This window comes from Nonomuraea sp. NPDC049649, assembly GCF_040675175.1.
Lineage (GTDB): Bacteria > Actinomycetota > Actinomycetes > Streptosporangiales > Streptosporangiaceae > Nonomuraea.
The window spans coordinates 1-54,576 of the sequence record NZ_JBFAOH010000042.1 but is presented as its reverse complement, the minus strand read 5'-3'; the positions used below and the strand labels follow the sequence as shown (position 1 = coordinate 54,576).

At 72.9% G+C, this 54,576-nt stretch carries 55 protein-coding genes, 2 pseudogenes and 1 riboswitch (1 of these 58 only partly in view); of the genes and pseudogenes, 33 read left to right on the top strand and 24 right to left on the bottom strand.

Going from position 1 to position 54,576, the window contains the following annotated elements; genetic code table 11:
• Positions 1-457 carry part of the coding region annotated (gene rpoB / locus AB0J42_RS32335) for a DNA-directed RNA polymerase subunit beta (RefSeq protein ID WP_364301214.1) on the bottom strand (this coding region is incomplete at its 3' end). The annotated region extends 1,870 nt beyond the left edge of the window, so 457 of the 2,327 annotated nt are shown.
• 236 nt (positions 458-693) lie between these two features.
• Here rpoB and AB0J42_RS32330 point away from each other — a divergent pair.
• A complete protein-coding gene (locus tag AB0J42_RS32330; RefSeq protein WP_364301212.1) occupies positions 694-1,113 on the top strand; it encodes a helix-turn-helix transcriptional regulator in 420 nt (139 codons plus the stop codon).
• Positions 1,114-1,123: 10 nt separating this feature from the next.
• The gene (locus AB0J42_RS32325; protein WP_364301210.1) at positions 1,124-1,534 is read left to right on the top strand and encodes a VOC family protein; all 411 of its coding nucleotides are present in this window, start codon (positions 1,124-1,126) and stop codon (positions 1,532-1,534) included.
• On the opposite strand, the gene AB0J42_RS32320 is transcribed toward AB0J42_RS32325, so the two are convergent.
• Both AB0J42_RS32320 and AB0J42_RS32315 read right to left on the bottom strand, forming a co-directional pair.
• Positions 1,516-2,595 (bottom strand): NlpC/P60 family protein, encoded by a 1,080-nt coding sequence (locus AB0J42_RS32320; protein WP_364301208.1) that lies wholly within the window; start codon positions 2,593-2,595, stop codon positions 1,516-1,518. The two genes, AB0J42_RS32325 and AB0J42_RS32320, sit on opposite strands and share 19 nt — an antisense overlap.
• Positions 2,595-2,918, bottom strand: a complete 324-nt coding sequence (locus tag AB0J42_RS32315) for a hypothetical protein (protein WP_364301206.1) — start codon at positions 2,916-2,918, stop codon at positions 2,595-2,597. The genes AB0J42_RS32320 and AB0J42_RS32315 overlap by 1 nt, the downstream gene beginning before the upstream one ends.
• Positions 2,919-3,001: 83 nt before the next feature.
• Between AB0J42_RS32315 and AB0J42_RS32310 the strand changes: the two genes are divergently transcribed.
• Positions 3,002-3,964 carry a phosphotransferase gene (locus AB0J42_RS32310; protein ID WP_364301204.1) on the top strand — a complete coding sequence of 321 codons (963 nt, stop codon included), beginning with the start codon at positions 3,002-3,004 and terminating at the stop codon, positions 3,962-3,964.
• Between the two features lie 11 nt (positions 3,965-3,975).
• On the opposite strand, the gene AB0J42_RS32305 is transcribed toward AB0J42_RS32310, so the two are convergent.
• From AB0J42_RS32305 to AB0J42_RS32295, 3 genes are all read right to left on the bottom strand, one after another.
• Positions 3,976-4,230 (bottom strand): hypothetical protein, encoded by a 255-nt coding sequence (locus AB0J42_RS32305; RefSeq protein ID WP_364301202.1) that lies wholly within the window; start codon positions 4,228-4,230, stop codon positions 3,976-3,978.
• A 370-nt stretch (positions 4,231-4,600) separates the two neighbouring features.
• The gene (locus AB0J42_RS32300; RefSeq protein ID WP_364301200.1) at positions 4,601-5,326 is read right to left on the bottom strand and encodes a phytanoyl-CoA dioxygenase family protein; all 726 of its coding nucleotides are present in this window, start codon (positions 5,324-5,326) and stop codon (positions 4,601-4,603) included.
• Positions 5,327-5,369: 43 nt separating this feature from the next.
• A complete protein-coding gene (locus tag AB0J42_RS32295) occupies positions 5,370-5,660 on the bottom strand; it encodes a metalloregulator ArsR/SmtB family transcription factor (RefSeq protein WP_364301198.1) in 291 nt (96 codons plus the stop codon).
• A gap of 81 nt (positions 5,661-5,741) precedes the next feature.
• Here AB0J42_RS32295 and AB0J42_RS32290 point away from each other — a divergent pair, with 81 nt between their 5' ends.
• Positions 5,742-6,875 carry an NAD(P)/FAD-dependent oxidoreductase gene (locus tag AB0J42_RS32290; protein WP_364301196.1) on the top strand — a complete coding sequence of 378 codons (1,134 nt, stop codon included), beginning with the start codon at positions 5,742-5,744 and terminating at the stop codon, positions 6,873-6,875.
• An 11-nt stretch (positions 6,876-6,886) separates the two neighbouring features.
• On the opposite strand, the gene AB0J42_RS32285 is transcribed toward AB0J42_RS32290, so the two are convergent.
• Both AB0J42_RS32285 and AB0J42_RS32280 read right to left on the bottom strand, forming a co-directional pair.
• The gene (locus AB0J42_RS32285; RefSeq protein WP_364301194.1) at positions 6,887-7,699 is read right to left on the bottom strand and encodes a hypothetical protein; all 813 of its coding nucleotides are present in this window, start codon (positions 7,697-7,699) and stop codon (positions 6,887-6,889) included.
• Between the two features lie 76 nt (positions 7,700-7,775).
• The gene (locus AB0J42_RS32280) at positions 7,776-9,260 is read right to left on the bottom strand and encodes an MFS transporter (RefSeq protein WP_364301192.1); all 1,485 of its coding nucleotides are present in this window, start codon (positions 9,258-9,260) and stop codon (positions 7,776-7,778) included.
• 59 nt (positions 9,261-9,319) lie between these two features.
• Between AB0J42_RS32280 and AB0J42_RS32275 the strand changes: the two genes are divergently transcribed.
• The 7 genes and pseudogenes from AB0J42_RS32275 (at position 9,320) to AB0J42_RS32245 (ending at position 18,050) form a co-directional block, all read left to right on the top strand.
• On the top strand, positions 9,320-11,440 hold the full coding sequence (locus tag AB0J42_RS32275; RefSeq protein WP_364301190.1) for a BTAD domain-containing putative transcriptional regulator: 2,121 nt from the start codon (positions 9,320-9,322) through the stop codon (positions 11,438-11,440).
• A 15-nt stretch (positions 11,441-11,455) separates the two neighbouring features.
• A pseudogene (locus AB0J42_RS32270) lies at positions 11,456-11,530 on the top strand (hypothetical protein); the annotation flags it as partial.
• 9 nt (positions 11,531-11,539) lie between these two features.
• Positions 11,540-11,941: a hypothetical protein gene (locus AB0J42_RS32265; protein WP_364301187.1), complete on the top strand. Its 402-nt coding sequence runs from the start codon at positions 11,540-11,542 to the stop codon at positions 11,939-11,941.
• Positions 11,938-12,699, top strand: a complete 762-nt coding sequence (locus tag AB0J42_RS32260) for an SDR family oxidoreductase (RefSeq protein ID WP_364301185.1) — start codon at positions 11,938-11,940, stop codon at positions 12,697-12,699. Before AB0J42_RS32265 ends, AB0J42_RS32260 begins: the two co-directional genes overlap by 4 nt.
• 251 nt (positions 12,700-12,950) lie before the next feature.
• On the top strand, positions 12,951-13,682 hold the full coding sequence (locus AB0J42_RS32255; RefSeq protein WP_364301182.1) for a DUF2249 domain-containing protein: 732 nt from the start codon (positions 12,951-12,953) through the stop codon (positions 13,680-13,682).
• 57 nt (positions 13,683-13,739) lie between these two features.
• Positions 13,740-16,742: a BTAD domain-containing putative transcriptional regulator gene (locus tag AB0J42_RS32250; protein ID WP_364301180.1), complete on the top strand. Its 3,003-nt coding sequence runs from the start codon at positions 13,740-13,742 to the stop codon at positions 16,740-16,742.
• Between the two features lie 81 nt (positions 16,743-16,823).
• A complete protein-coding gene (locus AB0J42_RS32245) occupies positions 16,824-18,050 on the top strand; it encodes a hypothetical protein (RefSeq protein WP_364301178.1) in 1,227 nt (408 codons plus the stop codon).
• 68 nt (positions 18,051-18,118) lie between these two features.
• On the opposite strand, the gene AB0J42_RS32240 is transcribed toward AB0J42_RS32245, so the two are convergent.
• Positions 18,119-21,925 carry a multicopper oxidase domain-containing protein gene (locus tag AB0J42_RS32240; RefSeq protein ID WP_364301175.1) on the bottom strand — a complete coding sequence of 1,269 codons (3,807 nt, stop codon included), beginning with the start codon at positions 21,923-21,925 and terminating at the stop codon, positions 18,119-18,121.
• A 208-nt stretch (positions 21,926-22,133) separates the two neighbouring features.
• Between AB0J42_RS32240 and AB0J42_RS32235 the strand changes: the two genes are divergently transcribed.
• On the top strand, positions 22,134-22,931 hold the full coding sequence (locus AB0J42_RS32235) for a universal stress protein (protein ID WP_364301173.1): 798 nt from the start codon (positions 22,134-22,136) through the stop codon (positions 22,929-22,931).
• On the opposite strand, the gene AB0J42_RS32230 is transcribed toward AB0J42_RS32235, so the two are convergent.
• Entirely contained in the window at positions 22,915-23,805 is an 891-nt protein-coding gene (locus AB0J42_RS32230) for a LysR family transcriptional regulator (RefSeq protein ID WP_364301170.1), read from the bottom strand. The two genes, AB0J42_RS32235 and AB0J42_RS32230, sit on opposite strands and share 17 nt — an antisense overlap.
• A 61-nt stretch (positions 23,806-23,866) precedes the next feature.
• Between AB0J42_RS32230 and AB0J42_RS32225 the strand changes: the two genes are divergently transcribed.
• From AB0J42_RS32225 to AB0J42_RS32195, 7 genes are all read left to right on the top strand, one after another.
• Complete coding sequence (locus tag AB0J42_RS32225; RefSeq protein ID WP_364301168.1) at positions 23,867-24,232, top strand: DoxX family protein; 366 nt, start codon at positions 23,867-23,869, stop codon at positions 24,230-24,232.
• Positions 24,229-24,969, top strand: coding sequence for a hypothetical protein (locus AB0J42_RS32220; RefSeq protein ID WP_364301166.1), 741 nt, complete (start codon positions 24,229-24,231; stop codon positions 24,967-24,969). The genes AB0J42_RS32225 and AB0J42_RS32220 overlap by 4 nt, the downstream gene beginning before the upstream one ends.
• 70 nt (positions 24,970-25,039) lie before the next feature.
• Positions 25,040-25,426: a RidA family protein gene (locus tag AB0J42_RS32215; protein WP_364301164.1), complete on the top strand. Its 387-nt coding sequence runs from the start codon at positions 25,040-25,042 to the stop codon at positions 25,424-25,426.
• Positions 25,427-25,498: 72 nt separating this feature from the next.
• Positions 25,499-26,275: a hypothetical protein gene (locus tag AB0J42_RS32210; RefSeq protein WP_364301161.1), complete on the top strand. Its 777-nt coding sequence runs from the start codon at positions 25,499-25,501 to the stop codon at positions 26,273-26,275.
• Positions 26,276-26,318: 43 nt separating this feature from the next.
• Complete coding sequence (locus tag AB0J42_RS32205; protein WP_364301159.1) at positions 26,319-26,780, top strand: hypothetical protein; 462 nt, start codon at positions 26,319-26,321, stop codon at positions 26,778-26,780.
• Positions 26,781-26,810: 30 nt separating this feature from the next.
• Positions 26,811-27,197 (top strand): VOC family protein, encoded by a 387-nt coding sequence (locus AB0J42_RS32200; protein WP_364301157.1) that lies wholly within the window; start codon positions 26,811-26,813, stop codon positions 27,195-27,197.
• Between the two features lie 78 nt (positions 27,198-27,275).
• Positions 27,276-28,277, top strand: a complete 1,002-nt coding sequence (locus tag AB0J42_RS32195; protein WP_364301154.1) for a LacI family DNA-binding transcriptional regulator — start codon at positions 27,276-27,278, stop codon at positions 28,275-28,277.
• Between the two features lie 11 nt (positions 28,278-28,288).
• Here the strand turns inward: AB0J42_RS32195 and AB0J42_RS32190 are convergent, their stop codons facing one another.
• The 3 genes from AB0J42_RS32190 to AB0J42_RS32180 form a co-directional block, all read right to left on the bottom strand.
• Positions 28,289-28,663, bottom strand: a complete 375-nt coding sequence (locus AB0J42_RS32190; RefSeq protein ID WP_364301152.1) for a DoxX family protein — start codon at positions 28,661-28,663, stop codon at positions 28,289-28,291.
• A gap of 57 nt (positions 28,664-28,720) precedes the next feature.
• Positions 28,721-29,614: a D-alanyl-D-alanine carboxypeptidase family protein gene (locus AB0J42_RS32185; RefSeq protein ID WP_364301150.1), complete on the bottom strand. Its 894-nt coding sequence runs from the start codon at positions 29,612-29,614 to the stop codon at positions 28,721-28,723.
• A gap of 11 nt (positions 29,615-29,625) precedes the next feature.
• A riboswitch (cyclic di-AMP (ydaO/yuaA leader) is annotated at positions 29,626-29,753 on the bottom strand.
• A gap of 360 nt (positions 29,754-30,113) precedes the next feature.
• Positions 30,114-30,686 carry a helix-turn-helix domain-containing protein gene (locus tag AB0J42_RS32180; protein ID WP_364301148.1) on the bottom strand — a complete coding sequence of 191 codons (573 nt, stop codon included), beginning with the start codon at positions 30,684-30,686 and terminating at the stop codon, positions 30,114-30,116.
• Between the two features lie 119 nt (positions 30,687-30,805).
• On the opposite strand from AB0J42_RS32180, the gene AB0J42_RS32175 reads away from it, so the two are divergent.
• Positions 30,806-31,690, top strand: coding sequence for a chlorophyllase (locus AB0J42_RS32175; protein ID WP_364301146.1), 885 nt, complete (start codon positions 30,806-30,808; stop codon positions 31,688-31,690).
• Here the strand turns inward: AB0J42_RS32175 and AB0J42_RS32170 are convergent.
• The 6 genes and pseudogenes from AB0J42_RS32170 to AB0J42_RS32145 all read right to left on the bottom strand — a co-directional run bounded on the left by AB0J42_RS32170 (position 31,615) and on the right by AB0J42_RS32145 (position 36,169).
• On the bottom strand, positions 31,615-32,298 hold the full coding sequence (locus AB0J42_RS32170; RefSeq protein WP_364301216.1) for a serine hydrolase: 684 nt from the start codon (positions 32,296-32,298) through the stop codon (positions 31,615-31,617). The two genes, AB0J42_RS32175 and AB0J42_RS32170, sit on opposite strands and share 76 nt — an antisense overlap.
• Positions 32,203-32,449 (bottom strand): annotated as a pseudogene (locus AB0J42_RS32165) (serine hydrolase domain-containing protein); the annotation flags it as partial. The gene AB0J42_RS32170 and the pseudogene AB0J42_RS32165, both read right to left, overlap by 96 nt.
• 42 nt (positions 32,450-32,491) lie before the next feature.
• Positions 32,492-32,869, bottom strand: a complete 378-nt coding sequence (locus tag AB0J42_RS32160; protein ID WP_364301144.1) for a hypothetical protein — start codon at positions 32,867-32,869, stop codon at positions 32,492-32,494.
• A gap of 116 nt (positions 32,870-32,985) precedes the next feature.
• The gene (locus AB0J42_RS32155; RefSeq protein ID WP_364301142.1) at positions 32,986-33,741 is read right to left on the bottom strand and encodes an ABC transporter permease; all 756 of its coding nucleotides are present in this window, start codon (positions 33,739-33,741) and stop codon (positions 32,986-32,988) included.
• Entirely contained in the window at positions 33,738-35,258 is a 1,521-nt protein-coding gene (locus AB0J42_RS32150; RefSeq protein WP_364301140.1) for an ABC transporter permease subunit, read from the bottom strand. The genes AB0J42_RS32155 and AB0J42_RS32150 overlap by 4 nt, the downstream gene beginning before the upstream one ends.
• Positions 35,255-36,169: an ATP-binding cassette domain-containing protein gene (locus AB0J42_RS32145; RefSeq protein ID WP_364301138.1), complete on the bottom strand. Its 915-nt coding sequence runs from the start codon at positions 36,167-36,169 to the stop codon at positions 35,255-35,257. Before AB0J42_RS32145 ends, AB0J42_RS32150 begins: the two co-directional genes overlap by 4 nt.
• A 296-nt stretch (positions 36,170-36,465) precedes the next feature.
• Between AB0J42_RS32145 and AB0J42_RS32140 the strand changes: the two genes are divergently transcribed.
• The 7 genes from AB0J42_RS32140 to AB0J42_RS32110 all read left to right on the top strand — a co-directional run bounded on the left by AB0J42_RS32140 (position 36,466) and on the right by AB0J42_RS32110 (position 44,526).
• Positions 36,466-37,770 (top strand): sensor histidine kinase, encoded by a 1,305-nt coding sequence (locus AB0J42_RS32140; protein ID WP_364301136.1) that lies wholly within the window; start codon positions 36,466-36,468, stop codon positions 37,768-37,770.
• Positions 37,767-38,417, top strand: a complete 651-nt coding sequence (locus tag AB0J42_RS32135) for a response regulator transcription factor (protein WP_364301133.1) — start codon at positions 37,767-37,769, stop codon at positions 38,415-38,417. The genes AB0J42_RS32140 and AB0J42_RS32135 overlap by 4 nt, the downstream gene beginning before the upstream one ends.
• Positions 38,418-38,501: 84 nt before the next feature.
• Entirely contained in the window at positions 38,502-39,398 is an 897-nt protein-coding gene (locus AB0J42_RS32130; RefSeq protein WP_364301130.1) for an alpha/beta hydrolase, read from the top strand.
• Positions 39,399-39,406: 8 nt separating this feature from the next.
• Positions 39,407-41,164 carry an ABC transporter ATP-binding protein gene (locus tag AB0J42_RS32125; protein WP_364301128.1) on the top strand — a complete coding sequence of 586 codons (1,758 nt, stop codon included), beginning with the start codon at positions 39,407-39,409 and terminating at the stop codon, positions 41,162-41,164.
• A complete protein-coding gene (locus AB0J42_RS32120) occupies positions 41,164-42,876 on the top strand; it encodes an ABC transporter ATP-binding protein (protein ID WP_364301126.1) in 1,713 nt (570 codons plus the stop codon). The genes AB0J42_RS32125 and AB0J42_RS32120 overlap by 1 nt, the downstream gene beginning before the upstream one ends.
• A gap of 80 nt (positions 42,877-42,956) precedes the next feature.
• Complete coding sequence (locus tag AB0J42_RS32115) at positions 42,957-43,433, top strand: GNAT family N-acetyltransferase (RefSeq protein WP_364301124.1); 477 nt, start codon at positions 42,957-42,959, stop codon at positions 43,431-43,433.
• 196 nt (positions 43,434-43,629) lie between these two features.
• Positions 43,630-44,526 (top strand): SMP-30/gluconolactonase/LRE family protein, encoded by an 897-nt coding sequence (locus AB0J42_RS32110; RefSeq protein WP_364301122.1) that lies wholly within the window; start codon positions 43,630-43,632, stop codon positions 44,524-44,526.
• Between the two features lie 3 nt (positions 44,527-44,529).
• On the opposite strand, the gene AB0J42_RS32105 is transcribed toward AB0J42_RS32110, so the two are convergent.
• Both AB0J42_RS32105 and AB0J42_RS32100 read right to left on the bottom strand, forming a co-directional pair.
• The gene (locus AB0J42_RS32105) at positions 44,530-45,093 is read right to left on the bottom strand and encodes a GPP34 family phosphoprotein (RefSeq protein ID WP_364301120.1); all 564 of its coding nucleotides are present in this window, start codon (positions 45,091-45,093) and stop codon (positions 44,530-44,532) included.
• A 58-nt stretch (positions 45,094-45,151) separates the two neighbouring features.
• Entirely contained in the window at positions 45,152-46,072 is a 921-nt protein-coding gene (locus AB0J42_RS32100) for an NAD(P)-binding domain-containing protein (protein ID WP_364301118.1), read from the bottom strand.
• A 76-nt stretch (positions 46,073-46,148) separates the two neighbouring features.
• Between AB0J42_RS32100 and AB0J42_RS32095 the strand changes: the two genes are divergently transcribed.
• Complete coding sequence (locus AB0J42_RS32095; RefSeq protein WP_364301116.1) at positions 46,149-46,484, top strand: helix-turn-helix domain-containing protein; 336 nt, start codon at positions 46,149-46,151, stop codon at positions 46,482-46,484.
• A 26-nt stretch (positions 46,485-46,510) separates the two neighbouring features.
• Positions 46,511-47,554: a nitronate monooxygenase gene (locus AB0J42_RS32090; protein WP_364301114.1), complete on the top strand. Its 1,044-nt coding sequence runs from the start codon at positions 46,511-46,513 to the stop codon at positions 47,552-47,554.
• 648 nt (positions 47,555-48,202) lie between these two features.
• On the opposite strand, the gene AB0J42_RS32085 is transcribed toward AB0J42_RS32090, so the two are convergent.
• Together AB0J42_RS32085 and AB0J42_RS32080 are read right to left on the bottom strand one after the other, a co-directional pair.
• Positions 48,203-48,892, bottom strand: coding sequence for a response regulator transcription factor (locus AB0J42_RS32085; protein WP_364301111.1), 690 nt, complete (start codon positions 48,890-48,892; stop codon positions 48,203-48,205).
• Positions 48,889-50,148, bottom strand: a complete 1,260-nt coding sequence (locus AB0J42_RS32080; protein WP_364301109.1) for a histidine kinase — start codon at positions 50,146-50,148, stop codon at positions 48,889-48,891. The genes AB0J42_RS32085 and AB0J42_RS32080 overlap by 4 nt, the downstream gene beginning before the upstream one ends.
• Before the next feature lie 111 nt (positions 50,149-50,259).
• Here AB0J42_RS32080 and AB0J42_RS32075 point away from each other — a divergent pair, with 111 nt between their 5' ends.
• The 3 genes from AB0J42_RS32075 (at position 50,260) to AB0J42_RS32065 (ending at position 52,300) form a co-directional block, all read left to right on the top strand.
• Positions 50,260-50,943: an ATP-binding cassette domain-containing protein gene (locus AB0J42_RS32075; RefSeq protein WP_364301107.1), complete on the top strand. Its 684-nt coding sequence runs from the start codon at positions 50,260-50,262 to the stop codon at positions 50,941-50,943.
• Positions 50,940-51,656: an ABC transporter permease gene (locus AB0J42_RS32070; RefSeq protein ID WP_364301105.1), complete on the top strand. Its 717-nt coding sequence runs from the start codon at positions 50,940-50,942 to the stop codon at positions 51,654-51,656. The genes AB0J42_RS32075 and AB0J42_RS32070 overlap by 4 nt, the downstream gene beginning before the upstream one ends.
• Positions 51,657-51,832: 176 nt before the next feature.
• Positions 51,833-52,300: a hypothetical protein gene (locus AB0J42_RS32065; RefSeq protein WP_364301103.1), complete on the top strand. Its 468-nt coding sequence runs from the start codon at positions 51,833-51,835 to the stop codon at positions 52,298-52,300.
• A 197-nt stretch (positions 52,301-52,497) separates the two neighbouring features.
• Here the strand turns inward: AB0J42_RS32065 and AB0J42_RS32060 are convergent, their stop codons facing one another.
• Complete coding sequence (locus tag AB0J42_RS32060; protein ID WP_364301101.1) at positions 52,498-52,947, bottom strand: hypothetical protein; 450 nt, start codon at positions 52,945-52,947, stop codon at positions 52,498-52,500.
• 238 nt (positions 52,948-53,185) lie between these two features.
• On the opposite strand from AB0J42_RS32060, the gene AB0J42_RS32055 reads away from it, so the two are divergent.
• Complete coding sequence (locus AB0J42_RS32055; RefSeq protein WP_364301099.1) at positions 53,186-54,349, top strand: helix-turn-helix domain-containing protein; 1,164 nt, start codon at positions 53,186-53,188, stop codon at positions 54,347-54,349.
• Positions 54,350-54,576 lie beyond the last annotated feature (227 nt).

Genomic DNA, 54,576 nt, shown 5'->3' with positions numbered 1-54,576 from the left:
CGTTGATGATGAAAGTGCCCTTGGGCGTCATGAGCGGGAAGTCACCCATGAACACCGTCTGGCTCTTGATCTCACCGGTGGTGTTATTGATGAACTCCGCCGTCACGAACATCGGGGCGGAGTAGGTCATGTCCTTGTCTTTGCACTCTTCGATCGAGTACTTGGGCGGCTCGAACCGGTGGTCGCGGAACGACAAGGACATCGTCCCCGAGAAGTCCTCGATGGGACTGATCTCCTCGAATATCTCTTCGAGGCCCGACTGGGTCGGGACGTCCTTACGACCGGCCTGTCGAGCCGCCTCAACCCGGGCCTGCCACTTCTCGTTGCCCAGCAGCCAGTCGAACGACTCGGTCTGCAGAGCGAGAAGATCAGGAACTTCGAGCGGCTCGTGAATACGCGAGAAAGAAACGCGACGGGGACCGGCGAGTCCGGTCGAGGCGTTGCGCGAGGCTGCCAACAGAGAGGTCCTTCCGGAGAACACGGATGGCATCGGACCGCGTGCATGCCAAACGCCCCGGACGAATCCGGGGAGTCGCGCGGCACGCGAGGGAGCATCATATCGCGAACAAGAAACGCCTGTCCACCAGTACTATAAGCGTCAACCTCGATGCCGCTTTCAGAGTGCCATAGCGCGCGCGGCCACGTCAACCCGCTCTGGGACCCACTGTCTGGGACCCACTGTAGGCTAGGCGCATGGCCGACCTCGCCACCCTCACCCACCTGCGGCGGGCGCGCGATCTCATCGACCGGGAGTACGCGCGGCCGCTCGACGTGCCGACGTTGGCCCGCCACGCCCACATGTCTCCCGCCCACTTCTCCCGGCAGTTCCGGGCGGCCTACGGCGAGACCCCGTACAGCTACCTTATGACCCGCCGCGTCGAACGGGCGATGGCGCTGCTGCGCGCCGGCGTCAGCGTGACCGACGCGTGCATGGCGGTCGGCTGCACCTCGCTCGGCTCGTTCAGCTCGCGCTTCACCGAGCTGGTCGGCGAGACCCCGAGCGCCTACCGCGCCCGCGAGCACCAAGCCGTCACAGCGATGGCCCCCTGCGTGGTGAAGATCCGCACCCGGCCGGTCAGGATCCGAGAAGCCCGGAGCTCGCCGGCCGCCTAGCGTGGCCCGCATGACCGTCTCCCTGCACCACTGCCATGTCGCCGTCCACGACGTGGACGAGGCGCTCGCCTTCTACCGTGACGCGCTCGGCCTGGAGGTACGCGACGACGTCACGGCGGACGGCTGCCGCTGGGTCACCCTCGGCGGCCCGCCGGGCATCGTGCTCTCCGAGCCGCACGCAGCCCGCTCCCAGGAGGACGGCGACACCCTCCAGGAACTGCTCGCCCGGGGCGCCCTGCCCATGGTCGTCTTCCGTACCGGCGACCTCGGCGCGACCTTCGAGAGAGTCCGGGCCTCCGGCGCCGAGGTCCTCCAGGAACCCATCGACCGGCCGCGGGGCCTGCGCGACTGCGCCTTCCGCGACCCCTCCGGCACCACGGTCCGCATCGTGCAGGAGCCGGGTCAGGTGAAGCGGCGGTAGCTGACGGGCCGGCCGTCGGCCGCGACGCTCCCCACCTGGACCGAGGATCCGGGCCGGGGCGCGTGGATCATCTGGCCGTCGCCGATGTAGATGCCGACGTGGCCGGCGGGATGGCCGAAGAAGACCATGTCGCCCGGTTGCGGGTCGCTGACCGGCGTGCCGCTCGCCTGGTATCCGGCGGCGGTCGTGTCGCCGATCTTCACCCCCGCCTGGTTCAGCGTGTAGTAGACGAGCCCGCTGCAGTCGAAGGCGTTCGGCCCGTTGGCTCCCCACACGTACGGCTTGCCCAGGTGGAGACGGGCGGCCTCGATGATGCGATCGCCGGTGGCGGTGCCCGGGGCGAACGGGATCGGCTGCGGCGGCCCGCCGGAGCCTCCGGCGTAGGAGGCGTACGAGGTGGATCCGGTGTGCGGGCTTGGGCCGGAGCCGTCGTCGGCGCTGGAGTAGGTGGTCGGGAAGTCGCGTGGCAGCGGCGCGGGCTCCCAGTGGACGATGTTGTCCGGTCCGGGCACGAACGTCTCGTCGCCGGGAGCGTTGATCGCGGCGAAGGTCGACTCGTGGCCGTCCAGGTAGCCGTCGATCTTGTTCATGGCGGAGGTGACGGCCGTGCCGGCCGACGTCTTGTGCGGCTCGGCCGCTTCGATCGCCTTGCTGACCTCGGCGATGACGGCGTCGCGGTCGTCGGCGTTGTCCTCGGCGTACTCGATCAGCAGGTTGCAGATCGTGGTGACCTGCGACTTGGCCGTCTCCAGCGCGCCCGCCACGTCGTCGAGGGAGGACGCGCTGTCCTGCAGCACGTCGTGGAGTGAGGCGCCGGCCTTGTCGTAGCCCTCCATGTAGTCCTCGAAGGTCTCGGCCGAGGCGCCGTTCCAGGCGGTGTTGACGTCGGTGACCGCCGTGCTGACGCGTTCGGACTGCTCGCTCACCGTGCCCGCGGCGGACCGCCACCGGGTGGCGATGGCGCGGATGTCCTCGGGGTCGCCGGAGACGCTGCGCAGGATCGAGGCGAGCTCACCGCTGCGCGGGCCAGGCAGCTGGGACACCTGCGTGGCCAGGTCCATCAGGCGGCCGCCCCGCTGGCGTTGTTGGCGGTCCGGACGTTCTCCTCGACCTTGTCGAGCGCGCGCTCGACGCCTTTGAGCTTGCGGTGCGCGTGGCCGAGCTCGCTGTCGACCAGCTTCTCGACGTCGTCCACGAAGCCGGCCAAGGAGGACGAGTCGCTCAGCTTCCCGAAGATCGAGGAGCTGACGCTCTCGGCCGGATAGTCGCCGGCCAGATCGTAGAGCTTGCTGGCCGCTATACGCGCGGCCGAGGCGCATTCCTCAAGTGCCTGGAAGTGGAGGTCGAGGTCCGCCACCGACAGATCCTCCCGCACTTTCGCCATCCTGTTTTCCTGCCGCGGACCATACTGCACCAACATCCACTACAAGCGCATCTGTCCCGATTGATCGGCGCTACCGTGGCCCTGTGGAAGACCTCCCCGACGGTTTCGGCGCGGCCGACCTGGTGACGGCGCTGCGCGCGTTCGGCGTGGAGGCCGAGCAGGTCACGTACGCGCCGGTGGGGTTCGGCGACTACCACTGGTCGGTGCTGGACGCCGACGGGCGGCGCTGGTTCGCCACGGCGTCGGATCCGGCGGGCAAGGAGCGCGGGCTCGCGGGGCTGCGGCAGGCGATGGAGACCGCGGCGGTGCTGCGCGAGCGCGAGGGGCTGGAGTTCGTGGTGGCTCCGGTACGGTCACGCGCCGGCGATCCCGTGGTGGAGACGGCACGGTACGCGGTGACCCTCTTCCCCTGGCAGCCGGGCGAGCCCGGGCGATTCGGGGACGAGCAGACCCCAGGCGAACGCGACCAGGTGCTGACCCTGCTCGCGGACCTGCACGCCCGGACCCCGCCGGAGACCACGCCCGCCGTCGCCCTGGACATCCCCCAGCGCGACCGGCTGGAGGACCTGCTCGCCCACCCCGCCGGCGAGGGACCGTTCTCGGCCGAGGCGGCGGCGCTGCTCAAGGAGTACGGCGGGGCGGTGCGGGAGCGGCTGGCCGAGTTCGACCGGCTGGCCGGGCAGGTGCGCGGGAACCCGCCGGTGGTCACCCACGGAGAGCCGCACCCCGGCAACCTGATCCGGCGTGACGGCCGCCTGCTGCTGGTGGACTGGGACACGGTCGGGCTGGCGGTCCCCGAACGGGACCTCGCCGTGGTCTCCGCCGACCCGGCCGACCTGGACGCCTACACCCGGGCCACCGGCAGGCGGGTCGATCCGGCGGCCGTCGCCCTGTACCGGCTGCGGTGGGCGCTGGCCGACGTGGCGGAGTTCGCCGTACTGCTCTGCGGCCCGCACCGACGCACCCCGGACACCGAGACCGCCCGCCGCGGCCTCGCCTGGACGGTCCAGAGCCTCGCCACCGGCCCCTGGTCACCACGGACGTGACGGCCGCGGATTCAGGCGGTCCAGCCCAGGAAGGCCTCTCCCGCGGACATGGCGGCCCACCAGAAGGCCAGCGACACCACCGGCACCAGCAAACCCCACGGGGAGCTCGCCCGTACGGCCTGAACCGCCGCCGCCAGGAGGGCCGCCCAGACCGCGAGCAGCACGACGATCGCCCAGAGCGGCGCCATCAGGCCGCTGGCGGCGTAGAAGGGCACCAGCGTGCCCAGGTGACCGGCCAGCCCCAGCCAGCTCGCGACCGTACGCATGACGGAAAGATCCCACGCCCACGTCACAGGCTGATGCCGGTCCTCTGGGCTTCCCCATGGTGAGGTGAGGCGACCGGAAGCGATCTTCCGCTCCCGTCGGCGTCCAGGCCGTCGCCGACCACCCGGGGGCAGCCGGTGAACCCGCCCTCGGCCAGGTGGCGCAGGAGCGCGTGGAGCGTGCACCGATTCTCCTCTGGTCAACGGTGAGCTACCGGCTGCCGGCGGCGACCGCGGCGAGGAGCAGACCTCTGAGGAGGTCAGATCGCGGCGGCAGCCACCCGGTGGAGAACCTTGAACGTCACGTCATCTCCCTTGATCGAGCGGACTTGCTGGGAACCTAAGCCGCCTCGGTCCCCCGCACCACTGAGTTTCAGGGCAGCAGAGCGCGGGCCAGGGCGTTGCCCTCGCCCGGCGCGACCGGCTCCTTCAGGAACACCGGCCCCTGGGACATGAACCGCGGGCGCGTCCCCCGGTGCTCGTCGGCCGCGTGGACCGTCAGCGGGTGCAGCAGGTACATGTCACCCGGCAGCCCGGTCGCGTACGCCACCGGCCGGTCCGCGGAGGCGGCGTCCAGGATCGGCCCGGCCTCGAACGGGTCGAGCACCCGCTCCCCCAGCGCCCGCTCGGCGTCGCGGTGGGAGCCCACCCGGACGCGGGTCGGCGCGTCGTCGTAGCCCACCTCCGACAGCAGGACGAGCAGCAGCATCGTCTCCGGCCGCCCCGACACCGCCCACGAGCCGTCGGGCCTGGCCACGGAGGCGTCGATGTGCCAGCCGCGATCGTCGACCGCCGCCTTGCCGGGGAAGCGGATCGGCATGTTGCCCAGGGCGTCGCGCGGCACCCACCCGCCGGGCCCGGCGATCTCGTCCAGCGCCTGGCGCAGCCGCGGGCTGCTCATCATCTCCCCGAACGCACCCCGGCCCGTCATGTCGGCGGTCCACACCACCGGCTCCCGCCACCCGTCCGGGCCGTCGGGCGACAGCCCGATCTGCTGCCACACCAGCGCCCTGGCCGCGTCCCCCACCTCCCGGGGGACGGCCGCCTCAAGCTTGACGAATCCTTCGGTGATGAACCGGTCCACGTCCACGATGGCCATGCCGGCCACCTTAACGACGCTGTCCACCGATTTTCCGGGTCGGTCAGCAGCAGATCTTCAGGTAGTCCTGCAGCTCGCCGAGGATGCGGGCGACGCTGTCCCGATCGCCTCGGTACAACACCTCTTTGCCGTCGCGGCGGGAGGTGACGACGCCGCCGCGGCGGAGCAGGGCGAGTTGCTGGGAGGCGGCGGACTGGCTGATGCCGGCGCGTTCGGCGACCTGGTTGACCGAGAGCTCGGCGCCCTGGGCGAACAGGAGCATGATCTGCTGGCGGCCGGGGTTCGCCAGGGCCTTGAGGAAGTCCTGGGCGGCCTGGGACAGCTGTGATGGCATGGGTTCTCCCTCCCGCCCTCGGGACTTTAGCGTATATATCGACTTATTGACATATTAGAAAATGACGATATGTTCTCCGTCATGCCGCATCACGTACTGATCGTCGGGGCCGGGCAGTCCGGCCTCGCCGCCGCGTACGCCGCCCTTGAGCAGGGGTTACGGCCCGTGCTGCTGGAGGCTTCCGACCGCGCGGCCGGGTCCTGGCCGCGCTACTACGACAGCCTCACCCTGTTCTCGCCCGCCCGCTACAGCGCCCTGCCCGGCCTGCCTTTCGACGGCGATCCCGAGCGCTACCCACACCGCGACGAAGTCGTCGCCTACCTGACGCGCTATGCCGCCGTTCTGACCGAGCGCGGCGCCGAGCTGCGCACCGGCGCCCGCGTCCTCTCCGTCCGGCGCGGGCCTGATGAAAAGGGCTTCCTCGTACGGCTGACCGACGGGCAGGAGTTGACCGCCCCCGCCCTCATCGCGGCCAGCGGCTCCTTCGACCGCCCGCACCGGCCCGCCCTGCCGGGACTGGACGCCTTCACCGGCCCGGTGCTGCACGCCGCCGACTACCGCTCGCCCGCGTCACTGCCCGGCGAGCACGTCATCGTGGTCGGGGCGGGCAACTCGGCGGTCCAGATCGCGCACGAGCTGGCGGCCGAGCGCCGGGTGACCCTGGTCAGCCGGGCGCCGATCCGCTTCGTCGAGCAGCGGCCGCTCGGCCGTGACCTGCACTTCTGGTTCCGCGTGACCGGCTTCGACCGGCTCCCGCTCGCCCGCGCGGACGCCCCGCCCGCCGCGCCGGTGCTCGACGACGGCCGCTACCGCCGGGCGCTGCGCGAGGGCCACTACACGCGGCGGCCGATGTTCGCCCGGCTGGACGGCGATCAGGCGGTCTGGCCCGACGGCGTCAGCGAGCGCGTCGACGCGGTGCTGCTGGCCACCGGTTACCGGCCGAACCTGCCCTACCTCGCCGACCTGGGCGCCCCGACCGCCGACGGGCACCCGCGCCGGCGTCGCGGTCTGTCGCTCACCCACCCCGGCCTCGGCGCGCTGACCGCCGACGGGCAGCCGCGCCAGCGTCACGGCCTGTCGCTCACCCATCCCGGGCTGGGCTACCTGGGCTTGGAGTGGCAGCGCACGCCGTCCTCCAACACCCTGCGCGGAGTCGGCGCCGACGCCCGCCGTGTCGTCGCCGCGCTCGCCCGCCACCTGCGCGCCCGGGCGTGAGCGCATGCTTCTCACTCCCGTACGACGCCGACCGGTGCCGCGGAGAGCGCGATCTCGACGGTGATGCGCGGATTGTCCAGACGTGGGAGCCCGAGGCTGCGCTTGAACGCCTCCTCATCGCCCGGCATCACCTCCGGCTGAAGCGTGACCTTGACTCGGCCGGTCTCGTCGTCCGAGTGCGCCGTCATCGTGGCCACCTCGGGACGGGCCGCGAGCCAGGAGGTCACCGTGTCCTGGGCCTGCTGGAGCTCGGCGTCCGAGAAGCCCTTGCCGCCGATCAAGGTGACCTCCAGAGGAAGGGCCCGGGCCAGTTCGACCGCGCGGGGCGGGATGGGGCCCTTGAAGCCGACGCGCAGACCCCGCTGATCATCGACGTATCGGACGCCGGAGATCTCGTCGGCAAACTCCGCTCGAAGCCGGTCGATCACCTTGCCGTTGGACGATTGCGCACCGAAGCGGTCGATGGCCTCCTCATAGGAGATGCCCTCCGATCTGGCGATGGTGCCGAGGTCGACCAGTTCGGCGTAGGGGATGCCGTCGATGGTCACGCCCGGCTCGGTCGCCGCGGGGTCGTATCCGTCGAAGTCCGTCGGCCTGGGTGACGCGGTGGCCGCCAGCCGGGCCGCGTACCGCTCGACCACCTCCTCCAGCGGGCGGCCCGACGATTCCGCCTCTCGCTTGAGCTTCTCCAGGGTGGGCCGGTGCACGGTGGGCTGGTCGGCTCGCTCCAGCACGATCGTCTCGGTCCCGGCCGCCGCGGTCACCTGACCGCAGGCGCATAACGACACGAGCAGCGCGAGGACGACTACACCCGATCTCTTCATGCTTCATGGACGTGCCACAGACCTATGGGGTTCATACGTAACGGGAGCGGACGGCCACGGCACGGGCCCCGCCCGGTTACTCCGTCCCGATCGGGCGCAGGTGCCGCAGGAGCGTCATGGCCGCCGCCGCCAGGGCGAGCACCAGCACCCCGCTCACCCCCGCCACGACGAGCAGCGACTGAGTGAAGGCGGCCTTCGCCTGCGCCACCAGCTCGGCGGCCGGGCCGGGCGGCAGCGTCGCGGCGGCGGCCAGGGCCTCGCTGAGCGCGCTGCCCGCGTGCGGCGAGGTGACCAGGCCGCCGTAGACGGCGGTGCCGACGCTGCCGAGCAGTGCGATGCCGAGCGCGATGCCCAGCTCGCCGCCGCACTCGGCCATCGCGGACGCGGACCCGGACCGCTCCGGCGGCGCCGCTCCGACGATGAGGCCGAGCCCCAGCGCGCCCACCGGCGCCATGCCGAGGAAGGCCACCGTGACACCCGCGATGAGCGTGCCGAGGCCGCCGCCTGCCACGACGACGGCGAATCCCGCCGCCGACACCGCCAGCCCGGCCGCCACCACGAGGGCCGGCCGGAACCTGCCCGCGATCACGGGGGCGACGAGCGAGCCGACGACCAGCGCCAGCGCGGGGACGGCCATCCAGAGCCCGGCGGCCAGCGGCGAAAGGCCCTCGACGAGCTGCAGGTGCTGGCTCACGAACAGGTAGACCCCGCCCTGCACCACCATCGCCAGCGCCAGGATCAGCAGGGCGGCGCTGAACGAACGGTTGCCGAACAGCCGCAGGTCCACCAGCGGCTCCGCCAGCCCGCGCTGCCGCCGGATGAAAGCCCAGCCGAACCCCAGGCCCGCGGCGACCGCCGCGTACGCGACCGGCTGTGCCGGATCGTCGGCCAGTTCCTTCAGCCCGTGGACGAGCGGCAGGATCGCGGCCAGCGACAGCGCCACGCTGGCCGGGTCGAGCCGGCCGGAGCCCTCGCCCGCGGTCTCCGGCAGCAGAAGCAGGCCGCCCACCAGGACCACGACCATGATCGGCACCCCCATCAGGAACACCGAACCCCACCAGAAATGCTGCAGGAGCAGCCCGCCGATCACCGGCCCGAGCGCCGCCCCGCCCATGAAACAGGCGGTGAACACCCCGATGGCCAGCGCACGCTGCCTGGCGTCGGAGAACAGCCCCGCCACCAGCGCCAGCGTGGACGGGCTGATCGTGGCGCCCGCGATCCCCAGCAGCACGCGGGCGGCGATCAGCATCGCGGTGGTGGTGGAGTAGGCGGCCACGAGGGAGGCGGCGGCGAACGCGGCCGCGCCGATCAGCAGCAGCCTGCGCCGGCCGATCCGGTCGCCGACCGAGCCCATGGTGATGATGAACCCGGCCATCATGAACCCGTACACATCAGTGACCCACAGCAGCTCGGTGGCGCTGGGATCCAGGTCGGCGGCCAGGTGCGGCAGCGCGAGCATCAAGACCGTGTTGTCCACCGCGAGCAGGAGCGTGGCCAGGGCGAGCACGCCCAGCCCCAGCCACGCCCGCGCCCCGGCCCGGGAGGAAGTCGTCATCGTCATGCGATCAGCCTGGAAGGCGGACGTTCGGGTCTGATTCGGATCTGCTTAGGGTGAGACGCATGCGTTTCGCCGTACTCGGGCCGCTTGAGGCCGTCACCGACGACGGCCGTGCCGTGCACGTGCCCGAACTCAAAGTGCGGACGTTGCTGGCCTGCCTGCTCGCCGGTGACGGTCAGGTCGTGCCCGCCGAGCGCCTGATCGGCAACCTCTGGGTAGCCGAGCCGCCGGGCAACCCGCTGGGCGCGCTGCGAGCCAAGGTCTCGCAACTGCGCCGGGCGCTCGACGACGCGGAGCCGGGAGCCAGGAAACTGATCATCACCCGCGCGCCCGGCTACCTGATCGACGGCGACACCGACGCCCGCCGCTTCCGCGAGGCCACCCGCCGGGCCCAGGCCGCCCGCGACCCGGGAGAGCGGGCCGCCCTGCTGAGCGAGGCCCTGTCCTGGTGGCGCGGCCCCGCCTTCGCCGGCTTCCCCGGCGAGCCGCTGGCGCGCTGGGCCGCCGCCCGGCTCGAGGAGCAGCGGCTGACGACTCTGGAGGAGTACGCGGACGTACGGCTCACGCTCGGCCAGGACGCTTCCCAGGTCGCGGAGCTGGCCGAGCTGGCCGCGCAGCACCCGACGCGGGAACGCTTCCACGGCCTGCTCATGCGCGCCCTCTACCGTTCGGGTCGGCAGGCCGAGGCGCTCGACGTCTACCGGGCCCTGCGCGACCGGATGCGCGACGAGCTGGGCCTCGACCCCGGCCCCGAACTCGCGGCCCTGCACCAGGCGATCCTGGAACAGAGCCCCGACCTGCGCCGCCCGCCGAACCCCCCGGCCCCCGCCCCCGCCCGGCTCCCCGAACCCCTCACCGCCCTCGTCGGCCGGGACGACCTCCTCGCCGACCTGGTCGACCTGGCCGGAAAGACCCGCCTCCTGACGCTCACCGGCCCGGCCGGGGTGGGCAAGAGCAGCCTCGCCCTGGCCGCCGCCCGCCGCCTGTCCGGCGACTCCGCCTACCTGGTGGAACTGTCCTCCGCCAGCACCGCCCCGGACGTGACGGAAACCCTCGCGACCACCCTCGGCATCCGCGCCGACCCCCAAGTGGGGACCGCCATGACGGGTGACGGCGGGTGGATGGTAGCGGTGATGAGCACGCGTCGCGCCCTGCTGGTTCTTGACAACTGCGAGCACGTGGTCGAGCCGGTGGCCGAGCTTGTCGAGCGGCTGCTACGTCACTGCCCCGGAGTGCGGGTCCTCACCACCAGCCGGGAGCCGCTGGGGGTGAGCGGTGAGGTGGTGCGTGAGGTGCCGCCGCTGGACATGGGGTTCGCGATGCGGCTGTTCGCCGCGCGTGCCGCCGACGCCCAGCCGGGCTTCGCCCTGAGAGGCGGGGACGCGGAGGCCGCCGAGATGATCTGCCGCCGTCTCGACGGCATCCCGCTGGCGCTGGAACTGGCCGCGGCCCGGGTCCGTTCCCTGGGCGTCCAGGCTCTGGCGGCGCGGCTGGACGACCGCTTCCGCCTGCTGTCGGCGGGCCGCCGGACCGGTCCCGCGCACCAGCGGACCCTCAGGGCGGCCCTCGATTGGAGCTGGGACCTGCTCACCGAACCGGAACGGGTGGTGCTGCGCCGCCTGTCCGTCCAGGCCGGCGGCTGCACCCTGGACGCCGCCGAACAGGTCTGCGCCCCACCGGAAAGCTGGCCGCCCGGCTTCCCCACGGAAGGGCCGTCGCCTGACTCGAAGAAGCCGCAGGCAGCGGGCCCAGGAGGATGTTCGGATCTCCCCGCTGAGCACGCGGATGTCACGACGGAGGACGTCGCCGACCTGCTGGCGCGGCTGGTGGACCGGTCGCTGGTGGTGCGGACGGGTGACCGGTATCGGTTGCTGGAGTCCGTGGCCGCGTACGGGCTGGAGCGGTTGCGTGAGGCGGGCGAGCACGATCGGGTGCTGCGCTGGTACGCCGTCTATTACACCCGGCTCGCCGAATGCGCCGAGACGTACCGCAGCGGCCCCGCACGGCACCGCTGGATCCGCAGGCTGGACGCCGAGGTCGCGAACCTGCGCGCGGCCCTGGACGCGGCGACGAGCCTGGGCGACACGGCGCTGGTCACGCGGTTCACCTCCTCGCTCGGCTGGTACTGGGTGCAGGCCGGAAGACTGCCCGGAGCGCCCGAGCCACGGGAACTCGTCCGTTGACAGGCCACCACCTTCGAGGCCATCTGCAAGGAGGCCGGGCTCAGCAGCAAGCGGCTGATCACCTACCACTTCTCCAGCAAGGACGAGCTGTTCGCGGCCGTGGCAGGCCAGGTCGTCGCGGACAGCGAGCAGTACATGCAGGCCGCTCTCAGCGGCGTGACCGGCGCCCGCGAGCTGCTCGCCACCGCCATCCGGGCGAACGTGATGTTCATCGCCGACCACCCGCAGGAGGTGGAGGCGCTCCGGCAGATCCTGCTCAACGGCGGCCTGGGCGACTGGGAGCGACACCACCTCGACTCCCAGCGCAGGCTGGCCGACCTGTTCGCCGAGGGGCAGCGCACCGGCGTCTTCCGCGCGTTCGACCCGCAGGTGATGGCGGCGGCACTGCGCGCCTCGATCGACAGTGCGGCCCCGCTCATCGCCACCGGCCTCGACCCCGTGCGCTGCGCGGACGAACTGGCCGGGCTCTTCGACCGCGCCACAGGAAAGGAACACCCATGACAGGACGGACCTATGTCGTGACCGGCTCGGCGTCGGGCATCGGCGCCGCGACCGCGGCCCTGCTCTGTGAGCGCGGCGCGAAGGTCATCGGATGCGATCTCAGTGACGCCGACATCCAGGCCGACTTATCGACCCCTGAGGGACGGCAGGCCCTGGTCGGCCAGGTGACCGAGCGGGGCCCCGTCGACGCCGTGCTCGCCGTCGCCGGCGGCGGCAAGACCGGGCTCCTCGAGACGAACTACTTCGGCGCGGTCGCGACCCTCGAAGGGCTGCGCCCGCTGCTGGCGCGGAGCGAGGCGCCCCGAGCCGTGGCCGTGTCGTCGACCTCCTCGCTCGCGCCCGCGGACGAGCGCGTGGTCCAGGCGTGTCTCGACGGCGACGAAGCCGCCGCCGTCGCTCTCGTACGGGAGGATCCGGGCATCGGCGCCTACGGCATCGCCAAGCGCGCACTGAACCGCTGGGTGCGCAGGGCCGCCCCGACCCCCGAGTGGGCGGGGTCCGGCATCGCGCTCAACGCCGTCGCCCCGGGCGTCGTGGACACGCCCGCCGCCGCGTACATCTTCGCCAGCGACGACGTGCGCAGCGCGGTGGAGGCCGCGTCTCCTCAGCCGTTCGGCGGCTTTCCCGGCCGGCCGGAGTGGGTCGCCGAGCTGATCTGCTGGCTCGCCGGCGCGGAGAACCGGTTCGTCACGGGCCAGGTCGTCTTCGCCGACGGGGGTGCGGAGAGCGCGCTGATCGGGGATCTGCACTGGCGCTGACGTGATCGAGCCGTACGGACGACTACGGGAAGGGCGTCGCGCAAGAGGAGAACGGCCCTGAAATCCGGGTCCAACGGCCCGTCCGCCCGGTGACCTGTAGCCGGTGACGCGGGAGGAGAGGGGATCTAGCGTTTTCAGGGCGCCGGGCTGGAGTACCTCCGCCGAACGGCTGTCGCGCTTCAGGCGCCGGCTTCGACGACACCGGCGGGCCGCAGCACCGCAGGTGTTCACCCGATAGAAAGGCGGAACCCATGACCGCGGACAAGGACACCCAGGACGGCGTGCTGACGGCGATCCGCGCCCATCACGACCAGCTCAGCCGGACCGTGTCCGATCATGCGCTCACGATCAGCCGCTCGATCGACCGGCTGACGTCGCCGGCGGTCCGGCGCGACGTCCTGGTCGACTTCTGCCGGCAGGAGGTGCTGCCACACGCGATGGCGGAGGAGGAGACGGTCTACCGCGTCGCCGCCGACCTGCCCAGGACCAGGCTGCTGGCGCAGGCGATGCACGACGAGCACGTAACGCTGCGCGAACTGGCCGCCGACCTCGCCGCGGCGGGCACCCCGGCGGAGATCGCCGCCGCCGCGACGGCGCTGAACGCGATCTTCCAGAGCCACCTGGAGAAGGAGAACGAGGTCCTGCTGCCCGCGCTGGCCAGTGCGGGAGTCGACCTCGCCGCCCTGCTGAAGGGGATGCACGAGGTCCTGGGCCGCGAGCCCGGCGAGGAGGAGCGCAAGCAGGAGCCGGAGCCGGGCGAGTCGCCGGAGCTCGACGTGCGCCGCCTGATCCCGGCCCAGCGCCACGAGCAGATCTTCAAAGCGTTCGCCGAGCTGACCGCGGCCGCGGCGTTCGTGCTGGTCAACGACCACGACCCGAAGCCGCTGTACTACCAGTTCGCGGCCGAGCACCCGGGCGAGTTCACCTGGGACTACCTGGAGTCGGGCCCGGAGGTGTGGAGAGTCCGGATCGGCCGCCCCTGACAACAGGCTGTCAGGGAAGCATTGGATCCCGGGCCCGGGGCCACCATACTGCCAGGCGTGGCTTTACAGATCACGATCTTAGGACCGTTGGCGGCCTGGAGGTCGGGGGTTCCCCTGGATCTCGGCTCCACCCAGCAGCGATGCGTGCTCGCGAGCCTCGTCCTCGCCGAGGGCAGACCCGTGCGGATCGAGGAGCTGGCGGACACCCTGTGGGGCGAGGAGGTCCCGGCCACCGCCGTCAACGTCATCCAGACGTACGTGAAGCGATTACGCCACACGCTGGAGCCGGATCGTGCCAGCCGGGCGTCCAGCCCGCTCCTGCCGCGGGTCGGCGACGGATACGCGCTCGACCCCGGCCTGGTCGAGATGGACGTGGAGCGTTTCAGGGAGCTCGCCGCGAACGTGAGCGGCTACGACCAGGTCGAGCAGGCCCTGACGCTCTGGCGCGGCGAACCCCTGGCCGAGCTGGCGCCCCTCGCCGGGCATCCGCGGCTGACCAGCCTGGCCGGGGAGCTGGTCGACGCGTTCTGCCGCTTCGCCGACGCGGCCCTCCGCGAGGACCGGGCGGCGGACATCCTTCCGTACGGCGAGGACATCGCCCGGATGCTTCCCCTGGACGAACGCGTGCACAGCGTCCTCATCCGCCTCTGCCTCGCCGCCGGCCGGCGCACGGACGCCCTGCTGCGCTACCGGGAGATCAGCCGCCGTCTCGAAGAGGAGCTGGGCGTCGGTCCCGGTCCCGAGCTGGAGGCGGCCTACACCGCGGCGCTGGACGACGAGACGGTCCGGATCACGCCCTCCCGGCTTCCCCCACCGGCCCAGCTGCCGCCCGACATCGTGGACTTCAGCGGACGGCTGGAGCAGGTGTCGGCGCTGACCCGCATGCTCGGCTCGGAGGAGCGCACCGCGATGCCGCTGGTGGTCATCACCGGGATGGGCGGGGTCGGCAAGACCACGCTGGCCGTGCACGCGGGCCACCGGCTGCGTGACCGCTACCCGGACGGCCAGCTCTACGTGGACCTGCACGGAACCGACGCCCGCGCGGTGGACCCCTCGGCCGTGCTGAACCGGATGCTGCTCGCGCTGGGCGTGGACGGTTCGGTGATCCCCGCGGAACTGGAGGACCGGGCGACCCTCTACCGGAGCCGGCTGGCGGGACGCCGGATGCTCGTCGTGCTGGACAACGCCCTGGACGAGGCGCAGGTGCGCCCGCTCCTGCCCGGCGCGGCCACCTGCGCGACGGTGGTCACCAGCAGGTCCAGGCTGCGCGGGCTGAGCGGGGGCCACCACGTCGATCTCGACGTCTTCCACCCTCAGGAGGCGCTCGACCTGCTCATCCGCCTGATCGGCGAGTCCAGGGTGCGGGCCGACCAGGCGACGGCGCGGGCGATCGTGGAGGCCTGCGGCCACATTCCGCTCGCGGTCCGGGTGACCGGCGCCCGGGTCGCCGCCCAGCCGCGGCTGAGCCTGGGCCGGTTCCACCGGCAGCTCGGCGACGAGCGGCGGCGGCTCGACCAGCTCGCGGTCGGCGACCTGGCCGTGCGGGCGTCCTTCGAGCTCAGCTACGCCTCACTGCCGCCCGACGGGCGGCGCGGCTTCCGGCTGCTCGGCCTGCTGGACGTCCCCGACTTCGCCGACTGGGTGCTCGCGACCCTGCTCGACGCGCCGCAGGAGGAGGCCGCGCGGATCCTGGACCTGCTGGTGGACGCGCACCTGGTGTCGGTGGCCGGTGAGGACGAGACCGGCGAGACGCGCTACCGCCTGCATGACCTGATCCGGCTGTACGCGGGGGAACGCACCGAGGCCGAGGACGGCGCCGAGGTCCGCCGGAGCGCGCGGCGGCGCGCCTTCGCCACCTGGCTCGCGCTGGCCGAGGACGCCGACCGGGCGCTCGCGTACCGGACGCTGCTCCCGCTGCCGGGCGACGCGCCACGCCGCCGCCTGCCACCGGACAGGGCGCAGGTCATGCTGGCCGACCCGGTGCGCTGGTTCCAGAGCGAACGCGCCAACCTGGGCGCCATGATCACGCAGAGCGCCCGCGAGGGCGAGGCCGATCTCTGCTGGAACCTGGCGGAGGCCTGCGTCGGCTTCTACGAGATGCGCGACCTCCTCGACGAGTGGCGGGCCCACCACACGGTGGCGCTGGCCGCGTGCGAGGCGGAGCCGCGGGGGCGGGCGGTCCTGGCGCGGAGCCTCGCCTACCTGGCGTGCCTGCCCGTGGTGCAGCCGCAGGTCATGCGTGACCACGCCGAGCTGGCTCTGGGCCTGTTCAGGGCGGCCGGCGACACGCACGGCGAGGTCGACGCGCAGGTGCTGCTCGGCACCGCGCTCGTGGCCGGCGGGCTGGCCGGGGAAGGGCTGGAGCAGCTCCAGCTGGCGGAGGCGCTGGCCGTGACCCTGGGCCACGACGCCGAGCTGGACTTCCTCCACTCCGCGCTCGGCTTCATCTACCGGGAGCAGGGGAAGCTGGAGGTCGCCTCGTACCACCTGGAACGGGTGCTGGAACGGACCGAGGGCCGCCGGCTCAGCCGGTTGCGCCTGATGGGGCTGCGCTCGCTCGGCATGGTCAGGTTCTACCAGGGCCGGTTCGAGGAGTCGCGGCACCTGCTGCTGGAGATGCTGCGGCTCGCGCGGCAGCTGGGCGTGCGGGTGAAGGAGCTGCTGGCGCTGCTCGTACTCGGAGAGACCAGGCTGCTGCAAGGCAGGCCCGACGCGGCCGGCTACCTCGATCAGGCGGAGGTGCTCGCCGAGGACATGGGCGGCGAGTTCGCGCACGCCCTGGTCTGGCGCAGCCAGGCCACCCGGCACCTGGTGGAGGGCCGCGCCGAGCCGGCCCGGGACGGGCTGCTGCGGGCGCTGGCGGTCTTCCGCGGCCACGGGGTGCTGCACTTGCAGGCGATGGTGCTGAAGGCGCTCGGGCACGCGCACACGCTGCTCGGGGAGCCCGGCGCCGCCCTGGCGGCCTGGCGCGAAGCCGAGAGCGTCTTCCGGTGTCTGGGCAACCTCGACGAAGCGGCTGAGCTGGAAGCCCTGGGGGACAGCGTGACGGGGAACTCCTGATCCATTAGCTGTCCAGTCGCCGTCCAATGCGGATTTCTATCGTGCCCCGTAAGGATTTGTCAGGACACGTATGGAGTCCCCATGACCTCGGTTCCTCTTGTCATCGACGATCCCAGGCTTGCCGGCGGTGGCAGCTTCCCCTCACTGTCCAGGTTCGTCACCGACGCCCGGGGCACGGCCGGGGACGGTGAGCCGGTGACCGAGCTCGACGTCGTCTGCTACTTCTACGACCCGGTCAAGGCGCCGCTGATCAGAACGGCGGTGATTCCCGGGCTGCGCGCAGTCCTGGCCGCGTGCCCAGGGGTGCGCGGCCACCTGGAGCGCCACCGGCTGCACGGGCCCCACGTGCGGGTACGGCTGCGCGGCCCCGAGGAACTGGTCGCGGTCGCGGCGGAGATGCTCTCCGGACGACTGCGCGAGCACCTGAGACGTCATCCTTCCACCGGCTCGCCCGGGACCGGCGAGCTGCTCGCGGACGCGTTCCGGGCCGGACGCATGGAGCCGGCGCCTCCGCCGTACGAGCCCATCCACGCCGACAACACCGTCACCGTCGGCCCGGCCGAAACCGGCCGCCTGACCGCGTTGCTCGGATCTCCCGAGCTGGTACGGTTGCGCGCCGAGACGCTGGAAGCCGGCCTCCCGGCGCTGGAGCACTCCCTCGGCCAGCTGGCCGGGGCCGATGACAGCACGGCGGGAAGAGTCAGGCTCGCGATGACCGCGATGGCCGTCCACGCCGGCCGCTACCCCCACGACCAGGCGCTCGGCTACCACTCCTTCCTCTCGCACGTCGAGGAGTTCCTCCTCCGGCACGACCCGGACGGGCGGCTGCTGAGTACGCTCGAGGCCGGTTGGGCGAGCAACCGGGCCCAGGTGCTCCAGCTCGTCGGCCGGGTGGCGGACGGCCACCCGGCCGACCAGGTGGAGGCCGCCTGGCAAGCCTGGAGCATTTCCGCCCGCCTGCTGGCCGAGCCCGCGTTCGACGACGGGAGCCTGACCGCGGAGTTCGGCGGCGGCCACGCCGAGCAGGCGGCCGAGCCGGGTGATCCCGAGGCCGCCCGACACCGGAACCCCGCCGAGCGCACCGCCTCCGGCGACTGCCACCGCGCCCTGCGGGCCGTCGACTTCGCCCGTCCGGAGATCGCCCGGTCGTTCACTGTCTACCGGTTCGGCACCGACATGCTGTACCAGCTCCTGGCCGTCTGCGACGTCACGCCCGTCGAGCGGTACCTGGCGGCGAGCATGCTCACCACCGCTGTGCACGAGCGCAACGGCACCACGTGGCGCGCACAGCTGGGCGATGCGGGATGAAGTGCCGCACGCGCCGGCCGTCCGGGCACCGCTTCTCCGTTGTTCCTGGGGAGTGTTCGGCGGCCTGGTCAGCGGGCGGTCACCTTGAACAGGCCGTGCGCCCCGGCCTCGGCCTGCCGCATCGTGTGGTCCACCACCGGGTAGGTGCCCGGCTCGGGGAAGACCAGTTCGGCGAAGCCGCCCTGGGCGGGGGCCAGGTCCAGCGCCTGCGCGCCGCCCGGGTCGTCCTTCCTGAGCCGGTACGCGCCCTCCTTGTAGATGGTGTCGAACGGCGCCCCGACGACGTGCAGGGACGTGCCCGAGCTGGGTCCGGCCGCCACGGCCCAGATCCGCACCCGCTCCCCCGCCTTCGCCTCCAGCGGCGCGTGGTCGTACCCGGCGGCCGTGCCGTTGAACATCCAGCCGTCCGGGCGCCCCTCGCGGATCTTGGCCACCTGGGCGTCGCTGCCGGGCTCACCCAGATGGAGTTCGCCCTGCACCAGCAGGTACTCCCGGTCCACCTCGGGCAGGTCCGGCGGGTCGATGACCACGGCGCCGTACATGCCGTTGGCGATGTGCTGCGTCATCGGCATGGTCGAGCAGTGGTACAGCCAGGCGCCGGCGTGGTCGGCGCGGAAGCGGTAGGTGAGCCGTTCGCCCGGGTCGATGGTCCGCATGACCTGGTCGGGCGCGTTCGCCCCGGCGTGGAAGTCGATGCCGTGGCCCATCGTGCCGTTGTTGACGAACGTGACGGTGAAGACGTCGCCGACCTTGCCGCGCAGCGCCGGGCCGGGGACGGTGCCGTTGAACGTCCACACGCGCTGCCGCACGCCGGGTGCGACCTCCTGGACGACGTCGTCCTCCACGCGGATCTCGACCTGGTGCTCGGTGCCTCCGGGCGCGGGCTTGAGCGTCGCGTCGTACGGTTTCCAGCCGGGCGACATGGGCGCGTGCAGATCGAGGCGTGCGGTGTCGCCGCCTGTGGTGTGGTGGCCGGGGTGCGCGTCGGCCGGGGCGGCGCCGGTCGGGACGATGCGCATGGTCATGCCCGCGGCGCGGTGCCCGGCGACGGTGCACCAGCCGTCGATGGCCTCCGCCAGGGGCTGCAGGGTGAGGGTGGCGCTCTCGCCGCGGCCCAGCAGCGGGGTGCGCTCGCCGGTGGCCAGCCGCAGGTCGTGCCGCTGGGCGTCGACGTTGGTGACGCGCAGCGTCAGTACGGTCCCGGGCGCGGCTTCGATGACCGAGGGCCGGATGCTCATGCCGACCAGGGTCACCTCGACCGTCCGCGCGCCGGTGGCGGTGACCTGCTCGGCCGGGCTCGCTCCGCCGGTGGTCGACACCACGACCGCGGCGGCCGTCAGCAGGATCCCGGCCACCAGACCGGCCAGCGCGGGCCGCCCTTGCCGTCCCCCGCCCCTGGTGGGACCTCCGGCCTCAGGCGGGCCGCCCGGAGTGCCGCCTCCGGCCGGTGGGGGGCCGCCGAGAGTCGTCGTGCCTGGTCTTCTGCCGATCGTCAGACCACCTGCGGATGCTCCAACCGTGGCCGGGACCGCGGGTTTGGGGGCGGTGCGGGAGCGGGTCAGGGCGATGGCGGCCAGGGCCACGAACGCGGCCGCGGCGGCGAGCACCAGGGCCCAGCCGAGCAGCCGCAGCGGCACGGGCACCGGCAAAGCCAGCAGCGGCACCCCGAGGTTGAATGCCCCCAGCCGCACCGCCCAGCCGCGCTCCAGCAGCGCCGCGTTCGCCTTGAACCGGGCCGGGCCGCCGCCGAGCACCGCGGGCAGCAGGTGCAGCAGCGAGCCGAGCAGCACCTGGGCGACGAACCCGGCGAGCACCAGCGGCAGCAGCGGATCGAGGGCGTCGGCGATCTCCCCGGGCGGGCGGGTGGCGACGATCGCCAGGTTCACCACCAGCGCGATCTGGAACCAGACGACCCCGGCCCCCATCGTCCAGGCCGCCCCGGTGTGCGGGCGGCGCGCGCGTACCGCCTCGGCCAGCGGCGCGAGCGCGGCCACGGTCCCGGCGGCGTAGGCGGCCAGCCCGGCGAGCGCGGCCCACCGCCATCCGGCCAGGAGCCCGCCCGCGGTCATGGCCAGGCCGGGGGCGGCCAGCCACAGCCCGATCCGGGAGGCCTGCCGGGTGCGGTCCGGGATGCGGGTGCGCAGCACGGTCGGCCAGAGCGTGAACAGGGTGCCCAGGACGGTCAGGCCCACCCAGCCGAGCAGGTTCACCTGGGCGTGCGCGGCGTGCAGGTGTTCGTGGGTCTCGCCATGGGTGACGTGCGCGGCCAGCAGCCCGCCGAGTACGCCTCCGGCCGCCAGTGCGCCGGCCGCGCTCACGTACCAGCCGATGACGTGCCCGAACCTGCCGGGCAGCGCCCGGCGCAGCAGCCGGATCAGGGCGTACGCGTGCCACAGCACGACGCCGACCACCACGCCCGCACCGGCGGCGGCGAGCTGCCAGGGGCCGATGGCGACGCCGGCCAGGACCGAGACCGTGGCGGCGTTGAGCAGCGCGAGCCGGGTCAGGCTTGCCCGCTGCGCGGGCGTCCTGGCGCGGAGCAGCGCGACGGTGAAGTGCTCGCTCCAGATGAGGATCGCGGTGGAGACCGCGCCGAGCAGGAACACGTGGATCAGCAGCCAGCGCGGCGCGGGCAACGCGTCCCCGGCCAGCGCCACGGCGACGGTCAGGCCCAGCCAGGCGATCACGATCGCGTTCGCCCGCAGGTGCCACGAGGCGCGCGGGCGCGGCGGGGCGCTGGGTGGTGTGCGTACCTCGACGGGGTCCACCGCCGGTACCTCCCTATCGTGACCGGTCCGCGAGCGCGACGCCACGACCGCGGATCCGGCGAACAAGAGCAGTGCGAACACGGCCAGCACGCCGCCCAGCGTGCGCACCGGGTTCGCGGCGGCCAGGTCACCGGCGACGCGGGCGGCCACGGCCAGGTGCAGGAGCGCGAGCGGCGCGTACAGGATGGGCCGGTACGGGAGCCGCACCCGCAGCACGGCGGGCAGGATCACCGGGGCGTGGCCGAAGACCATCGAGATCACGAAGCCGAGGAAGAGCGCGTGCAGGGCCGCGTCGTACAGGTACCGGCCGGACGACAGGCCGGTGGCCGCCCAGAGCGCTCCGGCCACGCCGAGCCAGGCGTATCCGGCCAGCAGGCACGCCGCCGCGTAGCGGGGCAGCCCGGCGCCGCGGATGGTGCGGCGGGCCACGTCGTGCCAGGCCAGCCAGACGGCGACCAGGACCATCCCGGCCCCGGCCGTGCGCGCGCCCGCCTCGGGGGCGGCGAGCGAGACCAGGGTCCCGGCGCCGATCACCGAGACCGCGGCGACCAGGCCGCCGCTCGCCCCGGAGCGCAGGAAGGAGACGTGGGCCAGCTCCAGCCGTTCGGCGGCGATGGTCAGCACGAGGAACGCGGCGAACCAGACCACCAGTTCCCCGATCGGCCGCCCGGCCAGCCAGAGCAGCCCGCCGCCGAACCAGGCCAGCGCCCCGGCCAGTTGCATGAGGGTCTCGCGGCCGACCCGCCGGCCCAGCAGCGCCACGTAGACGGCGACCAGCCAGCCGCCCGCGGCGGTCAGCGCCACCTGACCGGCCCGCTCGGCCCCGGCCGCCAGGGCGACCGCGCCGAGCGCGGACAGCGCGGGAGCCGCGTAACCCCAGAGCCGCCGGAGCGCCACCGCGCGTTCCAGCGAGATCAGCGTGCCCAGGAAGCCCAGCACCATCAGAGGGCCGTGCTGCTCCATGAACGCGGCGGGCGACGGCACCTGGACGATCAGCAGCGCGACACCGCCGAGCATGCCCGCGAGGAGCGCCACCGCGGCCCCGGCGAGCATGGGGAGCCGTCCGGCGGCCACCTGGTGACCGGGGTGCGCGCGGGTCTTCGGCACGGGTGAACGCTCCACTTCCGGGACGGACGCGACCAACCTACGACCGGGTTCCGCCGCCGGTCGGGGGCCGAAGGTCATCTCCGGAAGGACTAAGGTCCTTTCGTCCCGGGCCCATGGCCCGCTTTGGACCTCCGCCCACGGGGGCATGTATTCCGGACGAACCTCGCAAAACGATCAGCCGTACCCCCGCCTGGAGGAGGACCCGTCCATGGAACGCATCGTCGTCGGATTCGACGGCTCGCCCGGCTCGGCCAGGGCGCTCGCCTGGGCATCCGACGAGGCCCGCCTGCACTCCGCCGAGCTGCGGCCCTGGACGATCCTGCCCGAGCGGCTCCCGGCGAAGGCCCGCGACGAGAAGACCGCCGACGCGCTGCGCCGGGCCGTCGACGACCTGACCGGCGGCCGGGCCGAGCTGCGCATCGGCCAGGGCGGGCCGGCGGCCGAGCTCACCGCCGCCTGCACCCCCGGCGACCTGCTGGTCGTCGGGACGCGGGGCCACACCCGGCTCGCCGCCCTGCTGCTCGGCTCGGTCAGCCGGGCCTGCCTCTACCAGGCGCCGTGTCCGGTGACGGTCGTCCCGGACGTGCCGCGCCTGTCCGAGTTCTACGGCCGGGTGGTGGTCGCGGTGGACGGGTCGGAGCACGCCCGCCACGCCCTGCGCGTCGCCGCCGAGGAGGCCGCGCTGCGCGAGGCCGAGCTGCACGCCGTGTACGCCGTCCACTGGGATCCCGTCGGGGTGGAGCTGATCAAGCCCGACATGGACGACCTGACGGCGTGGGGCGAGCGCACGCTCGCCAGCGAACTGGCCGAGACCGGCGTCCAGGCCACGCCCCTCGTCGTCCAGGGCCACCCCAGCGAGGTGCTGACGAGGCTCGGCGCCGAGGCGGACCTGCTCGTCCTGGGCTCCCGGGGCCGCAACCGGCTCGCGGGCCTGCTGATGGGGTCCACCGCCGAGTACTGCGCCCAGCACGCCCCCTGCCCGGTCATGGTCACCCGCCCCCGCTGATCTCCAGGCAGCACCGGACGAAAGCCTGGACGACCGGGTCGGCGTCCCTGCCGGGAGCCCAGGCGACGCCGACCCGGCTGGGGCTGACACCGGTCAAGGGCCGGTAGACGACGCCGGGCCGCGCGTAGAACCGGGCGCTGGACTCGGGGGCCAGGGCGACGCCGTAGCCGTTGGCGATCGCGCTGAGCCAGTCGTCGGGCTGGTCGGTCACGGCGCCGACCCGTACCGGATGGCCCTCGCGCTCGTCGGCGGCCAGCCAGAAGTCCCGCCACCGGCCCGTCTCGGCGGGGGCGGCCACGAACGGCTCGTCCCACAGCTCGCGGAAGGCGATCACGTCGCGCCCGGCCAGCGGGTGCGCGCTCGGCAGCGCGACCCAGCGGGGCTCGCTGAACAGTTCGCGCACCCGCAGGCCGTCCTGGCCGGGGAAGGGCAGCCGTACGAGGGCGACGTCGACGTCCCCGGAGGTGAGCCCGGCGGCCGGGTCCGACCAGGGCGCCTGTCTCAGGTCCGCCCGCCAGCCCGTCCTGGCGAACGCGGCGACGATGTCCGGGGTGGCCTCGTTGGCGGCGCTGGCCAGGTAGCCGACCCGCAGCACGCGGGCCGCCGCCGCGGCAGCGCTCCGGGCCTCCCGCGAGGCCAGGTCCCACGCCTCCAGCAGGGCGGGCACCCGGGCGGCCAGGGCGCGACCGGCCTCCGTGAGAGCCATGCCGGTCCGTGAGCGGGTGAACAGCCGCGCCCCCAGCAGGGTTTCGAGCTGCCTGATCTGCTTGGTCAGCGCCGGTTGCGAGACGAACAGCCGACCCGCGGCCCGGGTGAGGTTCCCCTCCTCCGCCACCGCCGCGAAAGAGCGCAGCAGCCGCGTGTCGACATCCATGCCGCCAGGTTATCGATGCAGGTATTGGACGCCTCGGCGGAGCCCGGACGAGGCTGGTGGCATGTTCACCGCATATGTGGCCGTCACGCTCCTGACGGCCGGGGTCAACGCCGCCGCGGCCTGGGCCGACTTCGCCCGGGCGGGGTTCGTCCTGGCCAACGCGGACGAACTCGGCATCCCGCGGTCGTTCCTGCCGCTGCTCGGCTGGCTCAAGGCGGCCGGGGCGGCCGGGCTGGCGCTCGGCCTGGCCGGCGTCCCGTACGTGGGCGTCGCCGCCGCGGCCGGTCTGACGCTGTTCTTCCTCGGGGCGATCGCCGTGCACGTGCGCGCCCGCGTCCTGCGCAAGATGGTCATCCCCGGCGCCTTCCTCGCCCTCGCGGTCGCCTCGCTCATCCTGACATATACGGCGTACGATGCCGCGTCATGATCCTTCGTTTAGCGGCGGCAACGGCCGCCGGCGTGGTCGCCCTCTCCGGCGCGGCGTGGGCCGCGCCCGTCAAGGGCGCCCCGGAACTGACCCACAACGACCTCTACAAGGCGGCCAAGCTGCCCAAGGTCTCCTGCGGCGCGGCCAAGGGCCGCACCGCGGCGTCGACCAAGAAATACATCACCCGCCTCGTCGGCTGTCTCAACAAGGCGTGGCAGCCCGCCATCGAGGACTTCCGGCCCGTCGAGGTGACGTTCAAGGAGAAGAGCGACCGCCGGGCCTGCGGCAGCGGCATGGACGTACGCGAATCCTTCGCCGAGATCTGCGGCACCGTCATCAGCGTGCGCCTGGCCGACGACTGGATCAAGGCCAAGAACGACGAGAAGATCCTCGCCTCGATCACCCGGACGTGGAGCGGCGTCGTCACCGGCCAGGCCGGCATCGGCCGGGCCTGGTGGGCGCTGCAGAGCGGCGGCTCCGAGAAGGTGATGAAGGAGCAGAACCGCCGCTACGCGCTGCAGGCGCAGTGCTTCCAGGCGGTGTCCGTGAAGAGCCTGGGCCGCACGGTCAAGAACTGGCCGGCCTTCTACGACGCGGGCCAGCCCAAGGTCTACGCCCAGTACTCCAAGAACGACGGCAAGACCGCCAACCGGGTCTACTGGGCCAAGCAGGGCCACAAGTCGGGCAAGCCGGGAGCCTGCAACACGTGGAGGGCTCCGTCCGCCAAGGTCGCGTGAGCTCCACCCGGGCGGTGCTGTCGGCGAACACCGCCCGGGTCCTCTTATACGGGGATATATCGTGCCGCGCATGACAGAGCGACGCGCGATCCTCAGCGGCTCGGCCTTCGAGGAGCAGATCGGGTACGCCCGGGCCGTGGTGGACGGCGACCGGGTGTATGTGTCCGGGACGACCGGCTTCGACTACACCACCATGACGATCTCCGATGACGTGGTCGAGCAGGCCGAGCAGTGCCTGCGCAACATCGGGGCGGCGCTGGCCGAGGCGGGGTGCGGGTTCGGCGACGTGGTGCGGGTGCGCTACCTGCTGCCCGACCGCGCCGACTTCGAGCCGTGCTGGCCGGTGCTGCGCCGCCGGTTCGGGGAGGTCCGCCCGGCGGCGACCATGATGGTGTGCGGGCTCGCCGACCCGCGCATGAAGATCGAGATCGAGGTGGACGCACGCCGTCCCGCGTGAGTCGCTATAAGGCCTTTGCCGGTCCGCGTCGCAGTACGGTGATCCGCGGCGGACGGGCGAGCGTGAGGGTCTGTGGGGCGTCGGTCGGACGCGATGGCGGCGGTGGTGATCGCCGGAGTGTTCTGGGTTCCGCCGATCGCCGAGGCCGGCACCTGGCGGGCGGTGGCCGGGCTCGGGCTGGTCGCGGTGGTGGTGGCGGCGATGCTGCTGCGGCGGCGGTTCCCCGCGTCCGCGGTGGCGGCGGCCGGTGCGGCGACGGTGGCGGCCACTCTGCTGGGGGTGTGCGACGATCCCATGCTGGCCACCGCCTGGTGCGTGTACCCGCTGGCGTTCGGGCGTGCGTCCCGGGCGGGCGGGCCCTTCCTGGTGCTCGCCGGCGTGGTGGCCGGGCAGGAGTTCCGCGCGGGTCAGCTCGGCGTCACCCTGCTGGCGATGCCGCGCCGGGGCCGGGTGCTGGCGGCCAAGCTGCTCGCCACGGGTCTGTTCGTGCTGGCGGTCGCGGTGGTCATGGCGGGCGTCAGCGTCGGGTTCATGTACGCGGCGGTCAAGGACTGGAACCCGGGGCTGCTCGTCACGGGCGAGACCTTTCTCGGCCACGCCCGGTTCCTCGCCTTCGCCGTCACGTACTCCCTGATCGGCCTGGCGGTCACGGTGGCGGCGCGGAGCAGCCTGGCCGGAGTGGTCTGCACGGTGGTGCTGTTCGCCGTCACGATGATCCAGGCGGCGCCCGATCTGGACGCGCTGCTGCCGCTGAGCGCGGCCCGGAACCTGCTGCTGGATCCCGGCGTGAACGACCTGTCGGCGGGCCGGGGCACGGGCTGCTCGTCCTCTGCGGCTGGGCCGCCGTGACCGCCGCGGTGGCCGGGGTGGCGCTGCGGGTGAGGGACGCGCGGTGACGGGGTTCCGCGATCTCCTGGCCGCCGAGCGCATCAAGATCACCAGCCTGCCCGGGAGCTGGATCGCCCTGGCTCTGGCGTGCGGCGGCAACCTGCTGCTCGGCGCGGTCGCCGCCGCGGACGCGGTGCGGATCGCCGGGCCCGTCGACCTGGCCGCTCTGCTGCTCGTGCCGGTGTACGAGTTCGCCGCGATCCCGGTCCTGGCCGCGGGCGGCGAGTACCGCGGCGGGCAGGTGCGCGTCAGCCTGCTGGCGGTTCCCCGCCGCGCCCGGCTGTTCGCGGCGAAGCTCACCGCGAGCACCGCCGCCGGGCTGGCCGCGTCGGTCCCCGCCGTCCTGCCGGGTCAGCTGCTGCGGGACGTCCGAGCCGCGGACCTCCTGGCCGTGCTGACCGTGTACATCTGGGCGGCGCTGTCGGTGACCGCCGCCTGGTGGGTCTTCGCCCGCCGGGACGGCTAGGCGGCGGGTCGGCGGGGCACGGTCCAGGGCATGGAAGTGCTGAGCAGCCGCGTGCTGGTGCGTCCCGGGGATCTGGAGCGCAGCCGCCGTTTCTACGCCGAGACGCTCGGGCTGGCGGTCTACCGCGAGTTCGGGCCGCCGGAGCATCCCGGCGTGGTGTTCTTCCTCGGTCAGGGGTTCCTGGAGGTGTCCGGGCGCGCCGACGGCCCCGCCGGGGAGCGGATGCAGCTGTGGCTGCAGGTCCGCGACGTGCGGCGGGAGGAGGAGCGGCTGCGCCGGGCGGGCGTCACCGTGCTGCGCGAGGCCCGGCAGGAGCCGTGGGGGCTGATCGAGCTGTGGATCGCCGACCCCGACGGGCACCGGATCGTGCTGGTGGAGGTGCCGCCCGAGCACCCGCTGCGGCGCGATCCCCGCTGAGACTGGGTCTCTCGGACGTGAGCGGTGCTCGTAGCATTGATACGTTCATCAGCCGCTGCTCTTCACCACCGAGGAACGATGCCCAGCATCAAAGATGTCGCCAGACTCGCCGGAGTCTCCGTCGGCACCGTGAGTAACGTGCTCAACCGGCCCGAGGTGGTGGCCCGCGAGACCCGCCGGCGGGTGGAGGCCGCGGTGGCCCAGCTCGGCTACGTCCGCAACGGCTCCGCCCGCCAGTTGCGCGCCGGGCGCAGCACGACCATCGCCGTGGTCGCGCTCGACCTGACCAACCCGTTCTTCATCGACGTGCTGCGCGGCGTCGAGGAGGCCGCCCAGGACGTCGACGTGAACGTCATGGTGGTCAACAGCAACAAGGACGCCGCCCGGGAGGCGCGGCTGCTGCGGATGTTCGAGGAGGAGCGCCCGCTGGGCGTGCTCATAACGCCGGTGAGCGCCTCGGGCCAGCGGGAGCGGCTCGGCGGGCTGATCTCCCGGGGCATCCCGGTGGTGCTGTTCGACAGCTCGACCCGCCACTCCTACGGCTGCGCCGTCTCGGTGGACGACGTGCTAGGCGGGCGGCTGGCCGGCCGTCACCTGCTGGAGCGGGGACACCGGCGGATCGCCTTCGCCGGCGGGCCGTTCGCCGTCCGCCAGGTGGAGGACCGCCACCGCGGCCTGGCCGCCGCGCTCGGCGACACCTCCGGCCTGACCGTGATCCCGCTGCCCGACCTCACCGTCGCCACCGGCCGCGCGGCGGGCAAGGAGCTCGCCGACCTGCCCCGTGAGGAGCGGCCCACCGCCGTGTTCTGCGCGAACGACCTGGTGGCGATGGGGGTGCTGCAGGAGCTCACCCAGCGCGGCCTGCGGGTCCCCGCCGACGTGGCGATCCTCGGGTACGACGACATCGACTTCGCCGCGGCCGCCGCCGTGCCGCTGTCGTCGATCCGGCAGCCGCGCGCGCAGCTCGGCCGTACCGCGGCGCTGATGCTCCTGGAGGAGGCCAACAACCCGCACGGTCACGAGCACCGGCACGTGGTCTTCCAGCCGGACCTGGTGGAACGCGTCTCCACCGCGTCCTGACGGTCCCGCCGTCAGAAGGCGTAGGGGCCGAAGCGGCCCCAGGCCACGACCGCGGCCAGGACGAGCAGCACCGCGTTGACCGCGATGGCCGGCAGCTCCCCGCGCCGGGCGTGCGTGACCGCGGCGCCGAGCATGACGAGGACCAGGCCGCCCGCCGCCAGCGGGGTCAGGATCGGCAGGACGCCGGTCGTCGCCGGGAGGAGCAGCCCGAGCGCGGCCGCCACCTCCAGGCCGCCGATGGCCTTGACCGCGCCGGCCGGGAAGTCACCGGCCCAGGCCAGCCCCGAGGCCGCGAGCCGTTCCCTGGGCTGGGCCAGCTTCATCAGCCCGGCCAGCGCGAACACGGCCGCCAGCAGTCCCGCGACGATCCACAGTGCGAAATCCATACCGTCCCGTCCTCCGAAGGTCCAACAGGACTGTAAGGGGTCCCCGCTCCGGCCGTGTTACCGGCGGGCGGCTGCCGCGGCCCAGTCGAGCAGGGCCCCGGCCGTCTGGAAGCGGCGGGTGGAGCTGGTCTCACCGAGCAGGACGCCGACCAGCGTGCTGTCGCCGCGCTCGGCGGCGAAGGCGAGCGTGAAACCGGCCGCGCGGGTGTAGCCGGTCTTGACGCCGAGCGCGCCGTACGAGCCGAGCAGGCGGTTGGTGTTGCGCCAGGAGTACGAACGGTGCTCGGAGGTGGCGGGGACCGTGTGGTAGCGGGTGGAGGTGACCTTCTTCAGCGTCGGGTCGGCGAGCACCGCCTGGGCCAGGCGCACCTGGTCGCGGGCCGTGGAGTGGCCGCCGCCGCCGTAGGGCATGCCGTCGGCGTTCACGTACAGCGTGTCGTTCATGCCGAGCTGCCGGGCGGTGGCGTTCATCTTGTCCACGAACGCCTCGACGCCCGGCCCGAACGCGCGGGCGAGCGTGTGGGCGGCGTCGGCGCCGGAGGGCAGCATGAGCGCGTACAGCAGGTCCTCGACGGTCAGCGTGTCGCCGGCGCGCAGGTAGGCGACGGCGGCGCCGCCCCGGGAGGCGTAGCTGACGTCGGCGCTGGTGACGGTGACCTTGTCGGCGGGGTCGGCCTCCTGGAGGACCACGTACGCGGTCATCATCTTGGTGAGGCTGGCCACCGGCCTGCGCAGGTCGGCGTCCTTGCTGAGGTGGACCTGGCCGGTGGTGGCGTCGACCAGGTGGGCGGCCTTGGCCAGGACTTGGGGCGCGTCGGCGGCGTGGGCGGGGGCGGCCTGGACGACGCCGGCCGGAGGGGCGGCGTGGGCGGCGGTGGCTCCGGCGGTCGCTACGCCGCCGGCGAGGGCGAGGGCGAGCAGGGCACCGCGCAGCCGGTGGGTGACATGCATGTGGGGTTTGCTCCTTGCTTCCATGCCGCCTACCGGGTTAGCTGACGGGTTCGGGCGTGGAAGTGCCCTACGGCGTGCGCCGATTCACCCCAAGGGGTTGGGTCCCCGGCTCCGCGAACGGATTCGGCGGCCGTGCGCCTCCCCGGGGGCGGGGAACGCACGGTCTGGGCAAATGGAGCTTCAAGCTAATGCAATCCGACAAAAGCCGCAAATAGCCACAAACAGGCGACACACCCTTAAGTTGACTCACCTCGTGACGGCCTTGATATTGACGTAACACCAGGCGCACACCTCCCTACCGGCTCACGAAGGGAGTTTCGTCGTGCCAGCGTGATCTTCGTTCCGGCTGGGACTCCCAAGCGCCTCCGCTTTAATCACTCGTGAGCGGGCCATTCCTCGGCCAGGAGCGCGAATGAGAGACCGTCGAGCCATCCCTTGGTGCGGTGGAGTGAGTCTTTCACCGCGTGCTGTTCGCGGCGCATCCCGCCGCCACCAACATCTAGCGGACGCGCAGGCCCGTGATGAGGAGCCCGGCCATGCGGCGCGCGTCGTAGGCGGGGTCGTCGGCGCCGATGCAGAGGTTGCCGATGCCCCGCATGAGCTCCAGCGCCTCCTGTCCGGGCCGGATCTCGCCGGCGGTGGCCGCGGCGTCGAGCAGGTGGGCGCAGACGGGGACGAGCCGGTCGAGGAAGTAGGCGTGCAGCGCCTGGAACCCGGCGTCGTCGGAGTGCAGGACGGCGGCGAGCCCGTGCTTGGTGACCAGGAAGTCCACGAAGAGGCCGACCCAGCGCTCCAGCGCGGCGTACGGGGTGGGGCCTTCGGCGAGCAGGGCGGGGCCGGCCTCGGCGCAGGCCTCCACCTGGTGCCGGTAGACGGCGATGATGAGGTCCGCCCGCGTCGGGAAGTGGCGGTAGATGGTGGCGGTGCCGACGCCGGCTTTGGCCGCGATGTCGCGGATGGGCGCGTCGACGCCTGAGGTGACGAAGATCGCGGCGGCCGCGTCGAGCAGGTTCTTCTCGTTGCGCCGGGCGTCCGCCCGCTTGGGCCGGGCCCGGCTCCGGTTGTCGCTCATCGCGTCCCTCCGACGGCATTGCCAAACGGGACACTGTCCCGTATCGTCAAACGGGACATCGTCCCGCTTCATCATCTCAGAGCGGCGACCTATCGGCCACCTTTTAGAAGGGCCCACCCATGATCACAACAGCCGTCCCGGTCGTCTCGGCAAAGCCGGTGGTGCTGCCCGCCCCCGGCCGCGGCGAGGACCTGCTTGTACGGGTCTCGGCCCCCGCCGACGGGCATCGGTTACCGATCATCGTCTTCTCGCACGGTTTCGGCTGGTCGATGGCGGGCTACGACCCGCTGGTCGACTTCTGGACCGCTCACGGCTTCGCGGTGATCCAGCCCACCCACCTCGATTCCCGAACGCTGAACCTCCCGCCCGACGACCCCCGTACACCTCTCATCTGGCGGCACCGGGTCGAGGACCTGAAGCGCGTCCTCGACCACCTCGACCTCGCCGAGGCCGCCGTCCCCGGCCTGGCCGGGCGGCTCGACCGCGGCCGGATCGCGGCGGCCGGGCATTCCTGGGGCGCCCAGACCGTCAGCATGCTGCTCGGCGCCCGCGTCCTCGGCCCCGACGGCCGCCCGGGTGAGGACCTGTCCGACCCGCGGGTCAAAGCGGGCGTGCTGCTCACCGTGCCCGGCCGGGGCGGCGCCGACCTGAGCCCGTTCGCGGCCGAGCAGATGCCCTTCATGAACCCGGACTTCACCGGCATGACCACCCCGGCCCTCGTGGTCGCGGGTGACAAGGACCAGTCACCGCTGACCGTCCGGGGGCCGGACTGGTTCACCGACGCGTACACCCTGAGCCCCGGCCCCAAGAGCCTGCTCACCCTGTTCGGGGCCGAGCACACGCTCGGCGGGATCGCGGGCTACCAGGTCGCCGAGACGACGGACGAGCACCCCGGCCGCGTCGACCTGCTCCGGCGGGTCACCACCACCTACCTCCGCAGCGTCCTCGACGGCGCGGACTGGCCGCCGAGCCCGGACCCGCTGGGCGCGGTCGAGTCCAGATAGAGCTTCATCGCCTCCTTGACGGCGGCGAGCAGGCTCGCGGCCCGGGTGTCCGGCACCCCCTCCAGCAGGCGGTTCATCACGTAACCGAACGCCAGCCCGCTCCCCGGATCGGCGAACCCGAGCGAGCCGCCCATCCCGCCGAACCCGAAGGCGGCCGGCGAGTACCAGTACGCGTCAGGCATGGGAAGCCCGAACCCGGTGCCGATGCGCACGGGCACCCGCAGGATCCGGTCGACGCCCGCGACCTGCTCCGCCGTCGCCGCGGCGAGACTTGCAGGGCTGAGGATGCGGTGCCCGTCGACCTCGCCGATGAGGGCGGCGTAGAACCGGCACCACGGGGTCCCAGGCGATCGCCTCGTCCCGGCTGATCGGCCGGTCGACGGCGGGCAGCCCGGCCTGGTGGGTGAGCAGCCACCGGACCGGGATGCGCTCCTTGCCCGCGGCGGCGAACTCCGGCCAGTAGCGGGCCACGGGCGCGTCGAGGTCGAGTTCGCCGCGCTGGGCGAGCAGGAGCGCGCAGGTCGCAGTGATCGCCTTGGTGGTGGAGTAGACGACCTGCAAGGTGTCGCGTTCCCAGGGGCGGCCGGCGTCGGGGTCGGCCATCCCACCCCACAGGTCCACGACCTGGCGTCCGTGCCAGTACACGCTGACCGCGGCTCCGGTTTCCTGCCCGGAGGCGAGGTTGGCGGCGAACGCCGCGCGTACCGTCTCGAACCCGGGTGCGGTGTGCCCGCGGACTTCCGCGCTGATCTCGGGCATGCGTCATCGCCTTCCGTATGTGATGCCGTCCGCGGGAAGGGGTCAGCGGCGGAACTTCTCGACGAGCCAGGCGCACAGCTCGGGCTCGCTCATCTCGGGGAACTCCGCCGCGAACGTGGCCAGCGCGCGCAGTGCCTCGTCGCGGTCCAGGCCGCGGGCGAGCGCCGCCTTGAGGTATTCCTGGCGCGCGGCGGTGGGACGCCCCCCGCCTGCCCCGCGCCCCGGCAGCCCTGCACGCCACCGGCGGATCTCCGCGAGCCGGTCGGCTCGCCAGCCGGGCGCCCCGTCGACCTCGACGTCCGGCTTGGGGAACGCGTGCTCGGAGCCTTCCGGGTAGCGCGTGCGCCATTTGTGCACCGCGTGCCGGGTCACTCCCAGGGCCTCGGCGACGCCGAGGATGCCGAGGTAGCGCTCGGTCATGGGCGCACCAGCTCGTCCTTCCGGCCTCCTTCGCGGATCTCCAGTAATACCACGTACGGCGCCTCACCCTCCGAGGCCGCCGGAAACATTGTCTCTCAAAGAGACGACGTTGGCAATCAGTCGCGGGCCCGCAGGAGCAGCCATCCGCCCAGCAGCGCCGCCGCGGCCCAGGCCGCGAGCACCCCCAGCCCCGCCCAGGGCCCGATCGGCAGGCTCGCCACGTTCACGGTCGTCTGTACGGCCAGACCGGCGTTCATCGGAGCCAGACTCCACAGGAACCGATGCCAGCCCGGATCCGTCACCAAAGACGCCAGCAGCGGAAACAGATAGAGCAGCCCGAGCACCACAGCGATCGACACCCCGGAATCCCGTACCGCCATCGCGATCCCCACCGCGAGCAGCGCCACCAGCACGAGGTAGAGCACCGACCCGGCGGCGGCGCGCACCGTCGGCCCGTCCACCGGCGACGGCACCGGATAGCCGGTCCCCGGCAGGATCAGCCGCGCCGCCAGCGCCGACCCGAGCACGCCCACAACCGCCGCGACCGCGGAGAGCCCCGCCACCACCGCCGCCTTCGCCGCCAGCATCCGCCCCCGCCGCGGAATCGCCGTCAGCGTCGTGGCGATCATGCCGCTGCCGTACTCGCCCCCGACGGCCAGCACCGCCAGCAGCGCCACGCACGCCTGACTCACCTGCAGACCACCGAACGCGAGCCGCACGGAATCCCGCGTACACCTCCCCCACGGGCAGGTCAGCGTCGCGGCCAGGACCGCCCCCACGGCCACGGTCAGCACGACGGCGAGCAGCAGCAGCCAGCCCGTCCCCCGCAGCGTGCGCAGCTTCGTCCACTCGGCCCGCAGCGCCCGGCTCACACGTCCCCCCGGTTCAGCCGCACCGCCGCCAGCCCCAGTGCCAGCGCGGCATAGCCGCCCAGCACCGCCAGCCCCGCCCACGGCGGCAGCGGATAGTAACCGGCCTGCGGCACATAGAGGTCCAGCACCTGCGGATACTCCGGGATGCTCTGCTGCACGGCGAACCCGGCCGCGGGCGTGACCCGCAGCAGCCACAGCGACAGCCCGACCGGCAGCACGGACACCACGGCCAGCACATGCGGCAGCAGAATCAGCGCCAGCGCGGTCACCACCGCCGCCGCACTCCGCCGGAACAGCACCCCCAACGCCAGCGCCAGCACAGCGGCCAGAGCCAGCAAAGCCGCCACCCCCGCGATCACCCGCAGCTCGGTCAGCGCGGGCACCGGCAGCACATAGTTCCCGTCGCCCCGCAACAGCCGCTTGCCCACCGGCACCGTGACCGCGCACGCGGCCAGCCCGGCGGCGAACACCACCGCACCGATCACCACCGCCTTGGCCGCCAGCACCCGCCCCCGCCGCGGCGTGGCCGCAAGAGTGGTACGGACGAGCCCGCGCCGATACTCGGCCGTCACGTACAGAACCGCCACGACCACCACCGCCACCAGCGCGAACAGCACCCCGGTCAGCGTCAGCTCCACCGGCATCCCGCTGTCGGTCCCGGCCGGCGCGATGTCGCCGCTCCCGGTCACCGTGAAGCCGTCCCCCGACTTTTCGGCGTGACCAGGGTGGTGGATCTCGCCGGGCGCGATCCCGGGAGTGGCCCCCACGTCGGTGTGCCGCCACTCGCCCGACGCCGCCCCCTCGACCTCCACCTGCTCGAACCGTGCGGTGGTCTCGGTGAAGCGGGCCTGCTCGATGATCCCGCCGAGGTCGGACTGCTTCACGGTCAGGTCCCCCGGCGAGGCGGCAAACAGGCCGATCTCCACCCGCTCCGGCAACCCCGGCAGGCGGGCGGTGCCGACCTCGGCCCACTCCTGCCCGTCGGCCGACTCGTACCCGGTCAGGAGCGGCCCGGCGCGGACCAGCCGCAGCCAGCGCGGCGCCCCGCCCGGCCGCCCGGCCACGTCCCCGGTGTAGTCGTGCTGCATCCGCACGCCGTGCTCCCCGGTGACCATGACCGCCGCATAGGACGAGCCCGGCTCGGTGCCGTCCTTGACTATCACTCCGGCCTTCGCCCACGGCACCAATCCGGGCACGATCCGGTCGTGGTCGGGCGGCGGGTAGGTGATGATGCCCGACATCGACGCCAGCCGCACGGTGATGGAGCCGTCGCCGTCCAGCGTGCGGTGGACGAAGAAGAACTCGTCGCGCACCGCCCGGCCGTCCGGGCCCAGCGGCGGCTCGGGGCAGGCGACCTCCACCCCGGCCTTGTCACAGGAGGCGGAGCTGGCCGACGCGCCGATCACGCCCAGCAGCGGGACGAGCAGCGCCGCGGCCAGCGTGCCGAGCACCCAGCCGCGGACCGTGCGGAACTTCGTCCACTCCGCGCGCAGCGCCCGCGCGAACCCGGCGCTCATCCGGCCGCCTCGAACTCGAGCGCGTCCCTGGTCAGCTCCATGTACGCCTCCTCCAGCGTCGCCCGGTGGGCCGTCACCTCGGAGAACGGCACCCCGCCGCCGTTCAGCAGCTCCACCACCCGCCCGGCGACGAGCCCGGAGGCCGTGACGGTATCGGCGCCCGTGACGGCCACGACGGCGCCCGCCCCGACCAGCACCTCCATCGCCTGGGCGCGAGCCGTGGTGCGGACGGTGACCCGGCCGCGCGAGGCGGTCTCGATCAGCTCCGCCACCCCCAGGTCGGCCAGGACCCGGCCTCTGCCGACCACGACGAGCTGCCCGGCGGTGTCCTCCAGCTCGCTCATCAGATGGCTGGACACCAGCACCGCCCGGCCCTCGGCGGCCAGCGACCGCAGCAGGCCGCGGATCCACCGGATGCCGTCGGGGTCGAGGCCGTTGAACGGCTCGTCCAGCATGAGCACCGGCGGGTCGCCGAGCAGCGCGGCGGCGATCCCGAGCCGCTGGCGCATGCCCAGCGAGTACCCGCCCGCCCGCCGCCGCGCCACCGCGTCCAGCCCCACCTGGCCGATCACCTCGTCCACCCGCCTCTTGCCCAACCCTTGCGAGTGGGCCAGCCACAGCAGGTGGTCCCGTCCCGTACGGCTCGGCTGCAGCGCGCCCGCGTCCAGCAGCGCGCCAACGTGCGTGAGCGGCGCCTCCAGGCTCCGGTACGGTCTCCCCCCGACCAGCGCCTCCCCTTCGTCGGGGACGTCCAGGCCGAGGACGACCCGCATCGTGGTCGACTTGCCCGCGCCGTTCGGCCCCACGAAGCCGGTGACCCGCCCCGGCCGCACCGCGAACGTCATCCCGTCCAGCGCCACGTTCCGGCCGAACCGCTTGCGCAGCCCGGTCACCTCGATCGTCGCTTTCATGCCGCGCAGCCTAGGCAGCGCCGGTGTCCCCGGTCGTCACGCCGCCGAGCGATCCTGCGCCTCCCCACCGCCAGCGACCGGTCCTCGCTCGTACGAGGGATGTCAGGATCTGGGTGAGCTATTCGGCGCAGCCCAGGCACCGCTCTCTCCGGTCGTCATGCCGCCCGTTCTCGCTCGTACGGGACACCCCACGCAGTCCAGACAGCACCGCCCTCTCCGGTCGTCACGCCGCCAGCGGCCCGTTCTCGCTCGTACGAGGGATGTCAAGGTCTGGGTGAGCCGGGAGAATGGCCGTCGTGGGTGCAGGAGCGTACGTGCGGTGGGTCGCCGGGCACGGGCCGGTGGCGGCGGGGGCCGCGGCGGCGGTGTTGGCGGTCGGCGAGACCGCCGTGCGGGCGGCCGGGACGCCGCCTCTCACCCTGGCGGTGCTGTTCCTGGTGGGGCTGGCCACGACGGTGCCCCTGGCGCTGCTGCCCGGGCAGCCGGCGGTGGCCGCCGTGATCGTCACCGGGTCGGTGCTGCTGTCGCTGACGGCGTTCCAGACGCTGACCCTGGCGGGGGCGGCGGCGCAGCTCTTCTGCGGGTACCGGCTCGGACGGCACGGGTCGTGGCGGCTGGCGGTGCTGCTCGCGGTCCCGTTCCCGCTGGTGGCGGTCTTCCCGGTCACGGTCGGCGAGCAGGTCCCGGCGCACGCACAAGCGACCTCGCGGGAAGGCCCGCCGGAGCCTGGGCTGCCCGTCCCGGCGCACGCGCGAGCGACCCCGCAGCAAGACCCGCCGGAGCCTGGGCTGCCCGTCCCGGCGCACGCACGGGCGACCTCGCGAGAAGGCCTGCCGGAGCCGGGGCTTCCCGCGCTGGTGCTGGGCACGCTGGCCCCCGCGGCGGCGCTGGCCGGGACGGCGCGGCGGGCGCACGCGGACGCCGCCGTCGGCACCGCCGAACGCCAGGAGATCGCCGGCACCCTGCTGGAGCACACCGCCCGGGGCGAGCGCGCCCGCATCGCCCGTGAGCTGCACGACGTGGTCGCCCACCACATCTCGATGGTCGCGGTGCAGGCCGAGTCGGCCCGGCTGGCCGTGCCCGGGATGCCCGCCGCGGGCGCGGAGCGGCTGGCCGCCATCGGCGACACGGCCCGCGCCGCGCTGACGGAGATGCGGCGCCTGCTCGGGGTGCTGCGCGAGGACGACGAGGCGGAGCGCCGCCCCCAGCCGGGGCTGACTATGGAAGAGCTGATCGGGCTGGCCGACGAGGCGCGGGAGGCGTCCGGGGCCGCGGTCCGGCTGGTGCTCAGCGGCCGGCCCGTCCCGCTGGACCCGGGCGTCGAGCTGGCCGCCTACCGGATCGTCCAGGAGGCGCTGACCAACGCCCGCCGTCACGCCCCCGGCGCGGCGGTCGACGTGGAGCTGCACTACTCCGGTGACGGGCTGCGGCTGCTCGTCCGCGACAACGGCGGCGCGCCGCCCGCCGCGCCGGACGGCGGGTTCGGGCTGGCCGGGATGCGGGAGCGCGCCGCCGCCGCCGGGGGTGAGCTGCGGGCCGGGCCCGTGGCGGGCGGCGGCTTCCTGGTGGAGGCCCGGCTGCCCGGGGAGGCGGCAACGTGATCCGGGTCGTGATCGCCGACGATCATCTGGTGGTGCGTACCGGGTTCGGGGAGCTGCTGGACACGCAGCCGGACTTCGAGGTGGTCGGCACCGCCGCCGACGGCGCGGAGGCGGTGCGGGTCTGCGGCGAGGTGTCGCCGGACGTGGTGCTGATGGACGTGCGCATGCCGCGGATGGACGGCATCGAGGCCACCCGGCGATTGGCCGGGGCCGGGCCGAGGGTGCTCATCCTGACGACTTTCGACCTGGACGAGTACGTGTACGACGCGCTGCGGGCCGGGGCCAGCGGGTTCCTGCTCAAGGACGTCACCGCCGAGCGGCTCTTCGACGCGGTGCGGGTGGTCGCCGCCGGTGAGGCGCTGCTGGCCCCGGCGGTCACCAGGCGGCTGATCAGCGAGTTCGCCCGGTTACGGCCAGCCGCCGAGCCGGCCTCGATCGCCGCGCTGACGCCCCGCGAGACCCAGGTGCTGCGCCTGATCGCCGAAGGGCTGTCGAACCCGGAGATCGCCGCCCGGCTCACGGTCACCGAGGAGACGGTGAAGACGCACGTCAGCCGGGTGCTGGCCAAGCTCGGCCTGCGCGACCGGACCCAGGCGGTGGTGGCCGCGTACGAGTCGGGCCTGGTGGTGCCGCGCACCCGCCGGTGAACGCGCCGATCGGCGCGCGATCCGGGCGCGATGCCCGACAGCTGGCGGATGCTGCCGGAGGGGACCGGCCGCGAGACTGGCGGCATGGATCCCGAACTCGAAGCATTCATCCCCCTTTTCCCCCGCGCCGACCTGACCGACCCGGTCACCGAGCGCAAGAACCTCGCCGCGCTGGCCGCCTCGATCCCGCCGCCCGACACCTCGGGCATGCAGATCGAGGACCGCCTCGTACCCGCGGAGGTGGACGTGCCGGTCCGGATCTACCGTCCCCGCGACGCCCGGGGCGCCATCGTGTGGATGCACGGCGGCGGGTGGGTCATGGGCGACCTGGAGACCGAGCACCCGTGGGCCGCCCGGCTCGCGGAGAGCTCCGGCGCGGTGGTGGTCTCGGTCGGCTACCGGCTGGCCCCCGAGAACCCGTTCCCCGCCGCGTTGGACGACTGCTACGCGGTGCTCGGCTGGGCCGTCGAGCACGCGGAGGAGCTCGGCGCCGACCCCGGCCGCGTCGCCGTCGGCGGGCACAGCGCGGGCGGCGGCCTGGCCGCCGGGATCGCGCTGCGGGCGCGCGACGAGCAGGGGCCGCCGATCTGCTTCCAGCTGCTCAACCAGCCCGGCCTCGACGACCGGCAGGAGACCTGGTCGGCCCGGACGTTCACCGACACCCCCTGGATGAACCGCGACAAGGTCACCGCGGCCTGGCGGCACTACCTGGGTTCCGCCCCCGCCTCGCCGTACGCGGCGCCCGCGCGGGCCGACGATCTGTCCGGGCTGCCTCCCGCGTACATCGCCTCCGCGGAGCTGTGCCCGAGCCGCGACGAGGACATCGAGTACGCGCTGCGCCTGCTGCGGGCGGGCGTGTCGGTCGAGCTGCACCAGTGGGCGGGCACCTTCCACGGGTCGCAGGCGATCCTGTCCGTCGAGGTGTCGCAGCGGCAGATCGCCGAGCTGGCCGCCGTCCTGCGCCGGGCCCTCGCGGGCTGAGAGACATCATGACCGTCGCAGACGTTCAAGACGTCGCCGGAACGGGGCCGCCCTTAAGACGGCTGCTGCGCCCGTACGCCGGGAGTTTCGCCGCCGTCGTCGTCCTGCAGATCATCGGCGCCGTCGCGGGGCTGGCGCCGCTGATCGCGGTCGCCGAGCTGGGCCGCACGCTGCTGGCGCCCGGCCCGGCCGACCCCGCCCACGTCCGGCTCGTGGTGATCGCGGGCGCGGCCGGGCTGCTCGTACGGCTGATGTTCACGGCGGCGTCGTCCGGGATCGGGCATCTGCTGGACAACCGGGTGCAGCTGTCGTTCCGGCGGCGGCTCGCCGAGTCGCTGGGGCGGGTGCCGATCGGCTGGCTCTCCCGGCGCCGCACGGGCGAGCTGGCCAAGGTCGTGGGGGACGACGTGAGCGCCGTGCACCCGTTCATCGCCCACACGCCCGGCGAGCTGGTCGCCGCCTTCGTGGTGCCGCTGGTGTCGCTCGTCTACCTGTTCACCGTGGACTGGCGGCTCACGCTGATCACGCTGATCCCGGTGGCGCTGGCCGTGGCGCTGGTGCCGCTGATGATGACCCCGGCCCGGCTGCGCGAGCAGCGGGCGTTCGACGAGGCCATGGGGCGGATCACGAACGCGGTGGTCGAGTTCGTGCAGGGCATCGCGGTGGTGAAGGCGTTCGGCACCGGCGAGCGCGCGCACCGCAGGTTCCGCTCCGCCGTGGACGAGTTCGTCTCGATCTTCCTCCGGATGGTGCGCGGCCTGGCCGGGCTGGGCGCGGGCATGCAGGTGGTGACATCACCGCCGTTCGTGCTGCTGGTGGTGCTGGCGGGCGGCACGGCGCTGATCACCTCGGGCGGCCTGGCCCCGGCCGATCTGCTGCCCTTCCTGCTGCTCGGGCTGGGGCTGACCGCGCCGGTGGCGGCGCTCGGCCACGGCTTCGACGCCATGCAGGCCGCCGGGCGCGCGGTCGGCCGCATCCGGGACGTGCTCGCGGTCCGGCCGCTGCCCGAGCCCGCGCGGCCGGTCGCGCCGCGCGGGCACCGGGTGGAGCTGCGCGGCGTCCGCTTCGGCTACGAACCCGGGCGCGAGGTGCTGCGCGGCATCGACCTGGTACTGGAGCCGGGGACGGTCACCGCGATCGCCGGGCCGTCGGGCAGCGGCAAGTCCACGCTGGTCCAGTTGCTGCCGCGGTTCTTCGACCCGGCCGCCGGGTCCGTGCTCCTGGGCGGCGCCGACCTGCGCGAGATCGGCAGCCGGGAGCTCTACCGGAACGTCTCCTTCGTCTTCCAGGACGTCCGCCTGCTCCGCGCGTCGGTCGCGGAGAACATCGCGCTGGCGGTGCCCCGGGCGGGCCGCGACGAGGTGGTCCGGGCCGCCCGGCTGGCCAACGTCCACGACCGGATCCTGCGGCTGCCGCGCGGCTACGACACGGTCGTCGGCGAGGAGGTCCGGCTGTCGGGCGGCGAGGCGCAGCGGATCTCGATCGCCCGCGCGCTGCTGTCCGGCGCGCCGGTGCTGGTGCTCGACGAGGCGACCGCCTTCGCCGACCCGCAGACCGAGCAGGCGGTCCGCCGCGCACTGGACACGCTCAAGGGCGACCGGACGATCCTGGTGATCGCCCACCGCCTGGAGACCATCGCCGGCGCCGACACCGTCGTGATGCTGGAGGACGGGCTGATCGCCGAGCAGGGCGCGCCCGCCGACCTGCTGGCCCGGGACGGCAAGTTCGCCGCGTTCTGGCGATCACACACCCGAGGAGACTGCTGATGATCGGCATGTTGCTGCGCGTGCTGGGCCCCCGGTACGCGCCGCCGGTGCGGCGCACCATAGCCCTGATGACGGTGACCGCGGTGGCCGAGGGGCTGTCGTACGCGCTGCTGGTCCCGGTGCTGCGGGCGCTGCTCGGCGGCGAGCCCGCCGAGGCGTGGCCGTGGCTGGCCGCCTTCGGGGCGGCGGTCGCGGGCTACGCGGCGCTGCGCTACCTCAGCGACCTGGCCGGGTTCCGCGCCGGGACGGTGCTGCTGGACGGCCTCTACCACCGGCTCGGGGAGCATCTGGCCCGGCTGCCCATCGGCTGGTTCGGCGCGGGCCGGGTCGGCGAGGTGTCGGCCCTGGCCAGCCGCGGCGTCTTGCAGGCGATGAGCGTGATCGTGCACTTCCTGGCGCCGTTCGTGGGCGCCTGCGTGACCCCGCTGACGATCGTCGTGGTGATGCTCGCCTTCGACTGGCGGCTCGGGCTGGCCGCGCTGGCCGCCGCCCCGCTCGTGGCGGCGATCCAGGTCTGGTCGGGACGGTCGACGGCCGCCGCCGACGCCGACCGCCACGAACGCGGCCATGAGGCCACCGCGCGGGTCATCGAGTTCCTCCAGGCCCAGCCGGTGCTGCGCGCCGGCGGCCGGACCGGCGAACGCTTCGCCCTGCTCGACGACTCGCTGCGCGACCTGCGGCGCGCGTCCCGCCGCACCGCCCTGTCGGCGCTGCCGGGCGTGCTGGCCCTGACGTTCGCCGTGCAGGTGGTGTTCACCGTGCTGCTGGCCCTGGGCGCCTACCTCGCGCTCGGCGGTGAGGCCGGCGCGGCGGAGGTGCTGGCGATCCTGGTGCTCGCGGCCCGCTGCGCCGACCCGCTGCTGTCGCTCTCGGGGATCGGCGGCCAGATGCGGGCCGCGCGCTTCGAGCTGACGAGACTCGACGCGCTGCTTCGTACGGAGCCCCTGCCGGAGGCGCCGGACCCGATCGAACCGGCGGGCCACGATCTGGAGTTCGCCTCCGTCACCTTCCGCCACGACGACCGGCCGGTGCTCGACGGGCTGTCGCTGTCGGTGCCCGAAGGGCGGCGGCTCGCCGTCGTCGGCCCCTCGGGCGCGGGCAAGACCACCCTGTTGCAACTGATCGCGCGCTTCCACGACGTCGACGCGGGCGCGGTGCGGGTCGGCGGGGTGGACGTACGGGACATCGCCGTCGAGTCGCTGACGGCGCGGATCGCCATCGTCTTCCAGGACGTCTACCTCTTCGACGGCACCATCGAGGAGAACGTCCGGCTCGGCCGCCCCGGCGCCACCGACGCCGAAGTGCGGGCGGCGGCGGTCGCGGCCCGGCTGGACGAGGTGGTCGAACGGCTGCCCGGCGGCTGGGCGACCGACGTCGGCGAGGGCGGCGCGCTGCTGTCCGGCGGCGAACGCCAGCGGGTCTCGATCGCGCGGGCGCTGCTGAAGGACGCCCCCATCGTGCTGCTGGACGAGGTGACCTCGGCCCTGGACCCGGTCAACGAGGCGGCGGTCCACGAGGGCATCGACCGCCTGCTGGCGGGCCGGACGGTGGTGATGGTGGCGCACCGCCTCCGCACGGTCCAGCGCGCCGACCACATCGCCTTCCTGGACGGCGGCCGCATCGTCGAAGAAGGCACCCACGACGAGCTCCTTCGCCGCGGCGGCCGCTACGCCGACTTCTGGAACACCGCCCTGACACCAGTGGGCGAATAGCCTCGCGGCAGAGGTGGCGGGGATGGCCGGTGGATTAAAGGCGTTGAGCAGGGGTGGGCGGGGTCGCTAGCGTCGGGCGGATGATCGGAGCGCGCAGGGCTACGGCGGCCGACGCCGCGGAGCTGGTGCGGCTGCGGGCGGTGATGCTGGCGAGCATGACCGGCCGGGAGCCGGTGGACGACGGGTGGCGGCGAGCGGCCGGGGAGCGGCTGCGGGCGCGGCTGGACGAGCCGGACCCGCGGATGCTCGCCTTCGTGGTGGACGCGCCGGGCGGCGGGCTGGCGGCGTGCGCGACCGGCACCGTCGAGGAGCGGCTGGGCGGGCCGGGGAACCCGCACGGGCTGGTCGGCTATGTGTTCAATGTCGTGACCGATCCGGGGCATCGGCGGCGCGGGTACTCACGGGCCTGCGTGACCGCGCTGGTGCAGTGGTATCGGGAGCGCGGCATCACCACGGTCGACCTGCGCTCCTCTCCCGAGGCGGAGGCGCTCTACGCCTCGCTGGGGTTCGTCCGTACCAGCGATCCGGCGATGCGGCTGCGGTTCACGAGCCCGTGATGAGCCGCCAGCTCGGCCAGCACGGCGCGACGCCCCCGCGAGGCCGCGCCCAGGACGGCGAGGAGCAGCTGATGCGTGCGCACGCCGGGCACGGCGGCGGGCTGCGGCTCGACGGCACGTCATCGGCGCGTGTGTCGATCCGGAAGGAAGCCGTTCGTGTAGGGGGTGAGACGTCACGACGACGGAGGGACGGGACATGACGGCACCGCGCGTCCTGCTGGACGGCCTGGGCATCGGCGAGTCGCCGCGCTGGCACGACGGCCGGCTCTGGTTCTGCAACTGGGGCGACGACGAGGTGATCGCGCTCGGGCCGGACGGCCGGGCCGAGGTGACGTTCTCCGAGCCGGGGGTCGGCGCCCACTCGATCGACTGGCTGCCCGACGGCCGCATGCTGGTCGTACCGAAGAACACCGACCGCGGGCGGCTGCTGCGGCGTGAGGCGGACGGCACGCTGGTCCCGCACGCCGACCTGAGCGGCCTGCCGTCCGGCTTCAACGAGATCGTGGTCGACGGCCGCGGCAACGTCTACGTCAACGGCGCCGACTTCGACTTCCTCGCCTTCCTGGACAAGGCGATGGCCGAGGGCATCGACGGGCCGCTGCACGAACGGCCGGACTTCGTCCCCGGCTACATCGCGCTGATCACCCCCGACGGCACGGCCCGGCAGGTGGCCGACGGGATCAGGTTCCCCAACGGCATGGTCGTCTCACCCGACAACCGGACGCTGATCATCGCCGAGTCGTTCGCCGGGGAGCTGACCGCGTTCGACATCGCCGACGACGGGAGCCTGTCGAACCGCAGGACCTGGGCCGCCGGGCTCGGCCCCGACGGGATCACCATGGACGCCGAGGGCGCGGTCTGGACGTCGACCGGCGAGCGCGACGTGTCGCGGGTGCGCGAGGGCGGCGAGGTGCTGGAACGCGTCGAACTGGACCGGAGCCCGTTCGCGTGCATGCTGGGCGGCCCGGACGGGCGCACCCTCTACATCGTGGCCGCCGAGTGGAACCCGGCCGACCCCTTCGGCGGCCCCCGCACCGGCCAGGTCCTCGCCGTCGACGCCCCGGCCCCGCGCGCCGGCTGGCCGGGCCACTGACCGCTACAGGGTGCCGCCCGCGGGAGCCGGCCGGGCCAGCTCGGCCACGATCGCCGACTCGACGGCCACCCGCAGCCAATGGTCCCTGGTGAGCCGGTCGACCGCGCGGATCCGCTCCCGCCGGGGCAGCCTGCGGAACCACCGGCGGTGCAGGTCGCAGGCCCGCATGATGGCCAGCAGACCCACCGTCGCGTCGTCGGCGGGCAGCCCCCGCACGGCGGCGAGCAACCTGTCCATGATCGCGTACTCGGCCCCGAACTCGGGCGCGCACAGCCGCGTCACCGTGCCCCGGTGGAACAGCCCCCGCTCCGGCTGCTCGCAGACGACGATCCTGCCCTGCTCCCGCAGCGCCGCGATGCGCCGCAGGTGGGGGCGGCCCGCCGCGACGCCGATGATCCGCTGCGGCAGCGCGGGCTGCGGCCCGTGACCGGCCAGCTCTGCGGCGGCCAGCCCGAGATCGAGGTGCGGCGGCATCCTGACCTTGCCGTCCTGTCCGATGATCCAGCCGTCGGGGGACGCGCACAGGGCCAGGATCAGCAGTTCGTCCGCCATTTCCAGCCGCGACATGCCCCGTAGCCTACGCCGGGAAGAGCGGCTTGAGGACGTTCGTCACGGTACGGACCTCCTACCGGTTCCCCTGCCACGTTGCCGGCGCCGGCTGACTGGCTAGCAGGGGCACCAGACCCGACAGGCCCTCGTCGCCGTGTCCCTGGGCCACCCGCCGGCGCATCAGCTCCATGTACGGGACGAGCAGTCCGGGATCCACGGCCTGCTCCCGCGCGGTGGCCAGGAAGGTGTCGTTGGCCGCCGCCATCATGGCGAGGTTGGAGGTGACGCCCTCGGTATGGTCACCGCCGGCCAGGGGGGCGGCCATCTCCTGTCCCGCCGGGGCCATCGCGGCCAGCCATTCCGTGAGCAGCCCCGCGAACCGGGCCAGGTCGAGCTCCTTCTCCCCGCCCACCAGGGCGAAGGCGTGCGTGATGCCCGCGAACATCCCGGTCATCGCGCTCAGCAGCGCGACATCGTACAGCGCCGCGTGCCCCGGATCCGCACCGACGAACTCCACCCCCGCGACCGCCTCCAGCACCTCGCGGTGGCGGGCGAGCAGGTCCGGGTCGCCGCTGTAGAAGACGTAGCCGCCGCTCTCCGGCTGGCCGATCATCGGCGGCACGGCCATGATCCCGCCGTCCAGGAAGCGCGCCCCGCGCTCCGCCGCCCATCCGGCGCGCCGCCGGGCCTGGGCGGGGGTGCCGGTGGTCAGGTTGACGACGTCCTTGCCGGTCAGGTCGGCGCCGTCCAAGGTCTCGCCCACGGAGGCGTCGTCCAGCAGGCAGAGCACGACGGGCCCGGCCGCCGACGCCACCGCCTCGGCCGCGCTCGCCGCCGCACGCGCGCCGTCTCGTACGAGCGGATCGGCCTTTCCGGGAGTACGGTTCCACACGGTCAGCGGGTGACCCGCGGCGAGCCAGGCGCGGGCGAGCGCGGTCCCCATGTCGCCGAGGCCCAGCAGCGTGACAGGGGTCTTGGTCGAGGTTTCGGTATGCATGCCCTCAGGCTGGCGCACCCCCGAAACCATGATCAAGTACGCACTTCTCTGTGCGTGGTTACTTTAGGGTAAGCACATGACCAGGCGAGACACGTACGTGTGCGGCATCGACGCGGCGATCGACGTGGTCGGCGGGAAATGGAAAGTGCTCATCCTGTGGGCGCTGGACGCGGGCCCGCGCCGCTTCGGCGAGCTGCGCCGCGACATCCCCGGGGTCACCGAGAAAGTCCTCACCTCGCACCTGCGCGAACTGGAGAACGACGGCATCGTCTCGCGCGAGGAGACGTACGAAGGGGCGGTGCGCCGGGTCGCCTACACCCTCACCCCGCTCGGGGTCTCGCTCAACGAGGCGCTCGACCCCCTCGGTGAATGGGGCAGGAAACACCTGCTCGGGCCCGGTCGCTCCTCCTGAACCGCTGCTGTGCCAGGCTTGGTGCCATGCGTGAGGAAGGCCTGAAGGGCTTGAGGATCCCGATCGTGCAGGCGCCGATGGCGGGAGGGCCTTCCACCCCCGCTCTGGTTCGTGAGGTCGGCGCGGCAGGCGGGATGGGCTTCCTCGCCGCGGGCTACAAGACGGCCGAGGCGATGCGGCAGGAGATCGCCGAGGTCCGCCGGACGTCCGCCGCTCCTTTCGGGGTCAACCTCTTCGTCCCCCAGCCCTGCGAGTCGGAGCCAGGCGCCCTCGACGCCTACCGGGACGAACTCCAGGCCGAGGCCGACCGCTACGGCGTCTCCCTGCCCCAGCCGGAAGGCGACGAGGACGACGCCTGGGACGCCAAGATCGCCGCGCTCGTCGCCGATCCCGTGCCGGTCGTGTCCTTCACGTTCGGGCTGCCGTCCCGTCCGGTGGCGGAAGACCTCCACCGCGCTGGATCACTGCTGGTCGCCACGGTGACTTCGGAGGCGGAGGCTGCCCGGGCGGCGACCGCGCTCGGTATGGACGCCCTCTGCGTCCAAGGCCCCGACGCAGGAGGACACCGAGGCACCCACGACCCCCGCGCCGAACCCGGTACGACGCCCCTCACCGCGCTTCTCACCGCGATCCGGAACCTCACCCCGGTGCCCCTGATCGCCGCAGGCGGCCTCACCACGCCGGACAGCATCGCCGAGGCCATCACCGCCGGAGCGAGCGCCGTCCAGCTCGGCACCGCCTACCTCCGCACCCCCGAATCCGGCGCCAAGCCCGCCCACAAGGACGCCCTGGCCGACCCCCGATTCACCACGACCACGCTCACCCGCGCGTTCTCCGGCCGATACGCACGCGGCCTCCGAAACCGATTCATCGAAGACCACGACCCCACCGCACCCGCCGCCTACCCGCAGGTGAACCGACTCACCAGCCCAATCCGTGCCGCCGCAGCCGCCGCAGGAGATCAGGACGGCATGGCCCTGTGGGCAGGCACCGGCTTCCAGCAGGCCACCGCCGAACCCGCAGCCTTGGTGACGGAACGGCTCTGGCACCAAGTCGCAGGCCGCCTATAACTCCCGCACCCACCCGTTGCCCCGAGCTTCCCTTGACCCCGTCAGCCCGCCCGTCCACAGAGGGCCTCGCTACGCTCGGGCGTTCTCTTCGTGCCGTGCTTCGCCCGGCGCTGTCGCCGCCAGTTAGACGAAGGACCGGCATTCATCGATCGGCCTAGAGGAATCCGATTCGGCGCTGGGCCCCTCGTTCACCTGGGTTTCATTCGCGGCGGGCCGGGCCGGCCGAACCCCTCTATGGGGATCTTCTCGGGCAGGTAAGGCAGTCCGCATAGCTTCTTGAGGGAGTCAGCGGCTCAGCCAGGTCCGCAGTCAACGGCGGGGTCGATTCCACACCGGGAAGACGGACGGCAAGGCTCCCACCAACACCGCCCGCGTTGTCGCTGCTAGTCCTAACGGACGGTAGCCCCGTCCCGTCGCGCTGACACTGGGCATCTTCAGCGCGGGGGCGGATCTCCTGACCCGCCCCCCGCGGGCTCACCGCCGGTCACGCCCGTGACCCCTGGCTTCCCGAGCCGGGCGGATCTTCAACCAGAAGGCGCCCAAGCCTCGACACACCTGATCACCCGCGGATGGCATCTTCGGTACCTACGTGACCTCCCCGTCGCACTACGGCACCAACGAACACGAATCCCTGGTTGGCGGCCCAGTTCACGGCGGAGCCAGCCCCTTGCGAAAGGCGTAGGTGACGGCCTGCGCACGATCACGGACCTGAGTCTTGGCGAACAGATTGTTGATATGGGTCTTCACGGTTGCCTCAGAGATGTGAAGCTGCCGCGCGATCTCCGCGTTGGACCGGCCCTGCGCGATCAGCCCGAGCACCTCGACCTCCCGCCGTGTCAGCCCGTCAGGCCGCCTCCGCCGATCCTTCTCACCCCCGCGACCCACTTCGGCCTCCCGGTCTCCCCCATCGCCGGAGCCATCCGTCACGGTCTCGGCAAGGCGGCGCTGCACCGGGGCCGCGAAGTGCGCGCCGCCATCCGCCACCACCGAGATGGCCCTGGCCAGGGACTCGGCGTCCGCGTCCTTCGTCAGATAGCCGCGCGCCCCCGCCCGCAGGGCCGCGAACACCGACTCGTCGTCGGAGTACGTCGACAGCACCACCACCTCCATACGCGGGTGCCGTCGCCGGATGATCCGGGTCGCCTCGACTCCGTCCATGCGCGGCATGCGCAGATCCATCAGCACGACGTCCGGAGACAGCTCGGCCGCCAGCCTGACCGCCTCCTCCCCGTCCCCCGCCGCCCCCACCACCTCGGCGTCCGGCAGCAGACCGAGAAGAAGCACCAAACCTTCGCGCACCACCGTCTGGTCGTCGGCCACGAGCACGCGGACCGTCATGCCGGCACCCGCAGCAGCACCGCGAACCCTCCGTCCCCGGCCTCCGCCGTCAGCGACCCGCCGATCAGCTCGGCACGCTCTCGCATCCCGATCAGCCCGTAGCCGGCCCCCTCCACACCCGCACGCGACCCCGCGCCTCCCCCACCCGAGGCACCCTCAATCCGGACGCCGCCCGGAGCACCATCGCTCTCGGCGGTGCTGCTGCTCAGGCCGCTTCCCGAGACACCGTCGCTCCGGACGCTGCCCGGAGTGTCGTCGCTCTGGGCACGACCGGGCGCGCCGCTCCCATGAACGGCAGATGCACCGTCGTCACGTACCTCAAGCTCACACCAGCGGCCGAGGCGGCGCAACGACACGCTCACCGCCGCACCGGGCGCGTGTTTGCGCACGTTCGTGAGCGCCTCCTGGGCGGTACGGGCGACCGCGAGCTTGGCCTCCGCCGGCAGCGCGTCCACGCCGGTGTCCACGGTGAGCGCGCACGACGCCCCGGTGGAGGCGCGGAACTCGGCGGCGAGCCGTTCGAGGCGTTCCGGCAGCGGCAGGTCCTCGCCTCGTAAGGTGTCGAGAGCACGGCGGGTCTCCTCCAGGCCCGCCCTCGCGAGGCTGACGGCGCGCTCCACCCGGTCGAGCGCCCGCGCGGGGTCGCCGCCGCTCTTGAGCAGCAGGCGGGCGCCCTCCAGATGGATGATCTGGGCGGACTGCGCATGGGCGAGGATGTCGTGGACCTCGCGCGCCAGACGGGCCCGTTCCTGGAGCACCGCCTCACCCGCACGGGCCTCGGCCACCTCGGCCGCCTGCCGTCTGGTGCTGGACACGTACCAGATCAGGAACGAGATCACCACGGAGTAGGCCAGCCCGGTCGTCACCCCGGACATCACCGCCATGTCGAGCCCGTTCAGCCAGGACACCAGCGGCAGGGCGACCAGCGCCAGCACGGTCAGCGGGACCGCGGCGCGCAGGCGCACCCGCCAGGGAGCGGCGAAAGCGGCGAAGAAGTGGAACCCCAGCCCCGTGAAGGGCTCGATCGCGTGCATGACCGCCGCACCCACGACGACGACCAGGAGCAGCAGGGCGTTGCGACCCGAGACGGAACGGGAGCAGATCAGCCACACCGCGCAGCCCCAGGTGGCGGCACCGACGAGCAGCGCGACCGGCGTCTGCCGGGTCAGCGCGACGGCGACGGGCCCCCAGAGCAGGTAGAGGGCCAGAAGTGCGGACAGCGTGGCGCTGCCCGCCGGGCTGCGGAGGAATGCCACGCCCACAACGTATCCGCGAGGCCACGCACCGCACATCAACCCGTGGTTGGAGATGAGAAATCAACCCGTGCGCCCATGCGCCGCGGCCCTGCGATCACGGATCGTGTCCCCATGACCTCGATCCGAGTCCACCGCCTGCGCAAGTCGTTCGCCGGAGTCCGCGCCGTCGACGACCTGTCCTTCGCCGTGCCCGAGGGCACGATCACCGCCTTCCTCGGCCCCAACGGCGCGGGCAAGACCACCACCCTGCGCATCCTCCTGGGGCTGGTGGCGCCGGCGTCCGGAGAGGCGACCATCGGCGGCGTCCCCTACCACGAGCTCGATCGCCCCCTGGAACGGGTCGGCGCCGTCCTGGAGGCCACCGCCTTCCACCCGGGCCTCACCGCCGCCACCCATCTGGAGACCGTACGGGTCGCCGCCGGGCTCCCCGCGGCCCGGGTCGCGCGCGTGCTGGAGCTGGCCGGGCTCGAAGCGGCCGCCCACAGGAGGGTCGGCGGCTTCTCGCTCGGCATGCGGCAGCGACTCGCCCTCGCCACGGCCCTGCTCGGCGACCCCGCCACCCTCGTCCTGGACGAACCGGCCAACGGGCTCGACCCGTCCGGCATGCGCTGGCTGCGCGGCTTCCTGCGCGCGTACGCCCACGAGGGCAACACGGTGCTGATCTCCACCCACGTGCTGGCCGAGGTCGAGCAGATCGCCGACCACGTCGTCATCATCTCCGCCGGACGGTTGCGCTGGAGCGGGCCCCTGTCCGGTGCCGGTCTGGAAGACCTCTACCAGGAGGTGGCGGGATGAACCTCCTCATCCGGGCCGAGCTGATCAAGGCCCGCGCGAGCCGCACCACCCGGGCGCTGGTGGCGGTCGCGCCGCTGTTCTGCGCGCTGTGGGCGTGCGTGCCCGCCCTGACGCCCGCCCCGTCAGACGCCGTACGGGTGGCGAACGTCTATCACATGGCCCAGCAGGCGTACGTGTTCACGATGATCATCGGCATCCTGGGCATGTGCGGCGAGTTCCGGCACCGCACGATCACCTGGAGCTTCCTCGTCAGCCCCCGCCGGGACCGGGTGGTGCTGTCCAAACTGGCCGCCTACGGGCTGGTGGGGCTGGCCGCCTCGGTCCTTTCGGCCCTGGCGACGCTGGCGACCGGGGCCGCGCTCCTGTCCCTGCGGGGGCATCCGGCGCTGACCTCCCATGTGCCGCAGGTGCTGACCGGCGCGGTGCTGAGCAGCACCCTGTACGCGCTGCTCGGGGTGGCGCTCGGCGCGCTGATCCGCCACCAGGCGGGCGCGATCGTCCTGGCCGCGCTGCTGTTCATGTACGGGGACGGGTTCCTGTCGTGGCTGGTGCCAGACGTGTTCCGGTGGCTGCCGACCGGGGCGGCCAGGGCCCTGGGCGGGATGCCGCTCGACCTGCTGCCGGCCTGGGGAGGCGGCCTGCTGTTCGCCGGCTACATCGCCGTGACGGTGCTCGCCGCCCGGCTCATCACCCTGCGGCGCGACATCACCTGACCCGTTTTCTCAGACGCTCTTCATGTTCTGCAGAGAACATCTTCACGAGCCCGGTCGACCATGGATTGCGCGGGTCCCGGACGTGGAAAGACGCTTGCACAAGAAGGAAGGGTGACGATGAACGTGCCTAACACGGTTCGCCCGGCACGCGAGCCCCTGGTGACGGCGGGTGCGCGGTGAACGCGTCGCTGGTGCGGCGCGCGCTGATCGCGCTGACCCTCGTCGGCGTCCTCGGCGCGGGCTTCGAACTGGCCGCGGAGCGTCACTGGCGCACCGGCGTGCAACTGGTGCCGTGGGTGGCGCTCGCGCTGCTCGCCGTCGGCGCGCTCCTGCTGGCGCTCAACAAGCTCCCCGGCGCGGTACGGGCGATCTCCGGCGTGGTGCTGCTCGCCTCGGCGTTCGGTGTGTTCGCGCACGTGTCGGCCAACATGATGGTGGGCTCCTTCTCGGGCGCGTTCGAAGGGGTGTCGGCGATCGGGCAATGGTGGCAGGCGTTCACCAAATCGGTCGGCGAAGCCCCGCCGCTGGCGCCGGGCATGCTCGCCCAGGCTGCCCTCCTGCTCCTGCTGGCCACCTACGTCACCCGCCGCACCCCCACGGGCAAGCACGCCGAAGGCCCGCTACCGGTCCGGGAACCCGCTTAGCAAGAGGTGGAGGCCGACCGGCTTCGGGGAGGGGTGAAGCCGGTCGGCTCATTCAGGTCGCCACCGCGCGTCCCCGGCTCGTTGATCTCCTCACGCCACCATCTCGTGGGCGCCCGGGACCGCAGGGTGCCGCCGTACGCGGCGGGCTCGCCGGCGGAGACCACAACGCGGTCGCCGGCGAGCCGGATGAACCCGGCTCACTTGTAGTACTGCACCCAGTACTCGACGGTGTGCTTCTTGCCGATCCTGAAGTTCGCGTAGTAGGTCGAGTGCCCGGCGTTGTGGATGCGGACGTAGCCGTACTTGCCGTTGCACTTCCACGTGCCGGACTTGGCGACCTTCCAGCCCGCGGCCCAACGGCGCTGGTACACGAGGTCGACCTTCATCTTCGCGTCGTTGCCCCAGCAGCGGGCCTTGACCTGCATGATGCGGACGCCCGCGGGCCGCTTCCAGTTCGCGGTCTCTAAGTACTTGCCCGGGCCCAACGCCTCGTGCCGTTGGGTGCGCCAGCGCGCCATCGTCGCTGCGCTTGCGTGGGCCGAGACCTGGCTGTGCGCGGTCGGGGCCGCGACGGCCGGCGCGGCCGCCGTCAGGGCCAGGCCGGACGCGGCGGTGGCGAGGGCCAGGGAAATTCTTGCGAGACGCATAGTGCTACCTGCCGTCCTGTTTCGCCGGTCTGTTTCCGGATGAGAAGGTACGGCCGAGCATGTTGAGCGCATGTTGAGTATGTGTTGACTGCCCTCGTGCATCCCGGTTGCGACCTGGGCTCAGTGGCATAGGCGATGCCGCGGGTCCCGAGGTAGCGCGCGGCCCTCAGGAAACAGCACCCCTACATAACGAGGCCGGACAACAGCGGCGCGAGACAATCGTCTCTAGCATGGATTCATGGCCACGCTCGGCGAACGCATCCGCAGCGTCCGGAAACGCCGCGGCCTGACCCAGCAGGGCCTCGCCGACCTCGCCGGTGTGTCCGCCTCGCTCATCCGCAAGCTTGAGCAGGACGCCCGCAGAGATGTGCGGCTGGAAACTCTGCGCAGATTAGCGGTGGCCCTCAAGGTGCCGACAACCTCGCTGATGACCCAGCACGACGCGGAGCCGGCCGACGAGCAAACCCTCTGGGTACCGGTGCGGCGGGCGCTTCACGGCCTCGAAGATCCGCCCATGGAAGCACCGACCCGAGAAGGACTGGCCTCAGCCCTGGAAGCGTCGATGCCGCTGTGGAAGCAGGATCGCTATGCGCAGATCGCAGCGATGCTGCCAGTGATGCTCCGGGACGCCGACGCACTGGTGGAGGCGGACCTGTCGGCGCGTCACGTACGAGGCAGGATCCTGCACCTGGTCGGCTGGCTGCTGACCCAGACCCGCCAGTTCGACGAGGCCGAGTTCGCGCTGTCGCGGGCCATGAACGACATGAACGATCCCCACGACGCGGCGGCGACGATCAGCACGCACTGCTGGCTTCTCCTGCGTCAGGGACAGCTCGGCGACGCCCGCCGGCTGGCGATGCGCTGGGCCGACGACATAGAGCCGCGCGTCTCCCGAGCCGCACCACTCCAGCTGTCCGCCTGGGGCTGGCTGCTGCTCCGCTCATCCGCAGCCGCCATCCGCGACAACCGGCCCGGCGAGGCCGACGACACCATCCGACTTGCCAGAACCGCGGCCGTGGCGATGGGACGCGACCTGACGCCGGACGCGGACTTCCTCCGCACCTTCGGCCCGATCACCGTGGCGATGAAGCGCGCGGAGAACGCCATGATCGAGGATCGGCCGGACAAGGTCCTCCAGCTCACGCAGACGATCCCGGTGACGGATCTGCGGCCCACCTCAAACAACCGCAACCGTCATCTCCTCGACGTGGCCGAGGCGCACCGCCGGATGAACCGGCACATCGAGGCCTTCGACATTCTGCAAGGTGTCCGACGTGACGCCCCGGAGTGGATGACCAACCAGCTATACGCCCGAGACATCCTCAAAGGCATCATCGGCAGGCGCCGCACGCTCAGCAGCGAAATGCGAGACCTCGCAGACTTTGTACGGCTCGACTATTAACGTGTGACACCGCTCGTGTCACTTCCTCCTGCGGGCATCGGGAAGTGACACGAAACCGCACTTCCGGGCCCGTCGCCCCTGCTCATAGCGTTGCCACATGCATCCGGGCATGACGGGATCCCGTCCCGCTGACCTGCGTTCCGCAGCTAATCCATGATCCAGGGCGCGTTCGGGCCTGAAACCGCAGGTCGGCGCGTTACGGCCTAGTGGAAACGACGAAAAGCCCT

What these genes read in the sequence shown, in the direction of transcription:
- AB0J42_RS32125 (WP_364301128.1), top strand. Translation starts at nt 39,407, where the DNA reads ATGACCGTCGCAGACGTTCAAGACGTCGCCGGAACGGGGCCGCCCTTA.
- AB0J42_RS32090 (WP_364301114.1), top strand. Translation starts at nt 46,511, where the DNA reads ATGCGTGAGGAAGGCCTGAAGGGCTTGAGGATCCCGATCGTGCAGGCG.
- AB0J42_RS32105 (WP_364301120.1), bottom strand. Translation starts at nt 45,093, where the DNA reads ATGTCGCGGCTGGAAATGGCGGACGAACTGCTGATCCTGGCCCTGTGC.
- AB0J42_RS32255 (WP_364301182.1), top strand. Translation starts at nt 12,951, where the DNA reads ATGACCGCGGACAAGGACACCCAGGACGGCGTGCTGACGGCGATCCGC.
- AB0J42_RS32115 (WP_364301124.1), top strand. Translation starts at nt 42,957, where the DNA reads ATGATCGGAGCGCGCAGGGCTACGGCGGCCGACGCCGCGGAGCTGGTG.
- AB0J42_RS32100 (WP_364301118.1), bottom strand. Translation starts at nt 46,072, where the DNA reads ATGCATACCGAAACCTCGACCAAGACCCCTGTCACGCTGCTGGGCCTC.
- AB0J42_RS32290 (WP_364301196.1), top strand. Translation starts at nt 5,742, where the DNA reads ATGCCGCATCACGTACTGATCGTCGGGGCCGGGCAGTCCGGCCTCGCC.
- AB0J42_RS32120 (WP_364301126.1), top strand. Translation starts at nt 41,164, where the DNA reads ATGATCGGCATGTTGCTGCGCGTGCTGGGCCCCCGGTACGCGCCGCCG.
- AB0J42_RS32150 (WP_364301140.1), bottom strand. Translation starts at nt 35,258, where the DNA reads ATGAGCGCCGGGTTCGCGCGGGCGCTGCGCGCGGAGTGGACGAAGTTC.
- AB0J42_RS32260 (WP_364301185.1), top strand. Translation starts at nt 11,938, where the DNA reads ATGACAGGACGGACCTATGTCGTGACCGGCTCGGCGTCGGGCATCGGC.
- AB0J42_RS32330 (WP_364301212.1), top strand. Translation starts at nt 694, where the DNA reads ATGGCCGACCTCGCCACCCTCACCCACCTGCGGCGGGCGCGCGATCTC.
- AB0J42_RS32215 (WP_364301164.1), top strand. Translation starts at nt 25,040, where the DNA reads ATGACAGAGCGACGCGCGATCCTCAGCGGCTCGGCCTTCGAGGAGCAG.
- AB0J42_RS32055 (WP_364301099.1), top strand. Translation starts at nt 53,186, where the DNA reads ATGGCCACGCTCGGCGAACGCATCCGCAGCGTCCGGAAACGCCGCGGC.
- AB0J42_RS32095 (WP_364301116.1), top strand. Translation starts at nt 46,149, where the DNA reads ATGACCAGGCGAGACACGTACGTGTGCGGCATCGACGCGGCGATCGAC.
- AB0J42_RS32280 (WP_364301192.1), bottom strand. Translation starts at nt 9,260, where the DNA reads ATGACGATGACGACTTCCTCCCGGGCCGGGGCGCGGGCGTGGCTGGGG.
- AB0J42_RS32225 (WP_364301168.1), top strand. Translation starts at nt 23,867, where the DNA reads ATGTTCACCGCATATGTGGCCGTCACGCTCCTGACGGCCGGGGTCAAC.
- AB0J42_RS32130 (WP_364301130.1), top strand. Translation starts at nt 38,502, where the DNA reads ATGGATCCCGAACTCGAAGCATTCATCCCCCTTTTCCCCCGCGCCGAC.
- AB0J42_RS32185 (WP_364301150.1), bottom strand. Translation starts at nt 29,614, where the DNA reads ATGCATGTCACCCACCGGCTGCGCGGTGCCCTGCTCGCCCTCGCCCTC.
- AB0J42_RS32285 (WP_364301194.1), bottom strand. Translation starts at nt 7,699, where the DNA reads ATGAAGAGATCGGGTGTAGTCGTCCTCGCGCTGCTCGTGTCGTTATGC.
- AB0J42_RS32085 (WP_364301111.1), bottom strand. Translation starts at nt 48,892, where the DNA reads ATGACGGTCCGCGTGCTCGTGGCCGACGACCAGACGGTGGTGCGCGAA.
- AB0J42_RS32180 (WP_364301148.1), bottom strand. Translation starts at nt 30,686, where the DNA reads ATGAGCGACAACCGGAGCCGGGCCCGGCCCAAGCGGGCGGACGCCCGG.
- AB0J42_RS32295 (WP_364301198.1), bottom strand. Translation starts at nt 5,660, where the DNA reads ATGCCATCACAGCTGTCCCAGGCCGCCCAGGACTTCCTCAAGGCCCTG.
- AB0J42_RS32060 (WP_364301101.1), bottom strand. Translation starts at nt 52,947, where the DNA reads ATGCGTCTCGCAAGAATTTCCCTGGCCCTCGCCACCGCCGCGTCCGGC.
- AB0J42_RS32200 (WP_364301157.1), top strand. Translation starts at nt 26,811, where the DNA reads ATGGAAGTGCTGAGCAGCCGCGTGCTGGTGCGTCCCGGGGATCTGGAG.
- AB0J42_RS32325 (WP_364301210.1), top strand. Translation starts at nt 1,124, where the DNA reads ATGACCGTCTCCCTGCACCACTGCCATGTCGCCGTCCACGACGTGGAC.
- AB0J42_RS32175 (WP_364301146.1), top strand. Translation starts at nt 30,806, where the DNA reads ATGATCACAACAGCCGTCCCGGTCGTCTCGGCAAAGCCGGTGGTGCTG.
- AB0J42_RS32245 (WP_364301178.1), top strand. Translation starts at nt 16,824, where the DNA reads ATGACCTCGGTTCCTCTTGTCATCGACGATCCCAGGCTTGCCGGCGGT.
- AB0J42_RS32070 (WP_364301105.1), top strand. Translation starts at nt 50,940, where the DNA reads ATGAACCTCCTCATCCGGGCCGAGCTGATCAAGGCCCGCGCGAGCCGC.
- AB0J42_RS32230 (WP_364301170.1), bottom strand. Translation starts at nt 23,805, where the DNA reads ATGGATGTCGACACGCGGCTGCTGCGCTCTTTCGCGGCGGTGGCGGAG.
- AB0J42_RS32075 (WP_364301107.1), top strand. Translation starts at nt 50,260, where the DNA reads ATGACCTCGATCCGAGTCCACCGCCTGCGCAAGTCGTTCGCCGGAGTC.
- AB0J42_RS32235 (WP_364301173.1), top strand. Translation starts at nt 22,134, where the DNA reads ATGGAACGCATCGTCGTCGGATTCGACGGCTCGCCCGGCTCGGCCAGG.
- AB0J42_RS32220 (WP_364301166.1), top strand. Translation starts at nt 24,229, where the DNA reads ATGATCCTTCGTTTAGCGGCGGCAACGGCCGCCGGCGTGGTCGCCCTC.
- AB0J42_RS32145 (WP_364301138.1), bottom strand. Translation starts at nt 36,169, where the DNA reads ATGAAAGCGACGATCGAGGTGACCGGGCTGCGCAAGCGGTTCGGCCGG.
- AB0J42_RS32300 (WP_364301200.1), bottom strand. Translation starts at nt 5,326, where the DNA reads ATGGCCATCGTGGACGTGGACCGGTTCATCACCGAAGGATTCGTCAAG.
- AB0J42_RS32320 (WP_364301208.1), bottom strand. Translation starts at nt 2,595, where the DNA reads ATGGACCTGGCCACGCAGGTGTCCCAGCTGCCTGGCCCGCGCAGCGGT.
- AB0J42_RS32315 (WP_364301206.1), bottom strand. Translation starts at nt 2,918, where the DNA reads ATGGCGAAAGTGCGGGAGGATCTGTCGGTGGCGGACCTCGACCTCCAC.
- AB0J42_RS32190 (WP_364301152.1), bottom strand. Translation starts at nt 28,663, where the DNA reads ATGGATTTCGCACTGTGGATCGTCGCGGGACTGCTGGCGGCCGTGTTC.
- AB0J42_RS32195 (WP_364301154.1), top strand. Translation starts at nt 27,276, where the DNA reads ATGCCCAGCATCAAAGATGTCGCCAGACTCGCCGGAGTCTCCGTCGGC.
- AB0J42_RS32275 (WP_364301190.1), top strand. Translation starts at nt 9,320, where the DNA reads ATGCGTTTCGCCGTACTCGGGCCGCTTGAGGCCGTCACCGACGACGGC.
- AB0J42_RS32160 (WP_364301144.1), bottom strand. Translation starts at nt 32,869, where the DNA reads ATGACCGAGCGCTACCTCGGCATCCTCGGCGTCGCCGAGGCCCTGGGA.
- AB0J42_RS32305 (WP_364301202.1), bottom strand. Translation starts at nt 4,230, where the DNA reads ATGCGTACGGTCGCGAGCTGGCTGGGGCTGGCCGGTCACCTGGGCACG.
- AB0J42_RS32110 (WP_364301122.1), top strand. Translation starts at nt 43,630, where the DNA reads ATGACGGCACCGCGCGTCCTGCTGGACGGCCTGGGCATCGGCGAGTCG.